The sequence below is a fragment of the Roseomonas chloroacetimidivorans genome, from assembly GCF_049629625.1.
GTDB classification, from domain to species: Bacteria; Pseudomonadota; Alphaproteobacteria; order Acetobacterales; family Acetobacteraceae; genus Roseomonas; species Roseomonas chloroacetimidivorans.
The window spans coordinates 225459-280075 of record NZ_JBNBZS010000004.1 but is presented as its reverse complement, the minus strand read 5'-3'; the positions used below and the strand labels follow the sequence as shown (position 1 = coordinate 280075).

58 protein-coding genes and 1 pseudogene (2 of these 59 cut by a window edge) are annotated in these 54617 nt (G+C 68.9%); 25 read left to right on the top strand and 34 right to left on the bottom strand.

Annotated features, from left to right (window positions below; genetic code table 11):
- The 6 genes from ACO1BU_RS05290 to ACO1BU_RS05265 all read right to left on the bottom strand — a co-directional run.
- Positions 1–1013: the 5' portion of a glycosyltransferase family 2 protein gene (locus ACO1BU_RS05290; RefSeq protein ID WP_424134867.1), read on the bottom strand. Its footprint begins 952 nt before the window's first position; 1013 of the gene's 1965 nt are visible here — the first part of the coding sequence; the start codon lies at positions 1011–1013; the stop codon falls past the left edge of the window.
- Between the two features lie 21 nt (positions 1014–1034).
- Entirely contained in the window at positions 1035–2291 is a 1257-nt protein-coding gene (locus ACO1BU_RS05285) for an HlyD family secretion protein (RefSeq protein ID WP_424134866.1), read from the bottom strand.
- Positions 2292–2654: 363 nt separating this feature from the next.
- Positions 2655–3608: an ornithine carbamoyltransferase gene (argF, locus tag ACO1BU_RS05280; RefSeq protein WP_424134865.1), complete on the bottom strand. Its 954-nt coding sequence runs from the start codon at positions 3606–3608 to the stop codon at positions 2655–2657.
- Positions 3605–4810 carry an aspartate aminotransferase family protein gene (locus ACO1BU_RS05275; protein ID WP_424134864.1) on the bottom strand — a complete coding sequence of 402 codons (1206 nt, stop codon included), beginning with the start codon at positions 4808–4810 and terminating at the stop codon, positions 3605–3607. The genes argF and ACO1BU_RS05275 overlap by 4 nt, the downstream gene beginning before the upstream one ends.
- A gap of 196 nt (positions 4811–5006) precedes the next feature.
- Positions 5007–5378 carry a hypothetical protein gene (locus tag ACO1BU_RS05270; RefSeq protein WP_424134863.1) on the bottom strand — a complete coding sequence of 124 codons (372 nt, stop codon included), beginning with the start codon at positions 5376–5378 and terminating at the stop codon, positions 5007–5009.
- 214 nt (positions 5379–5592) lie between these two features.
- Positions 5593–6645: a PRC-barrel domain-containing protein gene (locus ACO1BU_RS05265; RefSeq protein ID WP_424134862.1), complete on the bottom strand. Its 1053-nt coding sequence runs from the start codon at positions 6643–6645 to the stop codon at positions 5593–5595.
- A 110-nt stretch (positions 6646–6755) separates the two neighbouring features.
- On the opposite strand from ACO1BU_RS05265, the gene ACO1BU_RS05260 reads away from it, so the two are divergent.
- The 4 genes from ACO1BU_RS05260 to ACO1BU_RS05245 all read left to right on the top strand — a co-directional run bounded on the left by ACO1BU_RS05260 (position 6756) and on the right by ACO1BU_RS05245 (position 8879).
- Complete coding sequence (locus tag ACO1BU_RS05260; RefSeq protein ID WP_424134861.1) at positions 6756–7412, top strand: regulatory protein RecX; 657 nt, start codon at positions 6756–6758, stop codon at positions 7410–7412.
- Between the two features lie 136 nt (positions 7413–7548).
- Positions 7549–7743, top strand: a complete 195-nt coding sequence (locus tag ACO1BU_RS05255) for a con-10 family general stress protein (protein WP_424134860.1) — start codon at positions 7549–7551, stop codon at positions 7741–7743.
- 72 nt (positions 7744–7815) lie between these two features.
- Complete coding sequence (locus ACO1BU_RS05250; protein WP_424134859.1) at positions 7816–8577, top strand: AzlC family ABC transporter permease; 762 nt, start codon at positions 7816–7818, stop codon at positions 8575–8577.
- Positions 8574–8879: an AzlD family protein gene (locus tag ACO1BU_RS05245; RefSeq protein ID WP_424134858.1), complete on the top strand. Its 306-nt coding sequence runs from the start codon at positions 8574–8576 to the stop codon at positions 8877–8879. Before ACO1BU_RS05250 ends, ACO1BU_RS05245 begins: the two co-directional genes overlap by 4 nt.
- Positions 8880–8889: 10 nt before the next feature.
- Here the strand turns inward: ACO1BU_RS05245 and ACO1BU_RS05240 are convergent, their stop codons facing one another.
- Positions 8890–10347 (bottom strand): N-acyl-D-amino-acid deacylase family protein, encoded by a 1458-nt coding sequence (locus ACO1BU_RS05240; RefSeq protein WP_424134857.1) that lies wholly within the window; start codon positions 10345–10347, stop codon positions 8890–8892.
- A gap of 258 nt (positions 10348–10605) precedes the next feature.
- Between ACO1BU_RS05240 and ACO1BU_RS05235 the strand changes: the two genes are divergently transcribed.
- Positions 10606–11604: an ATP-grasp domain-containing protein gene (locus ACO1BU_RS05235; protein WP_424134856.1), complete on the top strand. Its 999-nt coding sequence runs from the start codon at positions 10606–10608 to the stop codon at positions 11602–11604.
- Positions 11605–11644: 40 nt separating this feature from the next.
- Here the strand turns inward: ACO1BU_RS05235 and ACO1BU_RS05230 are convergent, their stop codons facing one another.
- Complete coding sequence (locus ACO1BU_RS05230) at positions 11645–12547, bottom strand: alpha/beta hydrolase fold domain-containing protein (RefSeq protein ID WP_424134855.1); 903 nt, start codon at positions 12545–12547, stop codon at positions 11645–11647.
- 23 nt (positions 12548–12570) lie between these two features.
- The gene (gene cysK / locus ACO1BU_RS05225; RefSeq protein ID WP_424134854.1) at positions 12571–13545 is read right to left on the bottom strand and encodes a cysteine synthase A; all 975 of its coding nucleotides are present in this window, start codon (positions 13543–13545) and stop codon (positions 12571–12573) included.
- Positions 13546–13801: 256 nt separating this feature from the next.
- Here cysK and ACO1BU_RS05220 point away from each other — a divergent pair, with 256 nt between their 5' ends.
- Both ACO1BU_RS05220 and ACO1BU_RS05215 read left to right on the top strand, forming a co-directional pair.
- Entirely contained in the window at positions 13802–13936 is a 135-nt protein-coding gene (locus tag ACO1BU_RS05220; RefSeq protein WP_424134853.1) for a hypothetical protein, read from the top strand.
- 2 nt (positions 13937–13938) lie between these two features.
- A complete protein-coding gene (locus ACO1BU_RS05215; protein ID WP_424134852.1) occupies positions 13939–14136 on the top strand; it encodes a hypothetical protein in 198 nt (65 codons plus the stop codon).
- A gap of 112 nt (positions 14137–14248) precedes the next feature.
- Here ACO1BU_RS05215 and ACO1BU_RS05210 read toward each other — a convergent pair whose 3' ends face one another.
- On the bottom strand, positions 14249–14866 hold the full coding sequence (locus tag ACO1BU_RS05210) for a pyridoxamine 5'-phosphate oxidase family protein (protein WP_424134851.1): 618 nt from the start codon (positions 14864–14866) through the stop codon (positions 14249–14251).
- Between the two features lie 226 nt (positions 14867–15092).
- On the opposite strand from ACO1BU_RS05210, the gene ACO1BU_RS05205 reads away from it, so the two are divergent.
- Together ACO1BU_RS05205 and ACO1BU_RS05200 are read left to right on the top strand one after the other, a co-directional pair.
- Entirely contained in the window at positions 15093–15524 is a 432-nt protein-coding gene (locus ACO1BU_RS05205; protein ID WP_424134850.1) for an RrF2 family transcriptional regulator, read from the top strand.
- A gap of 124 nt (positions 15525–15648) precedes the next feature.
- Positions 15649–16413 (top strand): annotated as a pseudogene (locus ACO1BU_RS05200) (dienelactone hydrolase family protein).
- Here ACO1BU_RS05200 and ACO1BU_RS05195 read toward each other — a convergent pair.
- The 9 genes from ACO1BU_RS05195 to ACO1BU_RS05155 form a co-directional block, all read right to left on the bottom strand.
- A complete protein-coding gene (locus ACO1BU_RS05195) occupies positions 16390–16839 on the bottom strand; it encodes a VOC family protein (protein ID WP_424134849.1) in 450 nt (149 codons plus the stop codon). The pseudogene ACO1BU_RS05200 and the gene ACO1BU_RS05195 sit on opposite strands and share 24 nt — an antisense overlap.
- 100 nt (positions 16840–16939) lie before the next feature.
- Positions 16940–18133: a TIGR03862 family flavoprotein gene (locus ACO1BU_RS05190; RefSeq protein WP_424134848.1), complete on the bottom strand. Its 1194-nt coding sequence runs from the start codon at positions 18131–18133 to the stop codon at positions 16940–16942.
- A gap of 86 nt (positions 18134–18219) precedes the next feature.
- Complete coding sequence (locus ACO1BU_RS05185; protein ID WP_424134847.1) at positions 18220–19002, bottom strand: succinate dehydrogenase iron-sulfur subunit; 783 nt, start codon at positions 19000–19002, stop codon at positions 18220–18222.
- Between the two features lie 83 nt (positions 19003–19085).
- Complete coding sequence (sdhA, locus tag ACO1BU_RS05180; RefSeq protein ID WP_424134846.1) at positions 19086–20912, bottom strand: succinate dehydrogenase flavoprotein subunit; 1827 nt, start codon at positions 20910–20912, stop codon at positions 19086–19088.
- A gap of 196 nt (positions 20913–21108) precedes the next feature.
- Positions 21109–21498 carry a succinate dehydrogenase, hydrophobic membrane anchor protein gene (gene sdhD, locus ACO1BU_RS05175; RefSeq protein WP_424134845.1) on the bottom strand — a complete coding sequence of 130 codons (390 nt, stop codon included), beginning with the start codon at positions 21496–21498 and terminating at the stop codon, positions 21109–21111.
- A 10-nt stretch (positions 21499–21508) separates the two neighbouring features.
- Complete coding sequence (sdhC, locus tag ACO1BU_RS05170; protein WP_424134844.1) at positions 21509–21958, bottom strand: succinate dehydrogenase, cytochrome b556 subunit; 450 nt, start codon at positions 21956–21958, stop codon at positions 21509–21511.
- A gap of 198 nt (positions 21959–22156) precedes the next feature.
- Positions 22157–23161 carry an aspartate-semialdehyde dehydrogenase gene (locus ACO1BU_RS05165; RefSeq protein WP_424134843.1) on the bottom strand — a complete coding sequence of 335 codons (1005 nt, stop codon included), beginning with the start codon at positions 23159–23161 and terminating at the stop codon, positions 22157–22159.
- A gap of 108 nt (positions 23162–23269) precedes the next feature.
- A complete protein-coding gene (locus tag ACO1BU_RS05160; protein ID WP_424134842.1) occupies positions 23270–25585 on the bottom strand; it encodes a methyl-accepting chemotaxis protein in 2316 nt (771 codons plus the stop codon).
- A 123-nt stretch (positions 25586–25708) separates the two neighbouring features.
- The gene (locus ACO1BU_RS05155) at positions 25709–26614 is read right to left on the bottom strand and encodes a LysR family transcriptional regulator (RefSeq protein WP_424134841.1); all 906 of its coding nucleotides are present in this window, start codon (positions 26612–26614) and stop codon (positions 25709–25711) included.
- A gap of 124 nt (positions 26615–26738) precedes the next feature.
- Here ACO1BU_RS05155 and ACO1BU_RS05150 point away from each other — a divergent pair, with 124 nt between their 5' ends.
- The 9 genes from ACO1BU_RS05150 to ACO1BU_RS05110 all read left to right on the top strand — a co-directional run bounded on the left by ACO1BU_RS05150 (position 26739) and on the right by ACO1BU_RS05110 (position 35203).
- Entirely contained in the window at positions 26739–27551 is an 813-nt protein-coding gene (locus ACO1BU_RS05150; RefSeq protein WP_424134840.1) for a class II aldolase/adducin family protein, read from the top strand.
- A gap of 89 nt (positions 27552–27640) precedes the next feature.
- Positions 27641–28618, top strand: coding sequence for a tripartite tricarboxylate transporter substrate binding protein (locus tag ACO1BU_RS05145; protein WP_424134839.1), 978 nt, complete (start codon positions 27641–27643; stop codon positions 28616–28618).
- A gap of 81 nt (positions 28619–28699) precedes the next feature.
- A complete protein-coding gene (locus ACO1BU_RS05140) occupies positions 28700–29125 on the top strand; it encodes a DUF1489 family protein (RefSeq protein WP_424134838.1) in 426 nt (141 codons plus the stop codon).
- A gap of 151 nt (positions 29126–29276) precedes the next feature.
- Positions 29277–29846: a C15 family peptidase gene (locus tag ACO1BU_RS05135; protein WP_424134837.1), complete on the top strand. Its 570-nt coding sequence runs from the start codon at positions 29277–29279 to the stop codon at positions 29844–29846.
- Positions 29847–30000: 154 nt separating this feature from the next.
- Positions 30001–30810 (top strand): lysophospholipid acyltransferase family protein, encoded by an 810-nt coding sequence (locus ACO1BU_RS05130; RefSeq protein WP_424134836.1) that lies wholly within the window; start codon positions 30001–30003, stop codon positions 30808–30810.
- A 16-nt stretch (positions 30811–30826) separates the two neighbouring features.
- Positions 30827–32188: a 3-deoxy-D-manno-octulosonic acid transferase gene (locus ACO1BU_RS05125; protein ID WP_424134835.1), complete on the top strand. Its 1362-nt coding sequence runs from the start codon at positions 30827–30829 to the stop codon at positions 32186–32188.
- A gap of 17 nt (positions 32189–32205) precedes the next feature.
- Positions 32206–33195 carry a tetraacyldisaccharide 4'-kinase gene (gene lpxK / locus ACO1BU_RS05120; RefSeq protein WP_424134834.1) on the top strand — a complete coding sequence of 330 codons (990 nt, stop codon included), beginning with the start codon at positions 32206–32208 and terminating at the stop codon, positions 33193–33195.
- Positions 33196–33298: 103 nt separating this feature from the next.
- Positions 33299–34255: an iron exporter MbfA gene (mbfA, locus tag ACO1BU_RS05115; RefSeq protein ID WP_424134833.1), complete on the top strand. Its 957-nt coding sequence runs from the start codon at positions 33299–33301 to the stop codon at positions 34253–34255.
- 60 nt (positions 34256–34315) lie between these two features.
- On the top strand, positions 34316–35203 hold the full coding sequence (locus ACO1BU_RS05110; protein WP_424134832.1) for a DUF2272 domain-containing protein: 888 nt from the start codon (positions 34316–34318) through the stop codon (positions 35201–35203).
- 10 nt (positions 35204–35213) lie between these two features.
- Here the strand turns inward: ACO1BU_RS05110 and ACO1BU_RS05105 are convergent, their stop codons facing one another.
- Entirely contained in the window at positions 35214–36092 is an 879-nt protein-coding gene (locus ACO1BU_RS05105) for a LysR family transcriptional regulator (RefSeq protein WP_424134831.1), read from the bottom strand.
- 101 nt (positions 36093–36193) lie between these two features.
- On the opposite strand from ACO1BU_RS05105, the gene bla reads away from it, so the two are divergent.
- Both bla and ACO1BU_RS05095 read left to right on the top strand, forming a co-directional pair.
- Entirely contained in the window at positions 36194–37069 is an 876-nt protein-coding gene (gene bla, locus ACO1BU_RS05100) for a class A beta-lactamase (RefSeq protein WP_424134830.1), read from the top strand.
- Positions 37070–37140: 71 nt separating this feature from the next.
- Entirely contained in the window at positions 37141–37809 is a 669-nt protein-coding gene (locus tag ACO1BU_RS05095) for an aspartate/glutamate racemase family protein (RefSeq protein WP_424134829.1), read from the top strand.
- Here the strand turns inward: ACO1BU_RS05095 and ACO1BU_RS05090 are convergent.
- From ACO1BU_RS05090 to ACO1BU_RS05045, 10 genes are all read right to left on the bottom strand, one after another.
- Positions 37772–39268: a carboxypeptidase M32 gene (locus ACO1BU_RS05090; RefSeq protein WP_424134828.1), complete on the bottom strand. Its 1497-nt coding sequence runs from the start codon at positions 39266–39268 to the stop codon at positions 37772–37774. The genes ACO1BU_RS05095 and ACO1BU_RS05090 overlap by 38 nt on opposite strands.
- Entirely contained in the window at positions 39265–39954 is a 690-nt protein-coding gene (locus tag ACO1BU_RS05085) for an SURF1 family protein (RefSeq protein ID WP_424134827.1), read from the bottom strand. The genes ACO1BU_RS05090 and ACO1BU_RS05085 overlap by 4 nt, the downstream gene beginning before the upstream one ends.
- Before the next feature lie 82 nt (positions 39955–40036).
- Positions 40037–40906 (bottom strand): cytochrome c oxidase subunit 3, encoded by an 870-nt coding sequence (locus ACO1BU_RS05080; protein ID WP_424134826.1) that lies wholly within the window; start codon positions 40904–40906, stop codon positions 40037–40039.
- 149 nt (positions 40907–41055) lie between these two features.
- The gene (locus ACO1BU_RS05075; protein ID WP_424134825.1) at positions 41056–41676 is read right to left on the bottom strand and encodes a cytochrome c oxidase assembly protein; all 621 of its coding nucleotides are present in this window, start codon (positions 41674–41676) and stop codon (positions 41056–41058) included.
- 12 nt (positions 41677–41688) lie between these two features.
- Positions 41689–41823 (bottom strand): hypothetical protein, encoded by a 135-nt coding sequence (locus ACO1BU_RS05070; protein WP_424134824.1) that lies wholly within the window; start codon positions 41821–41823, stop codon positions 41689–41691.
- 14 nt (positions 41824–41837) lie between these two features.
- Complete coding sequence (locus ACO1BU_RS05065; protein WP_424134823.1) at positions 41838–42794, bottom strand: heme o synthase; 957 nt, start codon at positions 42792–42794, stop codon at positions 41838–41840.
- Positions 42795–42849: 55 nt separating this feature from the next.
- A complete protein-coding gene (gene ctaD / locus ACO1BU_RS05060) occupies positions 42850–44448 on the bottom strand; it encodes a cytochrome c oxidase subunit I (protein WP_424134822.1) in 1599 nt (532 codons plus the stop codon).
- A gap of 25 nt (positions 44449–44473) precedes the next feature.
- On the bottom strand, positions 44474–45313 hold the full coding sequence (gene coxB / locus ACO1BU_RS05055) for a cytochrome c oxidase subunit II (protein WP_424134821.1): 840 nt from the start codon (positions 45311–45313) through the stop codon (positions 44474–44476).
- Between the two features lie 248 nt (positions 45314–45561).
- Positions 45562–45888, bottom strand: a complete 327-nt coding sequence (locus ACO1BU_RS05050; protein ID WP_424134820.1) for an ArsR/SmtB family transcription factor — start codon at positions 45886–45888, stop codon at positions 45562–45564.
- Between the two features lie 92 nt (positions 45889–45980).
- Complete coding sequence (locus ACO1BU_RS05045; protein WP_424134819.1) at positions 45981–46520, bottom strand: hypothetical protein; 540 nt, start codon at positions 46518–46520, stop codon at positions 45981–45983.
- 210 nt (positions 46521–46730) lie between these two features.
- On the opposite strand from ACO1BU_RS05045, the gene ACO1BU_RS05040 reads away from it, so the two are divergent.
- The 5 genes from ACO1BU_RS05040 to ACO1BU_RS05020 all read left to right on the top strand — a co-directional run bounded on the left by ACO1BU_RS05040 (position 46731) and on the right by ACO1BU_RS05020 (position 50364).
- Entirely contained in the window at positions 46731–47378 is a 648-nt protein-coding gene (locus ACO1BU_RS05040) for a LolA family protein (RefSeq protein ID WP_424134818.1), read from the top strand.
- Between the two features lie 122 nt (positions 47379–47500).
- Entirely contained in the window at positions 47501–48307 is an 807-nt protein-coding gene (locus tag ACO1BU_RS05035) for a gamma-glutamyl-gamma-aminobutyrate hydrolase family protein (protein ID WP_424134817.1), read from the top strand.
- A gap of 406 nt (positions 48308–48713) precedes the next feature.
- The gene (locus tag ACO1BU_RS05030) at positions 48714–49397 is read left to right on the top strand and encodes a fumarylacetoacetate hydrolase family protein (protein WP_424134816.1); all 684 of its coding nucleotides are present in this window, start codon (positions 48714–48716) and stop codon (positions 49395–49397) included.
- 11 nt (positions 49398–49408) lie between these two features.
- Entirely contained in the window at positions 49409–49546 is a 138-nt protein-coding gene (locus ACO1BU_RS05025; protein WP_424134815.1) for a hypothetical protein, read from the top strand.
- Positions 49546–50364, top strand: coding sequence for an exodeoxyribonuclease III (locus ACO1BU_RS05020; RefSeq protein WP_424134814.1), 819 nt, complete (start codon positions 49546–49548; stop codon positions 50362–50364). Before ACO1BU_RS05025 ends, ACO1BU_RS05020 begins: the two co-directional genes overlap by 1 nt.
- A 22-nt stretch (positions 50365–50386) precedes the next feature.
- Here ACO1BU_RS05020 and ACO1BU_RS05015 read toward each other — a convergent pair whose 3' ends face one another.
- The 4 genes from ACO1BU_RS05015 to ACO1BU_RS05000 all read right to left on the bottom strand — a co-directional run.
- The gene (locus ACO1BU_RS05015) at positions 50387–51544 is read right to left on the bottom strand and encodes a hypothetical protein (protein ID WP_424134813.1); all 1158 of its coding nucleotides are present in this window, start codon (positions 51542–51544) and stop codon (positions 50387–50389) included.
- Between the two features lie 57 nt (positions 51545–51601).
- Entirely contained in the window at positions 51602–52933 is a 1332-nt protein-coding gene (locus tag ACO1BU_RS05010) for a solute carrier family 23 protein (RefSeq protein ID WP_424134812.1), read from the bottom strand.
- Between the two features lie 117 nt (positions 52934–53050).
- Positions 53051–54046 (bottom strand): Bug family tripartite tricarboxylate transporter substrate binding protein, encoded by a 996-nt coding sequence (locus ACO1BU_RS05005; protein ID WP_424134811.1) that lies wholly within the window; start codon positions 54044–54046, stop codon positions 53051–53053.
- 34 nt (positions 54047–54080) lie between these two features.
- On the bottom strand, positions 54081–54617 hold the end of the coding sequence (locus ACO1BU_RS05000) for a mandelate racemase/muconate lactonizing enzyme family protein (protein WP_424134810.1). It continues 600 nt past the right edge of the window; 537 of the gene's 1137 nt are visible here — the last part of the coding sequence; its start codon lies off the right edge, out of view — the gene reads right to left on this strand; the stop codon is at positions 54081–54083.

The window sequence follows — 54617 nt, the reverse complement described above, 5'->3', positions numbered from 1 at the left end:
CACCAGCGGCCGCGCTGCGTCAGGTACTCGCCCAGGCCCTCGGGCGCGAGGCCGACACTGAGCGGCTCGTTCAGATAGGCCGTGCGCCAGCCCTTGCCCGAGAGCTTGATCGAGACCAGCAGATCCTCGGTGACGCTCTCCGTTGGGAAGCCGCCCACCGCCTGCAGCGCATCCACCCGCACGAGGGAGGAGGTGCCGCAGGAGAAGGCCGTGCCATGCGCGTCCTTCGAGGCGAGGATCACATCGAAGAAGAAGCGCTGCTCATCCGGCACGATCTTCGCCGCGCCGAGATTGAGCTGGATGGGATCCGGATTGAAGAAATACTGGGGCGTCTGCACCAGGGCGACCCTGGGGTCGTGGAACAGCGACACGCCGCGCGAGAGGAACTTCGGCGTCGGCACGAAATCCGCGTCCAGCACGGCGATGACGTCGGGCACTTCCGGCATGGCGAGCACATTGGCCAGCCCGGCATTCATGTTGCCGGCCTTGCCGTGCTTGTTGTCCCTGCGGGTGAGGTAACCCGCGCCAAGCTCCCGCGACATCTCCTCCAGCCAGGCGCGCTTGCCATCATCCAGCACCCAGACGCGGAAGCGCGGGTAGTCCTGCTGCATGGCGCCGATGATGGTGCGGCGGAGGATCTCGGCCTTCTCGTTGTAAGTGGGGATAAAAATGTCGATCAACGGCGGGTCGTCGCCGAAGCCCCGGGCGAGTTGCGCGTCCACCTCCGCGCTGCGGTTGCAGGTGCGAGAGAGCACGTGGAGGAGGATCAGCCCCGCCAGGCAGCTCGCCATCTCCACCGCGCAGAAGGCGTAGGCGACAACGCTGCTGAAGCTCGCCTCCAAGGGCGGCAGGGTCTCGGTCAGGCGCCAGGCCATGTAGCGGAGCAGGAAGAGAATGGTGACAGCCGCGCCAATGCCCCGCGCCCAGCGGTTATCCGGGTCGATGCGGGGCAGCAGCAGCATGGCCGCGCCTGCCATGAGCAGCATCGGAGCCATGTATTCCAGGTTGCTCACAGCGTCGTTTCCAGCAAACCGTCAGAATTCGACGCGGCCCGAGCGGCCAAGCGGGCAGGTCTCGCCTACGTCCTGGGGATCCAGTCGGAGCACGACGCGGTAAGCGTTGCTCCGCCCTGCCCCGTCGTCCAGAGGAGAGGAAAGCTGAACCACCTCTCCACGCATCCGCTCCGAACCCTGGGCGGACACGAAAACCCCCTGCTTCCCGATATGGAGCGCGCGGAAGCTGCGCTCATCGACCTGAGCCGTAACGCGGGGGCGGCGGCAATCCATCAGCACGGCGATGGACTGCCCGCGGCGGACGAACTCCCCGTCCTGGACCAGAAGGTCAGCGACGCGCGCGCGAGCGGCGGAAGTGAGCGAGGCCTGGCTGCTGCGCTCAAGTCGCAGATCCTCCGCCTCCAGCTGGCTGCGGAAGCCGGCTAACTTCCCGCGCAGCACCTCGAGCTGGGCGCGCAGCTCACCCTCCTGCAGGCGAAGCTGCTCCTGGAGCTGCTGGCTGGTTGAGCGGTCCGTCGAATTGTCGGAGCCGAAGACGCCGCTCTGGGCGGCGGCGACTTCAGTCTGGGCAGCGTTGCGGCGCTGCACGGCGGCGGCGACGTCGGTCTGGGCCACGGCGGCAGCTCGGCGTGCCTGGTCAAGTGCCGCAGCCGACACCACGCGCCCATTGGCCAGATCCTCGGCCCGCCGCAGGGCGGCCACCGCCTCCTGCTGGCGTGCATGGGCGGCGGCGATGCCCACTTCGGCTTCCTGTAGCCGGGCGGAAAGCTGCTGAATGCGGCTATTGCGGAAGCTGCCAAAATGGGCCTGCGCGTCGCGCGCCTGAGCCCTCAGTTCCTGCAGCCGGACAGTCAGCGCGTCGATCTCCTGCTGAGTCGCGTGCACTGAGGCGGCGAGTTGGGCCTGCCGGCTGCGGTCGATCTGCTCGTCCCGGATCGAGCCCAGTCCGTGTCCCGCGCTGAGCACCACACCAGGCGCTACGTCCTCCAGGCGGAGAACCCCGTCGATCGGAGCCCGGATGGTGATCGGCGTGGCGTCCAGCACCGCGAGGGTGCTGCGGACGGACCAGAACCGGTCCATCACGAAAACCGTACCCGTTGCGAGCAACAGGCCGGCCATGCCGATCCGGAGCGCCCGCCCAAGGGGAAAGCCGCCTTTCCCAGGCTTGTCTGACTTGCTGGGCTTCGCAGGGGCAAGCGGCGGAAGGCCGGTGCCCGGCACAGTCGGCGCATAGGCCAGGCCGGCCGTTCCCGGGCCGAACTCCATCGTGTTGCCCATGATCACTCTCGTTCCGTGTGGCAGATCGCGCGGCGCACGCTCTACGGGAATTAACGAAAATGTGAAATCAAAGATATGATATCGGAATGATCAGCTTACAGTGCCGTAAGCTACGCCAGGATGCGAGGGATGCCGGGCGGCTGAGGAGCTGGACCGCCGATGAGGCAGCCCCAGTCTGAAGGGCCCGAAAACAGGCCGGGAACACGCGTAAAAAGGCTGGATCCCGGCCTCAGGGCCAACCCGGGATCAATCGACGGAGGGGCACAGCCCCAAAATTTTGGCTACGGACAAGCCGCCGCCATAGCGCCCCAGTTACAAAGAGGAAGGCGATGGCAGGGCGCCGGCCAGGGTGCTTCCCGTGCCTCAGCCCAAACCCAGCGCCCAGAGCAGCACGCCCTTCTGCGCGTGCAGCCTGTTCTCCGCCTCGTCGAAGACCACGCTCTGCGGACCGTCAATCACCTCCTCGGTGATCTCCTCCCCGCGATGGGCGGGCAGGCAGTGCATGACGATGGCGTCCGGCGCTGCATGACGCAGCAGCGCGGCATTGAGCTGATACGGGGCGAGCAGGTTGTGGCGGTTCACGGTGGCCGCGTCCGGCTTCTCGTCGGACATGGAAACCCAGGTATCCGTCACCACGCAGCGCGCGCCCCGCACGGCGGCCACCGGGTCGTTCGTCTCCTCGATCCGCGCACCCTCGCGCCGCGCCCAGGCCACCAGATCGGCGGGCGCGCGCAGCGCGTCCGGCGTCGCGAGGCGCAGGGTAAAGTCGAAGCGCGCGGCGGCCTGGATGAAGGACTGGGCCACGTTATTCCCGTCGCCCGTCCAGGCGATGGTCTGGCCGGCGATCGGGCCGCGATGCTCTTCGAAGGTCAGCACATCCGCCATGATCTGGCAGGGATGCGATACGTCGGTCAGGCCGTTGATCACCGGCACCGTCGCGTGCTCCGCCAGCCCGCGCAGCTTCGCCACATTATCAGTGCGGAGCATGATGGCATCCACATAGCGGGACAGCACCTTGGCCGTATCGGCCGGGGTCTCGCCGCGGCCGAGCTGCATCTCGCGGCCCGACAGCACCACCGCATGCCCGCCGAGCTGGGTGATCCCCACCTCGAAGGAGACGCGGGTGCGGGTGGAGGGCTTCTCGAAGATCAGCGCCACGCTCTTGCCGGCCAGGGGCTTACCCTGCACGCGGCCTGCCTTGGCGTCCCGCGCAAAATCCAGCATCCGGCGCAGGGTCTGCGCGTCGAAATCCATGATCTCGAGGAAGTGGCGGGGGGCCACAGCCCCCCCCTCCACGGTCTTGAGCGCGGCGCTCATTTTGCGGCCGCCTTCGCGTTGCCCGGGGTCATGCGCAGGCAGGCGCGATCGAGCAGGCGCAGCGCCTCATCCGCCTCGGCCTCGGTGATGACCAACGGCGGCGCGACGCGCAGCACGTTCATCCCCGCCGCCACGGTCAGCAGGCCTTCCGCCACAGCGGCACCCTGCATTTCCGTATTGGAGACGGCGTCCACCAGTCGCAGGCCGAGCAACAGCCCGGCGCCCTGCACGCCCGCGACCACCTTCGGGTGGCGTGCCGCCAGATCCTGCATGCCGCGCCAGAGATGGCGTGCCACGCGGTCCACCTGGTCCAGGAATCCCGGCGCCAGGATCACGTCCAGCACCGCATTGCCGGCGGCGCAGGCGAGCGGGTTGCCGCCATAGGTGCTGCCATGGGTGCCGGGCTTCAGATGCTCCGCCACCTTCTCCCGCGCCAGCGTGGCGCCGAGCGGGAAGCCACCGCCGATGCCTTTGGCCGAGGACATGACATCCGGCTCGATCCCAGCCCACTGATGCGCCCAGAGCTTGCCGGAACGGCCCATGCCGGTCTGCACCTCATCAAGCGCGAGCAGCAGCCCGAACTCGTCGCAGGTGGCGCGCAGTTCCTGCAGGAAGCGCAGATCGGCCGGGCGCACGCCGCCCTCGCCCTGGATCGGCTCGATCAGGATCGCCGCCGTTTCCCTCGTGATCGCCTGGCGCACCGCATTCATGTTGCCGAACGGCACGTGGTCGAAGCCATCCACCGGCGGGCCGAAGCCCTCCAGGTACTTGGCGTTGCCGGTGGCGGAGATCATGGCCAGAGTGCGGCCGTGGAAGGCGCCCTCAAAGCAGATGGTGCGGTACCGCTCGGGATGGCCGTTGGCGGCATGGTACTTCCGCACCGCCTTTACCATGGCCTCATTCGCCTCGGCGCCCGAATTCGAGAAATAGACGCTGTCCGCGAAGGGCGTCGCTTCCACCAGACGCGCGGCAAGGCGTTCGGCCTGCGGCACGCGGTACAGGTTGGAGGTGTGCATCACGCGCCCCGCCTGCTCGGCAATGGCGGAGACGAGGTGCGGATGGGCGTGGCCGATGCTGGTGGTCGCGATCCCGGCCCCGAAATCGAGGAATCGTCGGCCCTGCGCATCCCACAGCCAAGCACCCTCGCCCCGCTCAAAAGCAAGGTCGGCGCGGTTGTAGTTCGGCATCAGGGCGGGGATCACGTGGCGTGGCCCTCCGGTGGGCCCCGCGGGCGGGGCGGGTATCGCGACGCCGGGCGGGAAGCGTGGGAAAATGACGGAAAGGCCGCGCCGGGTCAAAGGATGCGCGCCGCACTCCCAGTGAAATCCGGCATGGCAGACCCTGAAAAGGCGAAGGGCGCCGCCCGAAGGCGACGCCCCTGCCCGGATCAGCCGATGATCAGCGGCGGCGGGAGCCGGTGACCGGACGGCAGTCGCTGCGATCGGTGGTGCCGAGGGTGCGGCTGACCGCGGTGCCCGGCGGATTGCCCGGGGTGCAGTCCGGACGGTTGTCCGTGTTCAGCGGATCGCCGATCCGCTCATTGGTGCGGGAGACCACAGTGCCCGGGGGGTTGCCGCGCGTGCCGTCGGGACGATTGTCGACGTTCAGCGGGTCGCCGACCCGCTCATTGGCGCGGGAGGTGACGGTGCCCGGGGGGTTGCCGCGCGTGCCATCGGGGCGGTTGGCGGTGTTCAGCGGGTCGTTGCTGCACGCCGCCAGGCCGCCAATGGCCAGGGCAAGCGTCGCGGCACGCAGGGTCGTGGACAGCATCGAATCCTCTTTCCGTCGGTTGTTCTGACCCCGCGTCGCTGCGGGGTCTGTAAAGGCCAACGCCGGATCACCTGCCCGGTTCCGTCCCCTGAGACGTAAGCTGACAATCTGTGACGGAAAGGCGACGCCAAATAGAACGCCAGCGTGACCACGCAGAAGGGCCCGGACGCTTCCGCGCCCGGGCCCTTCCCTGCAGCCCTCCCGGGCCAGTGGATCAGCCGCGCCGCGCGGCGTCGTAGGAGAAGGAAGGCAGCGCCGTCAGGCTCTCCTTGGTTGCGCCGGTGATGGTCCAGCGATTGTCGGCCGCCGACCAGCGCAGGTCGGACATCGGCACCGCCACCAGCTTCGCCCCGATGCCGAGGAAACCGCCCACCGAGACGACCGCCATGGGCGAGGAATTGCCCGAGGCGAGGATGATGTCGTCTACCGACCCGATGGACTCGTTGCGCTCGTTATAGACGGTGGATCCGATGATGCGGCTCGCGCGGTCGGTCTGCGCGATGGGCGCATTGGCCGTACTGGCCGCGCCACCGGCAGCGGTGCCGCCGGCCGCATTGTTGCCGGGGGCGGCGTTGTTGGCCGCGTTGTCGCGGCCGGCATCACGCGCGCCGGACGGGCCGTTCGGATTATTCGGGGCCGTGCCGGCCGCTTGGTTCTGCAGCGGCACATTGGCGGTGCCAACACGGGCCTGACCGCCATCCGGCGTCGTATTCACCGCGCCAGGCTGGCCACCCTGCGCCTGCTGCCCCATGGCGCGCGGATTCGCATTGGCCGCCGCAGGCTCATTGTCACGGGCACCACCCTGCGCGGCCGGGCCGCGGCCCGTCACGGTCCCCCGCTCGCTGCCTGCCGAACCCTGGTTCTGCGAGCGCTGGTTGCCGCCCTGCTCATTCTCCGGGAAGGCACCGGAGGTATTGGTGCCCATCGCACGATCCACGCCGCGGCTGACCACGGTGCCCGGCGGGTTACCCTGCGTGCCATCCGGGCGGTCCGCACTCGTGAAATCGCCGCGCTGGTTCGCCGCCGGCGTATTCTCGGCAGCACGGCCGACAGCGGTGCCGGGCGGGTTGCCAGGGGTGCCGTCGGGCGCGGTGCGGTTGCCGGTCACGGCATCCGCCGCACGCTGGGTCGCGGTGGAGGGCGGGTTGCCTGGCGTGCCGTCACGTGGCTGAGCCTGCGGCTGGGTCTGGGCAAAAGCAGGAGCCGCCATCAGGGCCGCGGCGGCAGTAAGGCCCAGCAGGCCGGACTTGTATGAGCGAATAGACACGCGGAACCTCCTTGTGCGGCGTTTTCCGTCCTGCGGGGAACGCCGGCTGCCCGAGAGCAGTTTCGGCCCTTGCCCTCCCATCACCATCCGTGCCGTGGCAGGTTTGGTGCATGCCCCCCACCCCACCAGAGGACCGCCCAAAGGGTCCGCGGCGCGGCACGCGCGAGCGCCGGCCGCCGGCGGCCGGTCCCGCCCCGACCGAGGCCCGGCTGCATGAGGCCGCGCTGAACCACCTGGCCCGCTTCGCCGCCACCGAGGCCGGACTGACCCGCGTGCTACAGCGCCGCGTCGGCCGCTGGGCACAGCGGGCGGAACGCGAAGGCATGGCACCGGAGATCATTGCCCCGATCGTCGCGCAGGGTCGCGCGGCGGCGATCGTCGTGGCGCGACGTATGGTGGCCGCTGGGGCGGTGGATGATGCGGCCTTCGCCGCCGCCCGCACACGTCGCCTCTCCCGTGCCGGCCGGTCCCGCCGCGCCATCGCCGCGCATCTGGCGGCCAAGGGCGTCGGTGGAGAGATGGCGTCCGAGACGCTGGAGGAAGCCGCGACGGATGAGGTGACCGCCGCCCTCGCCCATCTGCGCCGCCGCCGCCAGGGTCCCTTCAATCCCGATCCACCGGAGGAGCCCGAGGCCGCCCGCGCCGCCCGATTGAAGGCCATGGGCTCCCTCGCCCGCGCCGGCTTCCCGCGCGACGTGGCCGAGGCCGCGCTGGACCTCGATCCTGCCGAGGCAGAAGCACGCATCATCGAAGCGCGGCGAGGCTAGAACCGGATCATGGCTGCTGCTCCGGCATCGGGACAGCTTAGGGAATGCTGCGGCGGAACAGGAGCAAACCTGCCGGACGGGTCGCGTTTACCCACGGGCCCCGGCAAGGCCCCATGCAAGAAGCCGGTGCTTCGCCATGGCCACCAGCCATTTGCAGACGCAGGGCGGCAAGCACGCCGGCAGCCACGATCCCGCCGAGGGCAAGAAGGGTGTCTCGCAAGAGACGGTGGGCAGCGGCAAGGAGCACGATCCCAACAACTTCGCCAACAATCCGGAGCGCGCGGCCGCGGCTGGCCGCAAGGGCGGGCATAGAAGCCACAAGACCCACTGACGGCGCGCCGGCAGGGGCCCCTGCCGCGTTGCCGCTTCCGCTACAGATCGGTCATGAGAGGGGGGTGGGCGCATGGCGTCCGCCCCCCTTCGTGCTTATACGGCGCCCATGCGGATCACTTTCACCCGGGCCGGCATCATGCGCGGGGTGTGGCGCGGCGTGCCGCTGCTCCTCGGGATCGCCCCATTCGGCGTGATCGTGGGCGTCATTTCCCTCCGCCACGGGCTGAGCCTGGCCGAGACACTGCTGATGAGTGGCGTCGTCTTCGCCGGCGCCTCGCAGCTTTTGGCCCTGGAACTCTGGACCGACCCGCCGGACATCCTCGCTGTCGCCGTCGCCGCCCTGTTCGTGAACATTCGCATGGTTCCGCTCGGCGCGGCGCTGGCCTTCTGGCTGGACTCGCTGCGGGGCTGGCGGCTCTGGGGATCGCTTTTCCTCACCGTGGACCACTCCTTCGCCCTTTCGGTTGCGGAGCACCGGGCGGGTGGACGCGATGCGGGCTTCCTCTTCGGGTTGGGGCTTTTCACCTGGGTCGGATGGGTCGCCTCCGCTGGCGCGGGGCATGTCTTCGGCTCCGTGGTGGCCCTTCCGCCGGAGCACCCGCTCTTCTTTGCTGCAACGGCCAGCTTCGTCGCCATCCTCGTCGCCCTGTGGCGCTCACCACGCCAGGATCTGCCGCCCTGGATCCTGGCAGCCGCCGCGGCCGTGGCGGCCCAGGCGCTGGGCGTGCCGGCACCCTTCCCCTTGCTGGTCGGCGCCTTCGCGGGCGCCACGCTGGCCGCCCTGCGGGAGAGCCGTGACCGCGACAGACAGGAGAAGGGGACGAAGGCATGACGATGCGCTGGGACGTGACCCTGGCGATCCTCGCCATGGGCCTCGTCACCTATCTCTGCCGCGCGGGCGGCTATGCGGTGCTTCGGGCGGTGCGGACCCCACCCTTCATTGATGCACTGCTGCGTAACCTCCCCGCCCCGCTCTTCGCCTCCTATGTGGCGCTCGCGCTCTCGCGCCAGGATCTGGCGGCGACGCTGGCGAGCATTCCCTGCGCGGCCGCGCATGCGCGCTGGGGCAATTTCGGCGTGTCGATCGTGGTCGGGGTGGCGGCGATGGCGGCGCTGCGCTGGGCGGGGCTGTAGGAAGTCCGGCTCAGGCCATCGCCTCGCGCCGCAACAGCCGCCCGGCCGGTGTGTCACTCGCACCGGCCGCCTGGGTGTAGACGGACTGGCCATTCACCCAGGTTTCCAGGATCCCTGCCGCCGGCTGGCGCGGCTCCGCGAAAGTGGCGCGGTCGCGCACCGTATTTGGGTCGAACAGCACGAGATCGGCAAAGGCGCCTTCCCGCAGCACGCCACGCTCAGAAATGCCGAACACGGAAGCCGTGCGCCCCGTCATCTTATGCACCGCCGCCTCCAGGCTGAAGAGGCCGAGATCGCGGCTGTAATGGCCGAGCACGCGTGGGAAGGTTCCCCAGAGGCGCGGATGCGGCTGCTTCGCCAGCGGCCCGCCATCGCTGCCGATCATGGCCAGCGGATGCGCCATGATCCGGCGCACATCCTCTTCCGCCATGTTGTGGAACACGCCGCCGCCGGGCGCGAGGCGCTGCGCCGCTTCTTCCAGCGACACGCCCCATTCATCCGCGATGTCGGCGAGCATCCGCCCAGCCATCTCGGGATACGGCACGGAGCTCGTGATCTGCACGGGCACGTCGGGCCGCGGCTTGCGCGCCGCGAGCGAGGTGGAGGAGGCGGTGTAGGGATAGACGTCGAAGGCCACGGGATAGCGCTCCGCATGGCGCTCGATCCGCGGCAGCGTCTCGGCTGAGCGGCCGTGATTCTCGGGCTGCGCGCATTTGTGGTGGCTGATGACGATGGGGGCTCCCACCGCCTCGCCGATCCTCAGCGTTTCCTCGATGGAATCGAGCACGCCATTCGCCTCGTCCCGCATATGCGTAACGTAGAGGCCGCCAGTGCCGCGCAGCGCCTCCGCCACCGCGATCACCTCATCGGTCGGCGCATGCTTGCTGGGTGGATAGAACAGGCCGGTGGAGAAGCCCGCCGCACCTTCGGCGAGGCATTGCGCGAGAAGGCGGCGCATCCGCTCCGCCTCGCCATCGGTCGCCGGCCGGTCCGTGTCGCGCCCCAGGGCGCCCACACGCAGCGACATGTGCCCGATCAGCGCCAGCGTGTTCACGGAGGAAGGCGTGGAACGCAGACGCTCGGCATAGGCGGCGAAGCTGTCGAAAATCCACCATTCCGGATCGCACACACCGTCCAGCGGCGCGGGCGGGCGCTCCTTCATCGGCACGGGCGCCAAGCTGATGCCGCAATTGCCCGTCACCACGGTGGTCACGCCCTGGCTGGTCTTGCAGACCATGCAGGCGGGACCGCAAAGCACGACCTGATCGTCATGCGTATGGGCGTCGATGAAGCCGGGCGCCACAGCGAGGCCTTCCGCCATCACCTCGCGATCCGCCGCGGAGGCCGAGAGGTCACCCATGGCCACAATGCGGTCGCCCCGGACGCCGATATCACCGCGGCGGCGCGGGCCGCCGGTGCCGTCGATCAGCATGGCATCCCGGATAATCAGGTCGCAGCGAAGGGGCATGGGGCTTCCGTCCGGCGGGAGTGGCAGCATGGGTCGGACCAGGTGCGGCGCCAAGGGCTTCGGCCCGGCACCGATCCCCCGAACCCGGCGGCTCAGGCGGGCCGCCAGGGGGCCCCGGGGCCCGGAGACCCGGACCACCCGGCCGTCCTCCCGCAAAAGGAGGCCACAAGCCCGATTGTTCGTGAAATAGAAAAAGCCACGCATCTTGATCGGCTCATCCCCGGTGCTACATCGCAGCTGCTCCCGGAGACGCCTGCCTTGTCCAAAATCCACGTTATCCACGAGAACCCGGAATGGCTGCCGCCCCTGGCGCGCGCCTTCGACCAGCGCGGGCTGCCCTGGGAGGAATGGAACCTCTCCTCCGGCGCCTTCGACCTCTCGCAGCCGCCGCCGGAAGGCGTGTTCTACAACCGCATGTCCGCCTCCTCCCACACGCGCGGCCACCGCTACTCCGCGGAGCTGACGGCGGCTGTCCTGGCCTGGCTGGAGCGTTTTGGCCGCCGCGTGGTGAACGGCCCGCGGGCGCTGGACCTGGAGATCAGCAAGGCCCGGCAATATGCCGCGCTGGAAGCCGCAGGCATCACCGTGCCCGGCACGGTGGTGGTGCGGGGCGAGGCCGATGACGTGGTCGCCGCCGCCCGCCGCCGCTATGGCAACGGCCCGCTGATCCTGAAGCCCAACCGTGGTGGCAAGGGCCTGGGCGTGCGCCTCTTCTCCGACCCGGACGCCCTGGCCGCCTTCCTGGCGGACGCGCCGGAGGATGAGCTGCCGGCGGACGGCCTCTGGCTGCTGCAGGACTACATCCGTTCCGAGCGTCCCTTCATCACCCGCGCCGAGTTCGTGGGCGGGCGCTTCCTCTATGCGGTGGAGGTGAACACCTCCTCGGGCTTCGAACTGTGCCCCGCCGATGTCTGCGAGGTGCCGGCCCCCTCCGCCGCAGTTGGCGATGCCTTCTGCCCGGTGGGCGAGACCCCGGCGGCCGCGCCCCGCTTCCGCGTGATCCCCGAAGGCATCGATCCCCGGCAGCGCGAGCGGCTGGAAGGCTTCCTGGCCGCGAATGGCGTGGAGGTCGCGGGCATCGAGTTCATTCGCACGCCTGAGGGTCAGGTGCTGACCTACGACGTGAACACCAATACCAACTACAACCCCGATGCCGAGGCGGTGGCCGGCCTGGCCGGCACGGACCGCTCCGGCCCGGGCGCCATCGCCACCTTCCTGGGCAACGAGCTGGCGAAGACTCAGCGCGCCGCCGCCTGACCGGACGGGGCGGCCCCGCCACGGCGCGGCCGCCCCGTCCCTATGGGCGTGTGGCCTTCAGGAAGGCTGCGGCTTCGTCCATGGCCTGCTCCGCCTCGGGGATGGGGAAGAGCACCCAGGCATGAAACAGCCCGTCCTGCTCGTGGAAATCGAGCCGGGCGCCTTCCTCCGCCGCCCTGTTCCGCAGCCGGCGTGCATCGGCGAGCAGCATGTCGCGCGTGCCCGTGAAGACGGCCATGGGCGGCAGCCCGGCCAGGGAACCATAGATCGGGCTGACCCGCGGATCATCCAGCGGCAGGTCCCGCGCATACCAGGACCCGGCCAGCCGGGCCGCCGCTGAGGACAGCATCGGGTCGCGCGGCTCGACGGCCATCACGCCCGGATCGTCGGTGCCGACATCCAGCCAGGGCGAGAAAAGCACCAGGCATCGCGGCAGCGCCTCACCGGCATCGCGCAGCTGTTGCGCCAGGGCAAGCGTCATCCCGCCCCCGGCGGAATCCCCCATCACCGCAAGGTTTTCCGCCCCGTACCGCTGGGCCAGCTTGGCATATAGCGGCTGGACCATGCCGAGGGCGTCCTGCCAGCAACGATCCGGGGCGACCGGATAAAGCGGAATGGTGACGGAGGCGCCGGTGCGCCGGATCAGTCCCTCGATGACCCGCCAATGGACGGGCAGCAGGTCGAAGACATAGGCGCCGCCATGCAGATACAGGATGTGGTGGCGGCTGCCGCCCTGACGCGGGGCGGCCGTGAAGACCTCATGGCCGCCGAAGCTCTCCCTTCTAATGCGCAGCCGCCTTTCCCGGGCTCGGCCGGGCTGAGCGGGCCCCCGCGCCTGGATGGCCCGTACCCGATCCCGAAAGCGCCCGGTGTCATTGGCCTTCCGCTTCATCCCGGCCGCGCGCATCAGCGCAATCATCATCCACGCACGCAGGCTGGGCACCCAGCGACCTCCTCATTGGCTCCTCAGAGCCCGGCGAAGAGCTCCGTCGAGAGGTAACGCTCGGCAAAGCTGGCGGCGATGCCGACCACGAGCTTTCCCTCCATCGCCGGATCGCGCGCCACCTGCAGCGCCGCATGCAGCACCGCGCCGGAGGAGATGCCGATCGGAATCCCCTCCTCCCGCGCGCAGCGGCGGGCGGCGGCAATGGCCTCGCGCTCGGAGACACGCATGATCGCGTCCATCTGGTCCATTTCCAGCACCTTCGGGCAGAAGCCCGCGCCGATGCCCTGGATATCATGTGGCCCTGCCTCATCGCCCGAGAGCACGGCGGATTCGGCAGGCTCCACGGCAATCACGCGCAGGCCGGGCCGGCGCGGCTTCAGGGCGCGGGCGATGCCGGTCAGCGTGCCGCCGGTGCCGACACCGCCCACCACCGCATCCACTTCCCCGTCCGTATCCGCCCAGATCTCCTCGGCCGTGGTGCGGGCATGAATGTCGGGATTGGCGGGGTTGTCGAATTGCCGCGGCATCCAGGCACCAGGGGTGGAAGCGAGGATGGCCTCCGCCTTCTCGATCGCACCCGCCATGCCGCGTCGCGCCGGGGTCTGCACCAGCTCGGCCCCCAGCAACGCCATCATCCTGCGCCGCTCCTCGCTGGCGCCATCAGGCATGACCACCACCAGCCGGTAGCCCCTGGCTGCCGCCACAAAGGCCAGCGCCAGGCCGGTATTGCCTGAGGTCGGCTCCACCAGCGTGGACTCGCCTGGGCGGATCAGCCCCTCGCGCTCGGCCTGCTCCACCATGGCCAGGCCGATACGGTCCTTCACCGAGGCAAGCGGGTTGAAGAACTCAAGCTTCAGCGCGAGGCGGGCGGGGAGGCCTTCTGCGGCCTCAATCCGAGGCAGGCGAACGAGCGGCGTCGCGCCAACGGTCTCCAGCACGCTGCCATAGAGGCGGCCGCGCGGTGGATTGGCGGGCGGGGCAGTTTCGGCGGGCATGAGGGGCCTTATCGCGGCATTCCGGCGCCGTCCACCGCCTATCTCACGCCAACGACAGGATCATCCCCCAAACAGCACGAAAATCGATCGTTCCATTTCGTTGACCCCACCCCCACCAGCGCCGGATCATAGAGGCCTCGCGACACTCCCAGCGGAGGCCCGGATGGCTCCCGTCACGCTTTGTCGGCGCTGAACGACGCGCCACTCCAACTTCCGTCCTCGACCCGGGCCCGCCTGCGGCCAGGAGATAGCAATCATGCTCCCCATCCCGCGCCGTGGCGCCCTGTTGCGCCTGCGGAATCTGTTCAACACCCTTTTCCCGCCGGCCGCGATGCCGCCGCGCCAGCTCGATATCGACGCTGTCGTGCTGCGTGCATTTGGGGGGCCGTGATCATGCACGCATCCCGCCCCATCAGCGTCGATGGACGCTTCGTCGGGGTTGCCGTCGCGCGGGAGCTCGACTGGCTCTTCCTCGCGACCGATCCGGTGCTGGAAGATCTGGAAGGCAGCACTTTTCCCAATCCGGCCGAGGCCGCCCGCGTTGCGCGACTCGTGCTCATGCGCAACCGCGGGCTTCGCCACGACGCATGACATGGCGCTGGATCAATCTATCCTGGCGCGCCGCGCTGTTCACGGCCAGCGCGCTCCTGCTGGCCTGGAAGGTCGCGGGGTGAGAAGCCGGCCGGGCCTGATGGCCCGCCTGCTACCACATCGTTTCCTTCGCCCGCGCCGCCCAGGTGGAATCATAGGGCTCACCACCCACCGTCCCGGCGCTCAGCGCAGCCAGGATGCGACCTGGGGTCGGCAGGCTGCCGGGCTTTACCTGCGCCTCCGGCTCCCATAGCCGCGCGCGGATGATCGCGCGCGCGCACTGGAAATAGACGCTTTCCACGGCGATCACGATCACGCTGCGCGGTGCCTTTCCTTCCACCACGAAGCTCTCCAGCAGCGCCGGCTCGACTGAAATCTGCGCGCGCCCATTCACCCGCAATGCGTTGCCGTGCCCGGGGATGAGGAACATCAGCCCCACACGCGGGTCGCGCACGATGTTGCGCAGCGAATCCACCCGGTTGTTGCCGCGCCGGTCCGGCATCAGCAAGGTGCGCGCATCGGCGACGCGCACCAGTTCCCCCACCCGGTCGCCGCGCGGGGAGCAGTCCAGTCCCTCCGGCCCACTGGTCGCCAGCGCGGCGAAGGGCGAGGCCTCGATCATCGCCCTGTATTCCGGCGTGATCACGGGCACTTCCTTCACGGTGGAGGCGTCGTTCGGCACGCCATAGAGGGCTTCAAGCTGTGCGACACTGTCGATGATGTGGGGCATGGGACAGTCCTTTCTGTTGCTGTGCTGCGCCCGGTGGCGGCGTTGCGCAAGGGCGTTGGACTGCCGTCATGGAAGTGTCGCCCAACTAACTGGACAGCCGGCAGGGACCGGTGGAGGGGTGGCCCACCTGTCCATATCCGTCAGGGCCACCCTGGATATCCACGCCTCAGATGCGTAGATAGAGAGGATGCAACAGCCCTTCCGACTCCTGCGCCAGGATCGCGCCATGACCGCCATTTCCGTGCTGCTGGACGTGGCCTTCCATGCCGGCCGCGGGGCGAATGGCCCGGTGGCCGGCGGCGCCGAGGTGGCAGATCGCCTGGGCGCCGCACGCCGGGGAATCGAGCCCGTCTTCCAGGCCCTCTCCCGCGCCGGACTGCTGGAGGGGGTGCGCGGCCCGCGCGGTGGCTATCGCCTCGGCCGCCGCCCGCGTGAGATCCGCCTTTCCGAGGCTGTCGCGGCTGTGGCGGATGGCATGGAGGGCAGCAGCGATCTCTCAGGTGCGCTGCACGGCAAGGTCGTGGCGCCCCTCTGGGGTGAATTGGACGAGGCCCTTCGCGAACGGCTGGAAGGACTGACCCTAGAGGATCTGCTCCGCCGGGCGCAGGCAGCCGGGCTGCAGCGGCCATCGGCCGAGCCGCTGAACTTCGCGATCTGAGGAACCGGCAGCTCGTTTCCACGTCGCGGAACCCCGCCGCCCCACCGGGGCGTGTGGCACCGGAATCCCGGCGCATCGGCGGGGCGGGCCTGTGTAGGATGCGGCGCTTCCGGAGGAGCCCGCCATGACCAGCCGGACTGAAACGCCGCCCGCGGAGGAAATGATCTCACCGCCGGTCTTCGAGCGGCTGGGGCGCCGCAGCTTTGTCGGTTCGGTGGGAATCGGTGCCGGTTATACTCTCGCAGCCGGGCCGGTGGTGGCGCAGACCATCGTGACCACACGCACAGACGGCCTTGTCGCTGGCGACGTGATGTCCCGGCGGGCGATCGTGACCTGCCCGGCTACCGCGCCCGACTACTATGTGCGGCAGGGCGACCCGAAAAACGCGCCGGATGTGCAGTCCGCCGCCGCCATCGCCATGCGCAAGGCGGATGACGAGTTGTTCCGCGACCTGGACGCCAGCTGCGCCTGGGCCACCGCGGATGGCGGCAATGCCGACAAGCTGGTGATCATCGGCTTCTGCCAGGGCGGGCGGAATGTGTGGGAATATGCCGCGCAGAATGCCCGGCCGAAGGCGGGCGTCGCCTAGTACGGCCCTGTGGGCGGGCAGCCCAGCGCCATCACGCCGCGCACGCCATTGCGGTCGGTGGCGGATATCAAATGCCCGATCCTCGGCCTCTATGGCGAGGCCGATACGGGCATCCCGGTCTCGGATCTCCGCCAGATGGAGACGGCAATGCGCGGAGCCGGCAAGCGCTTCACGCTCGTGATCTATCCAGGCGCTCCGCACGGATTCCATGCCGATTACCGCCCGAGCTACCGGAAGGAAGTGGCCGAGGCCGGATGGCGGCTGATGCTGGAATTCCTAAGGGCTAACGGCGTGGCCTGAGGCTGGGTGCCCGGCCTCGGCTGGGCGGTGCACGTTTACCATCCAGGGCGTTCCGAAGCGGTCCACCAACATGCCGAAGCGGAGAGCCCAGAAGGTTTCCCCGAAGGGCATCTGCACCTGGCCGCCCTCGGCCAGGGCATGGAAGATGCGCTCGGCTTCGGCCGGATCGTTCAGGTGCAGCGCGACCGAGAAGCCCTGAGGCTTATTATGCTGACCCGGTGGAGCATCGGAAGCCATCAGGACGCCGCCGGGAACGGTCATGCTGGCATGCATGATCTTGTCCTGCCATTCCGGCGGCACATGCGCCTCGGCCGGCGTGCCGCGATGCGGCAGCATGGCGATGATCTCGCCGCCCAGGATCTTCGCGTAGAAGCGGAAGGCCTCCTCGCAGTTCCCATCGAAGAACAGATAGGGGTTGAGCTTCAAGCAGTCCTCCTCTGCCTCGGACAGGCAGCTTAGGACAGGAGGACAGCATGCAGAGCGGCGGCGGCGCCAGTCCATTCTCCCGGCGGAACGGCGCGGGTGGTCAGCCGCGGGAGGCGAGATGCCGCAATACGCCCTCGGCGGCGGCACGCCCCGTGGCAAAACAGGCCTGGAGAAGGTAGCCACCGGTCGGCGCCTCCCAATCCAGCATCTCCCCAGCGACGAAGGTGCCGGGGCGCTTCAGCAGGGCGTAATCGCCGCCAACTTCTGTCCAGTCGATTCCTCCGGCGGTCGAAATCGCGCGATCCAGGCCCGCGAAGCCGGTCAGCGGCAAGGGAAGCGCCTTGATCCGCGCGGCGAGCGCGCCTGGATCCTGGGGCACCGCCCCTACTTCCCGTAGCAGCGCGACCGCGACAGGCGCCAGGGCGAGGCTGCGGCGCAGATAGTTAGAAAGGGACTGGCCCCGGCGCGGTGCCGCCAGCCGCGTCGTACAATCTTCTACCGACAGGTCAGGCCGCAGATCCATATGCAGCAGGACCGGCCCGCTGCCGGCCAGGGCCAGGCGGATCGGGGCGGAGAGGGCATAAACGGCCCCACCTTCCAGCCCGGAGCGCGTAAGCACCGCTTCACCCCTCACCCGCGCCTCGCCGACCGAAAGGGCGATACGCTTGAGCGGCGTGCCGGCATGACGTTCCCGCAGGAGATCGGACCAGGCGATCAGCACACCGGCGTTGGCCGGGGAGAAGGGCAGCACCCGCACGCCCTGGGCCGCCAGTACCGGCGCCCAGCCGCCATCCGATCCCATCCTGGGCCAGGAGGCGCCGCCCAAGGCCAGGAGAACCGCGTCCGGCCGCTCGGCCCGACCGTCGGCGAAGCGGATCGCGCCGTCCTCGCTCCAGCCTTCCCATTGCGCGCGGGCGTGTAGCCGTACGCCCAGCCCGTCCAGCCGGCGGAGCCAGGCGCGCAAAAGCGGCGCGGCTTTGAAAGCGGTGGGGAAGACCCGGCCGGAGGAGCCGATGAAAGTTTCCTGCCCGAGGCCATGGCACCACTCGCGCAGCGCCTCGGGCGGGAAGGCGCGGATGGCGGGCTCCAGACGCGCACGGGCGGGGCCGTAGCGGTCGAGGAACCGGTCAAGCGGCTCGGAATGCGTGATGTTCAGCCCGCCCCGGCCGGCCAGCAGGAACTTGCGGGCGGGAGAGGCCATGCGGTCGAAAACGGTGACCACAGCGCCGGCCTCGGCCAGCTTTTCGGCCGCCGCGAGGCCCGCCGGCCCGGCACCGATAATCGCGACCCTCACGGCGTGTTGGCGCGCATGCTCAACGGCGCACCTCAGACTGACAAAGTAAAAAAGGAAGCCGGGGGATACCCTCCCCCGGCCTTTTCTCAGCCCTCGCGCTCGGCGAGCAGCATCTTGATGTTGCCGATCGCCTCGGCCGGGTTCAGCCCCTTCGGGCAGGTCCGGGCACAGTTCATGATGGTGTGGCAGCGGTACAGGCGGAAGGGATCCTGGAGCTGGTCCAGGCGCTCGCCCGTGTACTCGTCACGGGAGTCCGCGATCCAGCGATAGGCCTGCAGCAGCACGGCCGGGCCGAGATAACGGTCGCCGTTCCACCAGTAAGAGGGGCACGCGGTGGAGCAGCAGAAGCACAGGATGCACTCCCAGAGCCCGTCGAGCTTCGCGCGCTCTTCCTTGGACTGCAGCCGCTCGCTGTCCGGCGGCGGGGCCGTGTCGGCCTTCAGCCAGGGCTGGATGGAGGTGAGCTGGGCGTAGATCTGGCTGAGATCCGGCACCAGGTCCTTCACCACGGGCATATGCGGCAGCGGGTTGATCCGCACCTCACCGGCCACGTCCTCGATGGGCTTGAGGCAGGCGAGCGTGTTCAGCCCGTCGATGTTCATCGCGCAGGAACCACAGATGCCCTCACGGCAGGAGCGCCGGAAGGTCAGCGTGGTGTCCACCTCGTTCTTGATCTTGATCAGCGCGTCCAGAACCATCGGACCGCACTTGTCGAGATCGATCTCGTAGGTGTCCATCCGCGGGTTCTCGCCCGTGTCTGGATCCCAGCGATAGATCTTGAACGAACGGACATTCTTCGCGCCCGCCTCGGCCTTGTAGGTCTGGCCTGTCGAGACGGTGGAGTTCTTCGGAAGGGTAAAGGTCGCCATGGGTTCCGGGCTTCCTAGAGCGCGACCGCCGAGGGCGTGAATCGCGCGATCCAATAAAGGGCTAGAGCGTGGTGAACCACGCCCTAGTAAACGCGGGCCTTGGGCGGGAAGACCTGAACCTCATTGGTGAGGGTCCGCATCTTCACGTCGCGATAGTCAAGCCGCACCTGATACTTGTCATCAACCCAGGCGAGCGTGTGCTTCATCCAGTTCTGGTCGTCGCGCTCGGGATAGTCCTCATGCGCATGTGCGCCCCGGGACTCATGCCGGGCCTCGGCGCCCACAACCGTGGTCAGCGCGTTGCCGATCAGGTTGTCCAGCTCCATCGCCTCGACGAGGTCGCTGTTCCAGATCAGGCTGCGGTCGGCGATGCGGATGTCGCTGTAGCCCTGGGCCACCTTCGCCATCTTTTCCACACCCTCCTTCAGCAGATCAGAGGTGCGGAACACCGCGGCATGGGCCTGCATCGTGCGCTGCATCGTCACGCGCAGCTCGGCGACCGGCGTGCTGCCCTTGGCGTAGCGAACGCGGTCCAGACGGGCGAGCGCGTTCTCGCCCGCGCCCTGCGGCAGCGGCGCCTGGGTGGCGCCGGGCTTGATCGTGTCCTTGGCGCGCAGCGCGGCGGCGCGGCCAAAAACCACGAGGTCGAGCAGCGAGTTGGTGCCGAGGCGGTTGGCGCCATGCACGGAGACGCAGGCCGCCTCGCCCACCGCCATCAGGCCGGGCACCGTCGCATCCTGGTCGGTCGGCGTCGGGCGCAGAACCTCGCAATGGATGTTCGTGGGGATGCCGCCCATGTTGTAATGGACGGTCGGAAGCATCGGGATCGGCTCCTTCGTCACATCCACGCCGGCGAAGATCTTCGCCGTCTCGGAGATGCCGGGCAGGCGCTCATGCAGCAGTTCCGCGCCCAGATGCTCCAGATGCAGGTGGATGTGGTCCTTCAGCGGGCCGACGCCACGCCCCTCGCGGATCTCCATGGACATCGCGCGGGAGACGACGTCGCGGGACGCCAGGTCCTTCGCCGTCGGCGCATAGCGCTCCATGAAGCGCTCACCCTCGGAATTGGTGAGGTAACCGCCCTCGCCGCGCGCACCCTCGGTGACAAGGCAGCCCGAGCCATAGATGCCGGTCGGGTGGAACTGCACGAACTCATTGTCCTGCAGCGGCAGGCCAGCGCGCAGCACCATGCCATTGCCATCGCCCGTGCAGGTATGGGCGGAGGTGCAGGAGAACCAGGCGCGGCCGAAGCCGCCCGTCGCCATGACCGTCGTCTGGGCGCGGAAGCGGTGGATCGTGCCGTCCTCAAGGTTCCACGCCATCACGCCACGGCAGGCGCCTTCCTCGTCCATGATCAGGTCGAGGGCGATGTATTCGACGAAGAACTCGCAGTTATGCTTCAGCGACTGCTGGTACAGCGTGTGCAGGATCGCGTGGCCCGTGCGGTCGGCGGCAGCGCAGGCGCGCATCGCCGGCGTCTTGCCGTAATGCTGCATGTGGCCGCCGAAGGGGCGCTGATAGATCTTGCCGTCCTCGGTGCGGGAGAACGGCACGCCGAAATGCTCAAGCTCGATGATCGCCGGCACGGCCTCTCGGCACATGTACTCGATGGCGTCCTGGTCACCCAGCCAGTCCGACCCCTTCACGGTGTCGTACATGTGCCAGCGCCAGTCATCCTCGCCCATATTGCCGAGGGAGGCGCCGACACCGCCCTGGGCAGCCACGGTGTGCGACCGGGTGGGGAAGACCTTAGTGATGCAGGCGGTCTTCAGACCGGCCGCCCCCATGCCGAAGGTGGCGCGAAGCCCCGCGCCGCCGGCGCCGACCACCACCACGTCATAGGTATGATCCACGATCCGGTAGGCGCCGCCGTTGATACCGGGGCGCGGGGGCTGGCTGATGGCGTTCATCGCGGGCTCTCGTCGGTCTTGGCGCCGGTCGCGGCGCATGTGCTGTCGCCCGGGGAGGCGCCTGATACGGCGCCACGGGGGGCGTTGAACTCGGCGCGCCCGGGAAGGCGCGGAAGCCGGGCGCGCGGGCGCCCGGCCTGATTCGGAATATAGGTAGCCGGGGCGCGGTCCGGGATAGGGTGCCGCGCGGAGGCCATCAGATGGCCAGCCGGAGAACGGACAGCGCTGCCAGGAGGCCCAGCAGCGTCAGGATGGACTTGACCGCCAGGTTCACCGCCATGACAGCCCGGTCCGGGCGGACATAGTCCTCCACCACCACCTGAAGGCCGCTGGCCGTGTGATAGAAACCGATGGTGATCAGCACCAGAAGCAGCACGGCGTTGAAAGGCCGGCCGATCCACTCCGCCATCACCTCATAGGGCTCGCCCGCATGGGCAGCGATGGAGAAGGTGAACCAGATGACCAGTGGCAGCATCACGATGGAGGTGACGCGCTGCATCCACCAGTGATGGGTGCCGTTCTTGGCGGAGCCGAAGCCCCGGACGCGGCCGAGCGGGGTCTGGAGCCGGGCCTGATGGTCGCTCATGCGCGCCTCCTCACGATGCCCAGGCGATGATGGCTACGATCCAGGTGAGGACCGTCATCACGCCCGTGCCAATGATGACCAGCCAGCCGGTGCGGTAGGTGGTCGGGATATCGTAGCCGTACCCGTAGTCCCACATCAGGTGCCGGACCCCGGCGAGGACGTGGTACCAAGCCGCGACCGTAATGCCGAACAGCACGATCACGCCGATAAAGCTGCCCATGAACCACTGCACGTCGGCATAGGCATCCGGCCCCGCCGCGGCAGCCGCGAGCCACCAGACGAAGAAGACCAGTCCGACTGCCCAGGCGCTGCCGGTGATGCGGTGCATGATGGAAAGCGCGCTGGTCATCTGCATCATGTCATAGACCTGCAGATGCGGAGAGAGCGGCCGGCGGACGATGGTGCCGTCCGTACGGCGGCCGATCATGACGGCCTCGCGCGAGTCGTTGGAATGGGCCATGCGGCGTCCTGCATTCTCGCTCGCCGCGCGTGACAGTTCCGCGCGGGGCTGCGGGGCTTTTATGGTGCGGCACCGCATAGCGTCAATTGCACGAAATCAACATGTTGCGAAGAAGTCGCAAATGGGAACCCAAGGGCGCCGGCGGTCCGAGACCACCCACACGCTCCAGACCCTTGTAACCGCAGGCTTCCTGGCGCCTCAGCCGCGCAGTGCGCCCCGGCGGGCCATCTCCTCAGCGATTTGCACGGCGTTCAGCGCGCCGCCCTTGCGCAGGTTGTCCCCCGCGCACCACAGGGCGAGGCCATTCGGCACAGTGGAGTCGGCCCGCAGGCGGGAGACGAAGATCGGATCCTCCCCTACCGTCTCCAGCGGGGTGATGTACCCACCATCGTCCCGACGATCGAGCAGGGTCAGGCCCGGCGCACCCCGGATGGCCTCCCGCGCCTCGGCCTCTTCCACGGGCCGGTCGAAAACGGCGTGAATGGAGAGCGACTGGCCGATGAAGACCGGCACCCGCACGCAGGTGACGGCCACCGGCACGCCGCCCAGCAGGCGCCCCGCATCCTCCGCGATCGCCTCCTCCTCATCAGTCAGCCCGCCCTCGCCGAACTCCCCGACATGGGGGATCAGGTTGAACGCGATCGGCTTGGTGAACTGCTCGGGGGTCGCCATGTCGTTCACGAAGATGCCGCGGGTCTGGCTGAACAGCTCGTCCATGGCGTCCTTGCCGAGGCCGGAAACTGGATCGAGTGAGGTGGCGACCACCCGCACCAGCCCGCCCAGCGCCTGGAGCGGGTGCAGCACCATGGCCAGCAGGACGGCGCCGGAGGGCGGCGAGGCCACGATTCGTGGATTCGCGGCCAGGGCGCCCGGATTCACCTCGGGCACCACCACGGGGGCGTCGGGATCACCCATGCCCGTCGCGTCCACCACGGCGCAGCCGGCCGCCACCGCCTTGCGGGCGAGGGTAACGGGCGCCGGCGTGCCGGGCGCGAGGAAAAGAAGATCAGTCGCGGCCAGGTCATGCCGCTCCACCGCTGTCACAGGCAGGTTCTGCTCGCCATAGGAGATCGCCCCCCCCACCGCGCGGCCTGTAGCCAGCGCGGCCACGGAAGCGGCCGGGAACTCCCGCTCCGCCAGGGTCTTGACGATCTCGCGCCCCATCTGTCCGGTGGCGCCGGCGACCGCAATCCGATGAACCATGCAACAAACTCTCCCGCCGGCATTCCCTGCCGAGACTGGCCGCCGGGAAGGGCAGGCGGGCAAATAGGGTGTGGCGACCCGGTTTCGCAACCCGGGGCGCCCCTCCGCTTAGGCGGCACGGACCGCCTGCAGGAACCCCGCTGACTTCTCCCGCAGGATGACGGTCTGCCCGGCCAGCGCTTCCGTAGCGGCCAGCATGCTGCCGGCGGCGGCCCCCGTTTCCTCCGCGGCGGCCCGAACGCCGGTGATGGCCTGGTTCACCGTATCCGTACCCCCGGCTACCTGGGCGGCGCTACGGGCAATTTCCCGCGTCGTTGCGCCCTGCTGCTCCACCGCGGCCGCGATGGCGGTCGCGATGCCGCTGGTCCGCTCCACCGTCTCGCCGATGCCGCGGATCGCCTCCACCGCGCCTGACGTGGCAGCCTGCATCTGCTGGATCTGGGTGGAGATCTCCTCCGTTGCCTTGGCGGTCTGGGCGGCCAGGGTCTTCACCTCGCTCGCCACCACCGCGAAGCCACGCCCGGCCTCGCCGGCCCGCGCCGCCTCGATCGTGGCATTGAGCGCCAGCAGGTTGGTCTGGCCGGCGATGTCGCCAATCAGCCGCACCACATCGCCGATCCGCGCCGCGCTGTCGGACAGGCCCCGCACCGTGTTGTCCGTCGCTCGCGCCTCGGAAACGGCCTGGGCGGCCACCTCCGCTGCCTCGGCCACGCGGCGGGTGATCTCCGTGATGCTGGCTGCCATTTCCTCAGCGGCGGCGGCTACGGCGCCCACCTCGCCATTTGCCCGGGCGGCGGCCTCGGCCACCTGCGCGGCCTCGCGGCCTGACCGGTCGGCGGTGCCATGCACCTCACTGGCCGCACGGCGCAGCTGCTCGGCCTGGCCGGCCAGGTTCTCCACCACGGCGCCCACTTCCGCCTCGAAGGTGTCGGCCAGGCGCGCCTCCTCTGTCGCCAGACGCCAGGTCAGCATCGGCCCGGCATAGGCCCCTGTGCCATCCGTAATGGGCGAGGCCTGGAGATCGACCACTTCCACCCCGATCCGCAGCCGCGTGCGATACGGCAGGGTGGCGGGATCGGACAGCAGGGCGCGCAGCTCCGTCAGCCCCTCCATCGGCAGTGCGTCCAAGGGGCGGCCCACCACCGTCTCGGTTACGCCCAGCCGAGCGAGCACCACGCCCATTTCGGCATTGGTATGCGTCACGACCAGATCGGGATTGGCGGCCATCAGGCCCAGCGGCATCTGCTCGATCATCTGCGCCTGGGCGAAGGCGCGCCCCACCGTGCCGCGCAGATCCTCCAGCGCGGCGGCGATCCGGCCGGTCTCGTCCCGGGCCGCGCGGTCGCGCGCCTCCTCCGCGCCGCCCGCGGCGGTGTCACCCGAGGCAATGGCGCGCACCCGGGCGGCGGCGCGGCGCAGCGGCCCTCCGATCGCCCGCGCGCTGACCCAGGAGGAGGCGAGCAGGATCAGCGCCACGGCGCAGCCAATCCAGAGGGTGAAGTCCTCCACATCCTTCAGCGCCCTGTCCATCGCGCCGCGCCGCGCGACCTCGTCGTCACGCAGCAAGCGGTTGGCCTCGCTGAAGGCCGCACGCACCGCGGCGGCGGCGGGCTCCGTCGCCTCCTGCCGGATCTTGGCCAGCTCATCCAGTGTCGCGAGGATCGTCTCCGAAGCCTCCGACAGGCCCGTCGCCACGGTGCCGAGGCGGCCCACATCCTCCTTCAACCGGTCCGACATGCCATAGGACAGCACGCCCCGCAGATGCACCCGCTGCTGCGCGATGGCGCGGCGCACGCGGCGCGCCTGCACCTCCTCCCCGGTGATCAGGAAGCGCTGGACGGCCAGGCGCACCTCGTTCGCGGCGTTGCTGAAGGCCATCACGCGGCCGCGCATCTCATCGATCTGGGACCGGTCGGGCACCTCGAAATCCAGCGCGCCCAGCACGGCCTCCAGCCCCTGGTCGAACTCGCTGTTAAGGCGGTAGAGGCGATCATCGCGCGCCTCGATCATGCGGCGGCGCGCCTCCAGCATCCGGGTGATGGCGGCCTCATAGGCGCGCGTGACAGGGATGGCAGCCTGCGCCGCGTCGCGCGCGGCCGGCAGGGCCGTTGCCGCCGCGGCCTCCTCCGCCAGGCTCCGGGCCGCGGACAAATCCTCGAGGGCCTTCCGCGCGGCGGCCTCCGCGGTGGCCCGGTCCTGCGCATGGCCCAGCTCGGCCTCCGCTACGGGGGCCTGGGCGGCACGACCGTGCGCCTGCTCCACCAGGGCCAGCACGCGGGAGGCGGTACGCAGGGCGTCCTGCTGCTGTGCCACCCCCTGCAATTCGGACCAGACGAGGCCGACGAGCCCCGTCAGCAGCAGCATCGCCAGGCCGGCAGTGGCGCCGAGCTTCCGGGCGACGGAAAGGTTCTGGAACGCGCGCATGGCGAGGGCCGGCTCCTGGCTGTGACTGGCGCGCAGTTTGCCGACAATTCCCTAACCGACCGGTAAGAGACGGCTCGCGAAGGCTGCCACCGATGCTGCCCTTCCAAGCCTGGAAAAAGACATTCAGGCGCGCCGCACCGCGCCCTCCCGCAGATAGGACTGGGCGACGCGGCGGAAGGCCTCGCTCGCCGGCGTCCGCCCGGATCGCGACCAGGCGAGCAGCACCTGGATGGGCGGCGGCCCGTCGGCGATGGTCGCATAGGCGACATTCGCCATGGACAGCCGCCTCACGATGTCCGGCACGATGGCAATGCCAAAGCCGCTGGCGACCAGCCCCAGCACGGTATGCACATGGGTCGCTTCCTGCGCCGTGCGGGGCCGGAAGCCGGAACGTTCGCACATAGCCACCGTGGCCGAATGGAACATCGGGCTCTCGTGCTCGGAGAACATGACGAAGGGCTGCTCCGCCAACTCCAGCAGTGTCAGCGCACCGCGCCCGGCCAATGGGTGGGTGGCCGGCAAGGCCACGATGAAGCTCTCCTCGAAGATCGGGGCCGCCTCCACTTCCTTCGGAAGATTGAAGGGACGGATCAGGCCGATATCGATGGCTTCCCTCGCGATGGCGCCGATCTGCTCGGGGGTACGCATCTCCCGCAACTGCAGTTCTACCCCGGGGCAGGCAAGGCGGAAGCGCTGCAGAAGGTCCGGAAGCAGGCCATAGGTCGAGGAGTGGACGAAGCCGATTGTCAGCTGCCCCAGTTCCCCCGCCGCCGCGCGGCGCGCGTCCCGTTCTGCCTCGGCCGCAGCGCGCAGAATGGACCGCGCGCGGTCCAGCAGCAGGCTTCCGGCCGGTGTCAGCGCCACGCGCCGCTGGGTGCGCTGGAACAGCCTGATCCCGAGATGCGCCTCCATCGCCTGCACCTGCCGCGTCAGGGCGGGCTGGGCGAGGTGGAGCCGTGCCGCGGCGCGTCCGAAATGCAGTTCCTCTGCCACGGCCACGAAGGAACGGTACTGACGGAGATCCAGCATTGATGCCCTCGCGGCATCAATAATGCCGGCAAACCGCATTGGACGGCAATGATCGGCCCTGCCAGCCTTCCCTCCCAGGCAGAAGGCGCCGCCACAGCGCGCCGCGGCAGGAGGAGAGGTCACCATGAATGTCGTGCGCAAGCGCTCAATCTACCAGCCGGACCAGGAGGGGCTCTACTTCCCGACGCCGCCGGTGTTCGAAACGGTGCAAGAGGAGCGGCTGCACCGGAAGCAGCGCCTGGCCGCCGCCTGCCGCGTCTTTGCCAACCTGCGCTACGAATACGGCTTCGCCGGCCACATCACGGTGCGCGATCCCGAGCACCCCGACCTGTACTGGACCAACCCCTTCGCCATGGATTTCGGGCGGGTGAAGGTTTCCGACCTTCTGTTGGTGGACCATGACGGCAAGGTGCTGGAGGGAAGCTGGGCGGTGAACCGCGCGGGCTTTGTCCTGCACGCGGCCATCCACGAGGCCAATCCGCATGTGCTGGCCTCCTGCCACATGCACACGCTGAACGGCATGGCCTGGGCCGCACTGGGTCGCCCGCTGGACCCGATCACCCAGACCGCCTGCGGCTTCTATGGCGACGGCCAGGCCGTGATCACGGAGGAAGCGGGCGCCGTGGTGGTGGAACGCTCGGCGGGCCATCGCGTGGCCGCCGCCTTCGGCAAGGCCAAGATCGCCATCCACCAGAATCACGGGCTGTTCAGCGCCGGGCTGGAGAGCGTGGACGAGGCCGCCTGGTGGTTCATCGCCGCCGAGCGCGCCTGCGAGATTCAGCTCAAGGCCGAGGCGTCGGGCCATCCGCTGAAGATGGTTCCGCCCGAGGCCGCCGCGCATTCGCGTGACCACCTCGCGACCCCCTTCATGGCCTGGCTGCACTTCCAGCCGATCTATGACCGCGTGTGCCGGACCGACCCGGACCTTTTCGACTGACGCATAGCAGCCGGGCACCCGCCGTGCCCGCGCCCGGAAAATTCAGAACAACCGATCCGGCCCCAAGCCGATCCCCGGAGACGTCCCGCGTGATAATCACCCGCCGCAAGCTTCCCCTCCTGGCCGGAGCCGCCGCGGCGCTGGCCTCGGGGTCCGCCCGCCCTGCCCGCGCCGCCGGCTGGCCCAACCGTCCGCTGGAGATGATCGTGGCCTTTGCCCCCGGGGGCGGCACGGATGTCGCCGCCCGCACCGTGGCGCGGCTGCTGGAGCCCCGCCTGGGGCAGCCCGTGGTGGTGGTGAACCGCCCCGGCGCGGGCGGAGAGATCGGATATGCGGCGCTGGCGCGCGCCCGAAAGGATGGGCTGACCATCGGCTTCATCAACGCGCCGACCATCCTGACGATGCCGATGGAGCGCCGCACCCAGTATGCGATGGCCGACCTCGCCCCCATCGCCAATGTCGTGGATGATCCGGGCGGCGTTTTCGTCAGCGCGAAGAGCCCGCATGCCAACCTGAAGGCGCTGCTCGCCGCCGCGCGCGCCCGGCCGGGTGCGCTGACCTATGGCACGACGGGGGTCGGCTCGGACGACCATATCGCCATCCTGTCCCTGGAACGGGCGACAGGCGTCCGCCTGACCCATGTGCCCTATTCCGGCTCCTCCGCCGTGCGGCAGGCGGTGGTGGCGGGGGATGTGGACATTGGCGCGCTGAACATGGGCGAAGGGGCGCCAGACTTGCGCCAGGGCCTGATGCGTTGCCTCGGCCAGATGGCGCGGGAGCGCTGGAGCGGCGCAGCCGAGATCCCGACCATGCGCGAACAGGGGATCGACCTGGTAGAGGGCGCGCTGCGCGGCCTGGCTGCGCCGGCCGGCACGCCGCCTGAGGTCATGCGCGTGCTGTCGGATGCCGTGGGCGAGGTGATGAAGGACCCTGAATTCATCCGCCTGGCCGATGAGCAGCTTCTGCCGCTGCGCTACCTGGACGCCGTGGCCTTCACCAACGAGCTGAAGGCGCAGAATGAGCGCTACGGCGAGTTGTGGAAGGTCCTGCCCTGGCGCGAGGCCTGACCGGAGACCGGCCCCGCCCCACGCCACCCGGCAGCAAGACCCGCCTTGCGCCGGGGCAGCGCAGGGCGCAGATCGCGGGGCGTGCTGCATCTTATCAAGCTGGCCGTAGGGCCGAAGGACGTAGCCGCCCTGGAGCGCGGCCAAGCCCAGCGCGCCAGCAGCGCGGAGGGGCTGCGCCACGTCACCCGCATGACCCCCAAGCGGGCGCCGGAAATCCTGGAGGGCGGCTCCATCTACTGGGTGGTGGCCGGCATCCTCTGCGTCCGCCAGCGCATTCTGGCGATTGAGCCGGTCAAGCGCGCCGACGGCACCGCCGCCTCCGCACTCATTCTCCAGCCCGGACTGGTCCGGGTGCAGTCCCGTCCGGTGAAGGCCTTCCAGGGCTGGCGCTACCTGGCGGCCGAGGACGCACCGCCCGACCTGCGGGAAGGCGATGTGGCGGCCGAAGGCATCGAGGCGCTTCCGCCGAAGCTGCGCCGCGAACTGGCGATGCTCGGCCTGCTCTAGGCCCCTGCCAGCGCCTCCCCTGGATCAGGCTCTTCCCGCTGGTCCAGGCATCTCTGTACCCGGCAACTCCGGTGTTCAGGCCAAGCTCGATACGGTATGATTCCGTAACGGCGCACTGGGTTTGCCTGATCCGGGAGAGGGCTGGGACGGGATGATTCTGCTGACGGGGTTCGCCCCTTTCGGCCCCAAGGGGTGGCTCGCTGGCACGAATGCCAGCCAGGAGGTGCTCAACCGCGTCCTGGCCCAGCGGCCCAAGCGCTATCACGGTGCGCTGCTTCAGGTCGGCGATGAGGGCCTGAAGGCCTTTCGCGCCCTGTTGGCGAGCCAGCGATGGTCAGGCGTCTTCGCCATGGGCGAGGGCGGGCTCACCTCGGAGCATGTGATCCTCGAGCCCTTCGCGAATGCGATCGAGCGCCCGGGGCTGGTGCCGGCCGGCTGGTTCAACCGTGTCGAGGAATCCAGCTTCGCCCTGGGTGCCAAGGCCGAGAAGGTCGGCAATCCCGGCAGCATGGGCGGCTACTGGTGTAACCGTATCCATCTGGAGGCGCTGCGCTGGGCCCGGCAGCAGGGCGGCGTGCCGGTCGCCTTCGCGCATATCCCGCCGGTGCTCGGGGAGGCCCTCCCTGGCTACGCCCGGCGCGTGCGGTCGCTTTATGAGCGCTACACGGGAGAGGTTTTCCGCCTGCTGGACCAGATGGAGCAGGCGCTGCACCGCCGGTAGCAGCCCAGGCCGGGCCGCCGCCTTACCACAATCCCGGACTGTGTCGTCCACCCGGTGATGGCTGACGCCGCCCAGACACGACGGCCGGTTCATGCCCGCCCGTGACCTCGCGGCCCACCCATGCTACGGGCGCCTCCCCCATGGCACCCCTCCGATGCTCCGGCGCCTGACACGCCATCCCCGTTTCCTCGCGCTCGCGGCCTGGCTGCTGGGGCTCTACATCGCCCTGGTCCACCGCACGACGCGCTGGACCCTGGTGGGAGACGCGGCCATCGCCGCCCTGCGGGAGCGGCCGGGCCCCATCATCCTGTCTTTCTGGCACGAGCGAATCGCCCTCGGCCCGCGCCCCTGGATCGGGATGCAGCGGCTGGTGCCGGCCCTGCGCCCCAAACGGCCACAGGTTCTCGTCTCCCAGCACCGGGACGGCGTCTTCATCGGCGAGGTGGTGGCGCGCTTCGACCTCGACATGATCTACGGCTCCACCTCCAAGGGTGGCAGCCAAGCGCTGCGGACCATGCTGAAAATCCTCCGCAAGGAAGGGGTGGTGGCCATTACCCCCGACGGTCCGCGCGGGCCGCGCCGGGTGGCCGCCGCCGGGGTGGGGCAGCTCGCCGCCGTTTCCGGTGCTCCCGTCTTCCCCTATGCGGCCGCCACCACGCGCAGCTTCCGCCTTCGCTCCTGGGACCGGATGGTGATCCCCCTGCCCTTCGCGCGCGGCCTGATCGTGCTGCACCCGCCCTTTACCGTGCCGCCCCACGCCGCCGAGGCCGGGCGCGCGGCGGTAGAGGCAGCGCTGACGGAGGCCTGCGACACGGCCGATGCCTGGGCTGAGGCGCGCCGCGCCGGCAAGGGCGCGGAGGCGGAGTTCGCCGCCGCCCAGGCTCTGGCCCGCCGTGCCCCACCCGCCTTCCCGCCGCCGGAAACGGCTGCGCCCTCCGCCGCCCCGCATGGAAATGCGGCGTGACACCGGCCCGCCACGCTTGAGCGCCCCGCCCCTGACTGGCGGCTGGCGCGGTGACCTGCCATTGCTGGCTTGGCGCGTGGCGACCTGCCTGGCCGCGCCCCTTCTGCCCCTCTGGCTCGCCCACCGCGCCCGCCGTGGCAAGGAAGAGCCGACCCGGCTAAATGAGCGCCGCGGCGAGGGCGCGGACCGTCCGCCCGGGCCCCTGCTCTGGCTGCATGGCGCCAGCGTCGGGGAAAGCCTTTCCGCCATCCCCCTGATCGAGGCGCTGGCCGCCACTCGCCCGGCCCTGCGTTTCCTGGTGACCACCGGCACTGTCACGGCGGCGAAGCTGCTGGCCGCGCGGCTGCCGGCCCCGGTCGCGCCACGGGTGCAGCACCGCTTCGTGCCGCTGGACGTACCTGCCCATGTCACACGCTTCCTCGATGGCTGGCGCCCGGACGCGGCGGTGTTCATTGAAAGCGAGATCTGGCCGAACCTGATTCTGGCCACCGCCGCACGGGATGTGCCGATCGCCCTGGTGAATGCGCGGCTTTCCGCAAGGTCGGCGCGCGCCTGGGCGTGGGTGCCCTCGGCAGCACGGCGCCTTTTCGGCAGCTTCCGCCTGGTGATCGCGCAGACCGAGCTGGACGCCGCCCGCCTGCGCGCCCTGGGCGCGGCCGGCGCGCGGCCCTGGGGCAACCTCAAATTCGCCGCCCGCCCGCTACCCGCGCCGGATGAGGCGCTTGCCGCGCTTCGCCGCGCGATCGGCGCCCGCCCCGTGCTGCTGGCCGCCAGCACCCATCCCGGCGAGGAAATCCAGGTCGCCGAGGCCCATGCCCGCCTGCGCGCCCGCCTTCCCGACCTGCTGACAATCGTCGCGCCCCGCCATCCCGAGCGCGGCCCTGCTCTGGCGCGGGAGCTGGAAACCCTCCCGGATGGCACCGCGATGCCGGTCGCGCTGCGCTCCGCCGATGCGCTGCCGGAACCGGACACGGAAATCTATGTCGCGGACACGCTCGGCGAACTCGGGCTGCTCTACCGCGTCGCCGGCGCGGCGCTGATCGGCGGCTCCCTTGTCCCCCATGGCGGGCAGAACCCGTTGGAAGCCGCCCGGCTGGGCTGCCCCATCCTGCTTGGCCCACACACCACCAACTTCACCGCCATCGCCGACCGGCTGATCGGGGCCGGGGCAGCGCTCCGGGTGGCGGATTCCGCCACGCTGGCCGAGACGGCGGGCAACGTGCTAACCGATTCGGCCCGGGCCCGGTCCATGACCACGGCCGCCGCCCGGATCGCGGCGGATGCCGGGGCCCTGCCCGAACGGATGGCCGCCGCGATCGAGACCCTTCTGCCCCCCGCCACCCCATCCGGGGCGGGCGCCGGGGCGGCATCAGGATAAGGACGCCAGACGGCACCATGCGTGCCCCCGATTTCTGGACCGGGGATGGCAGCGGAATCGCGCCCATCCTGCTCTCCCCCATCGCCGCCCTCTATGCCTCGGCCACCGCGCGTCGCGTGGCGAAGCCAGGCTGGCGCGCTCCTGTGCCGGTGATCTGCTGCGGCAATGCGACCGCGGGCGGTGCAGGCAAGACGAGCCTGGCCCTCGATCTGGGCCGCCGCCTGGCGAACCGCGGCGTGGCCGTGCATTTCCTGACCCGTGGCTATGGCGGCAAGCTGCGCGGCCCTGTCCGCGTCGAGCCCGGCAAGCATGGCAGCGAGATGGTGGGCGACGAAGCGCTGCTGCTGGCCGCGGAGCGCCCGACCTGGGTGGCTGCGGACCGGGCCGCGGGCGCCCGCGCGGCCATCGAAGCTGGGGCTCAGGCCCTGGTCATGGATGACGGGCTGCAAAACCCGACCCTGGAGAAGGACCTCTCCTTCCTCACCATCGACGGCTCCTATGGCTTCGGCAATGCAAGGGTGATTCCCGCCGGGCCACTGCGCGAGCCGGTGGCCACGGCAGCCGCCCGCTCCCAGGCCGCCGTGCTGATGGGGAATGACGAATGCGGTGCCCTTGCGCAGTTGCCACCGGGCCTGCCGGTGCTCCGCTGCCGGACAGTGCCGGGGCCCGAAGCAGCACAGCTTTCGGGCCAGGCGGTCTTCGCCTTCTGCGGCATCGGCAACCCCCGCAAGTTCTTCGCCACCCTGTCGGAAGCCGGTGCGATCATCGCCGGCCGCGCCTCCTATGCCGACCACTACCCCTATGACGCCGGCGATATGCGCGAGCTGATGGCGGAGGCCGACCGGCTGCGCGCCATTCCCGTGACGACGAAGAAGGACTTCGTCCGCATCCCGCCCGCCTTCCGCGCCCGCGTGACGGTGGTAACGGTGACTCTGGCCTGGGACGAGCCGGCGCAGGTTGAGGCGATGCTGGACCCGCTGGTGGCACGGGTGCCCGTGCCTGCCTGAGGCGGAAAGGGGCACGGATTGCGAGCGAGAATGCGTCCAGATCGCGCCAAACAGTTGATTTAATTAACCTTCTCTCACCTGCATCGCCGCGTTACGAAGGCGCATGAAGCGATTCGAGGAGCTGTCGGAGGCCGAAACCCTCGCCCTGGCCATCGCCAATGAGGAGGAGGATTCGCGCATCTATGCCAGTTTCGCCATGCGGCTGCGGCACGATTTCCCGGCCACGGCAGCGGTGTTCGACGGTATGTCGGCCGAGGAGGCCGGGCACCGGAACCAGCTTCTCGCTCTCTATGAGCGGAAATTCGGGCGGGAACTGCCCCTGATCACCCGCCAGGACGTGCCCGGCTTCCTGCGCCGGAATCCGGTCTGGCTGGCCGAGGAGCTGCGGATCGACGAAGTGCGGCGCCAGGCCGCGGTGATGGAGGTGGAGGCCGGCGAATTCTACGCCCGCGCCGCCGACCGCGCGCGCGACACGGAGGTCCGCCGCCTGCTGGGCGACCTGGCCCTGATCGAGCGCAAGCACGAGGCGGTGGCCGAACGGCTGGAGCGGACGCATCTGACTGAATCCGCTCGCGCGGCCGAGGACGAGACATCGCGCCGCCTGTTTGTGCTGCAGGTCGTGCAGCCGGCCCTGGCCGGGCTGATCGACGGCTCCGTCTCGACCCTCGCGCCCATTTTCGCGGCGGCCTTCGCAACGCATTCCCCGCACGAGACCTTCCTGGTCGGCCTCGCGGCCTCGGTTGGCGCCGGCATCTCCATGGGGCTGACCGAGGCGATGTCGGATGACGGCGCCATCACCGGGCGCGGGCGGCCGCTGATCCGCGGCCTGGCCTGCGGGCTGGCCACGGCGCTCGGCGGGCTGGGCCATGCCCTGCCCTATCTGATTCCCGATTTCTGGACCGCAACGGCCGTAGCCGCCGTCGTCGTGGTGATCGAACTCATCGTCATCGCCTGGATTCGCTGGCGCTTCATGGAAACACGCTTCGGCGCGGCCCTGGTGCAGATCGTGCTGGGGGGACTGCTGGTGCTGCTGGCAGGCATCTTCATCGGCAGCGGCTGAGGCGCGGGCCCGGCAGACGGGGCCAGCCGCCCGTTCGATACAGCGGCGTGCCTTTTTCGGATGCGACCGAAACCCGGCTATGTTGCGTCGCGATACCAGCCCATGCGCCGCTTCTTCTTTCTTGCTCCCCTTCTGCTGCTGGCTGCTTGCGCCACTCCCGAATCATCACCCGAAACGACCAAGGCCTCTGTTGCCGCGCCGCGCAGCGCGGCCGGCCCCGGCGCGACGCAGCTGGTCGCGGTTGCCGAGCGGGAATGGCAGGACTGGGGCCGCATCGCCGTGGAAGGCTGGCCCGTGGCGCTGGAGCGCACGCCCGACGCCACGCCCGCGCTGTTCGACAAGCTGATGAGCTACTGGTCCGCCACGCCCGAGGGACCGGATGTCATCGCGGCGCATCTCCATTTCCGCGACACCATCATGGTGCCCGAGGTCTCGACTGCCTCGCTGGACCCCGTATCCGGCCTGCCTTTCCAGGTGGAGCCGGCGAATGTCGCCATCTCCACCTACAACCACCCGGCCTGGTCGGCGGCCTTCATCAGCTACGCCATGAATGCCGCCGGCATCCCGCGCACCGATTTTGATCCCTCGGCCAGCCACGCGCTCTACCTGGACCGGCTGCTGGAGAATGCGATGCTCAATCCGGAGAGCGCCGCCTTCCTCCCGCATGGGCTGATGGACTACGCCCCCCGCCCGGGCGACCTGGTCTGCGCGGATCGCTCCACTGATCCCCTGCCGGACTGGCAGTCCCGCCTGGCCGAGCCGGGCCGCTTCCGCCCCATGCATTGCGACATCGTGGTCCGCGCGGGACGCGGGTCGGTGGACCTGATCGGCGGCAATGTGCTGGACGTGGTGCTGCGCCGGCGCGTCCCGACCGACGCCCAGGGCCATGTGCTGCCGCCCCCGCCGGAGCGCCCGCCCTTCTTCGTGGTGTTCGAGAACCGGCGGTAGCCGTCCGTGGTCAGGCCGCCATCACTTCGGATTGCGCCAGGAGCCATTGCCGGAAGGCGAGCATCGCCGAGGTTTCCGGGCGTGACTTCAGGCGGGTGAGCCAGTAGGCGCCGAGCGCGACCCCGACGGCGAAGGGCCGCACCAGCCGCTCCTGGCGCAGGTCGTGCTCGAACATGCGCGCCGGCAGCAAGGCGATGCCTGCGCCTTGGACCGCAGCCTCCGCCATGGTCAGAGAGGAGTCGAAAACGAAACCTCGGATGGCCGGGCTGGGCAGGCCGGCCGCAGCGAACCAGCGCGGCCATTCATCGGCGCGGTAGGAGCGCAGCAAGGTCTCCCGCATGAGGTCGGCGGGCTCACGCAGCCGCTGGGCCAGGGCCGGCGCGCAAAGTGGCGAGAGCGGAGCCTCGAAAAGCCGCATCGCCTCCGTGCCGTGCCAGGCGCCGTCACCGAAGCGGATCGCGTAATCCAGCCCCTCCCCCGCCAGGTCGACGCGGTTGTTGTTCGTCAGCAGCCGCAGGTCCACGAAGGGGTGTGCCAGGTGAAACTCCGGCAGACGGGACAGCAGCCAGCCCGTGACGAAGGTGCCGACGGCGCCGAGCGTCAGCACCTCCCGCAGCCGCCCGCCCTCGAACCGGTCCAGTGTGCCAGCGATACGGCGGAAGGCGTCGGTCAGAACCGGCAGCAGGGCCTCGCCCTCCTCGGTGAGGGCCAGCCCGCGCGGCAGGCGCCGGAAAAGCGGCACGCCCAGGATCTCCTCCAGGCTCTTCACCTGATGGCTGACCGCCGCCTGGGTGACGCTCAGCTCCAGCCCGGCCCGGGTGAAGCTCAGATGGCGAGCGGCCGCCTCGAAGGCACGCAGGGCATTGAGCGGGAGATTCGAGAGCGTCATCCCCGAAGGATTAGTTTTTCTAGGGGCTCTCGCGAAGGATGATCGTTTGTCGGCGCCATCCCCGATGAGCACTGTCCGCCCCGTCACAAGGGGGACGACACATGATCACCAGGCGGAAATGCATTGGCGGCGCGGCTGTCGCGCTGGGCTTTGGCGGGCTCGCCCCGGCACGCGCCCGCGCTGCAGAGGGCGCGGCGGGGTTGCCGGCTGCCCTGGCCCGGCTTGAGGCCGAGCATGGGGGGCGGCTGGGCGTGGCCGTGCTGGACACGGGCAGCGGAGAGCAGGCGGGCCATCGCCTGGAGGAGCGCTTCGCCCTGTGCAGCACCTTCAAGGTCCTCGCCGCCGCCTGCGTGCTGGCGCGGGTGGACCGTGGGGAGGAGAGCCTCTCCCGTCGGGTCACCTATGGGCAGGAGGACCTTGTCACCTACTCTCCGGTCACCGGGAAGCATGCCGGCGACGGCATGACGGTCGGCGCGATCTGCGAGGCGGCGGTGACGCTCAGCGACAACACCGCGGGCAACCTGATGCTGGACAGCTTCGGCGGACCGGCGGGACTGACAGCCTATTTGCGTTCGCTCGGGGACGGCATCACGCGGCTCGACCGCCGCGAGACCGCGCTGAACGAAGCCCTTCCAGGCGATCCACGCGATACCACCACCCCGTCCGCGATGGTCGGCCTGCTGCAGAAGCTCGTCCTCGGAACCGCGTTGTCGCCCGCCTCCCGCGAGCAGCTTTCGGCCTGGCTCATCGGCTGCAAGACGGGGGATCGGCGCCTGCGGGCCGGCGTGCCGAAGGGTTGGCGTGTGGGAGACAAGACGGGAACCGGCGAGCGCAACGCGACGAATGACGTCGCCATTCTCTGGCCGCCCGGGCGCGCACCGGTCATCGTCGCCGCCTATTACGCGGAGTCCCGCGCCTCGGCTGACACGCGGGATGCGGTTCTGGCGGAAGTCGGGCGGCTCGCGGCGACAATCTGAGTCGAGGGCAGAGGGCGGCGCCGTCCGATGCGGACCTTGCCTTTATCGGGCTGTCCCATGAAAGCTGCCCCATGCCGCACATCGCCTGCCTCCATACCGCCCAGAGCAACGTCGCCGTCTTCGACGCGGCGCTGCGGGATCTCGGCCTGGCGGAGGTGACGCTGCGCCACGCCGTCCGGCCCGATCTGCTCGCGGAAGCTGAGCGGGCCCATGGGCTCACGCCGGAGATCACTGCCTGGACGCAGGACGCGTTACGGGCCCTGTGCGACGGATCGAATGCGGTCCTGCTGACCTGCTCTACCCTCGGCCCGGCCGTCGCAGCCATGGCGGCGGCACCCTGCCCCGTGCTCCGCGCCGATGCCGCCCTGGCCGCGGAGGCCGTGCGCGAGGGCGGACGCGTTGTCGTCCTCTGCGCGGTGGAGACGACCATCGTACCGACGCGCCTGGTCTTCGAAGACGCGGCGCGCCGGACCGGTGCCACGGTCACCCTGCGCCTCGTCCCCGGTGCCTGGGACGCCTTCCGGGCCGGCCAGACCGAGCGCTATCTCACGATCATCGCCCGGGCTGCCGAGGCGGCGTGCCAGCAGGGCGCGACGCGTGTCGCGCTGGCCCAGGCCTCCATGGCCGGTGCCGCGCCGCTGGCCCGGACCGATCCTCCGCCCCTCTCCAGCCCCGCGGCGGGTTTGCGGGCGGCCGTAGCGGCTACGGCGTCAGGTAGCGCCCGCGCAGATGCTCCATGAAGGCCGAGGGATCGAGCGGCCGGCCCGTGGCCGCCGTCATCAGGTCCTGGAATCCCAGCCGCGAGCCCTGGCCGTGGACCGAGACGCGCAGCCATCCCACGAGCGGCCTGAAATCACCCTCGCGCAGCGAATCCTCCAGCCCCGGTAGTGCGGCCCGCGCCGCGGCCATGAGCTGCGCGGCCGCCATGGCGCCGAGCGTGTAGGAAGGGAAGTAGCCGAAGGCGCCATCGTGCCAGTGGATATCCTGCAGGCAGCCCCGCGCGTCGTCCGGCGGGGTGATGCCGAGCAGGGCCTGCATCCCCTCCGCCCAGGCGCCCGGCAGTTCGGCGACCTTGAGGTCGCCGGCGATCAAGGCGCGCTCCAGCCGGAAGCGCAGGATGACATGGGCGGGATAGGTCAGCTCATCCGCCTCCGTGCGGATGAAGCCGCGCTCCACGCGCCGCCAGAGCCGGGCGAGGTTCGCCGGGGTATAGGCTGCGGGATCGCCGCCGAAGGCCGCCTGAAGCTCGGGGCCGAGCCAGGAGAGGAAGGCGTCGGAGCGGCTGGCCTGCATTTCAATAATCAGGCTTTGGGACTCGTGCACGGCCATTCCGGCGGCCTCGCCCACGGGCTGGCGGGCATAGGTCTCGGGCAGGCCGCGCTCGTAAAGGGCGTGGCCCGTCTCGTGCAGGATGCCGAGCATCGCCTGCTCGAAGGAATCGGGGGTGTAGCGGGTTGTGAGCCGCACATCCGTGGGCGTGCCGCCGCAGAACGGGTGCAGGCTCTCGTCCAGCCGCGCGTGCTCGTAATCAAGGCCGACGCGCTCCGACAGGCGGCGGCCCAGGGCGCGCTGTACCTCTACCGGGAACGGGCCGCTGGGCAGAATGGGCGCCGGGCGTTTGGCCTGGATCGCTTCGGCCTGAGGCAAGGCATCCCGTAGGAAGGCCTCATAGGCTGCGAAAATCGGCTCCACATCGGCGGCCCCGATTCCCTGCTGGAAGCCGTCCATCAGGGCGTCATAGGGCGAAAGCCCGGTCGCGGCGGAAAGCGCGGCGGCGGTCTCGCGCTGGAACCGCACCACATCCTCCAGCCAGGGGCGCACGGTGGCGAAGTCGGATTTGGCGCGGGCCTCCCGCCAGACCTTCTCGCAAGCGGAATTGGCGCGGGCGGTGGCCTCGACCAGATCGGCCGGCAGGGCTGTCGCGCGGATATGCGCGCGGCGCATCAGGGCGAGATTGGCCTCGTCCCACGGCCCCGCAGCGGTGGCGGCGGCCAGATCCTCCCCCACCTCGGGCGCCACGAGCATTCCGTGCGACACCCCCGCCAGCACGGCCAGCTGCTCCCCCCTCGCCGCGGCACCGCCAGGCGGCATCATGGCGGAGGCATCCCAGCTCAGCATCGCCGCGCATTCGCCGATGGTCGCAATGCGAGCGAAGCGTTCCTTCAGGCGGGCATAGGCCGCCGAAACGGTGTGGCTCACGATTCGTCCTTTCGAAGGATCCAGGCGATCAGGACGCCGACAAGGGAAGCCGCCAGCCCGTACCAGGTGATGGCATAGCCCAGATGCGAATTGCGCGGCCGCGGCAGGGTCAGGGCCGGCTGCGGCAGGGCGTTTGCAGCCCGGCCTTCCGGTGCAAGGGCGACCAACAGGTCGGGCAGGACATTGTTCAGGCCCAAGGCGGCACCGATGGCGCGCGGGTCCGCGGTGTAGAAGCGGCGCCCAGCGGTGTCGTCTGTGGCGGCGAAGAAGTCCCGCTCCTGCGGCGGAGAAACATAGCCCGTGACCCTCACCGGTCCATCGGGCCGTTCGATCATCGCGTTCCGTCGTTCGGCGGGCACCCAGCCGCGATCGACCAGGACGGTCGGCTTTCCTTCGACCTCCAACGGCGTGATCAGCCGGGTGCCAAGGGAGGTGCCGCGCACTTCGGCGCCGAGGGTTGCCTCCAGCTCGTAGCGGAAGCGGCCAGTGGCCTGAACCTTGGTGTAGGGCTGCGGCGCAGCGGTCAACGGAACCGGAGGTCCCGCTTCCGCTGCCGCGATCTGGTTCAGCAGATCCGTCTTCCAGTGCAGCCGCCGGACCTGCCAGGTGCCCAGCGCCAGCAGAATCGCAAGAACGGGAATGGCGGCCAGTACGGCCGGAAGGATTCGCCGCGAAGGTGGCGTCATGCGGGAGCCTTCCCGAGAGACCTGAAACGACGAACCCCGCCCGGCGGACCGGACGGGGTTCGGAAGCGACGCCCGGAGGGGATCAGTGCTGGGCGATCTCGCCCGCCCCCCAGAGATAGATGCAGACGAAAAGGAAGAGCCACACCACGTCCACGAAATGCCAGTACCAGGCGGCCGCCTCGAAGCCGAAATGCCGGCGCGGGGTGAAGTCGCCGCGGGCGGCACGGATCAGGCAGACCAGCAGGAAGATGGTGCCGACGATCACGTGGAAGCCGTGGAAACCGGTCGCGAGGAAGAAGGTGGAGGGATAGATCCCGCCATTCACGAAGGCGAAGGGCGCCTCGGCATATTCCACCGCCTGCAGGAAGGTGAAGAACAGGCCAAGGCAGACCGTGATGGCGAGGCCCTGGAGCATGCTCTTGCGGTCGCCCTGGATCAGAGCGTGATGCGCCCAGGTCACCGTGCAGCCCGAAAGCAGCAAGATCATCGTGTTCAGGAAGGGCAGGCCGAAGGGGTCAAAGGTGTGGATGCCCTTGGGCGGCCAGACATGCTCCGTCGCACCCGCCACATGCTCGGGATAGAGCGCGAAGTGGAAATAGGCCCAGAAGAAGGCGACGAAGAACATCACCTCGGAGGCGATGAACAGCGCCATGCCGTAGCGCAGGCCGATCCGCACAATCGGGGTGTGCAGGCCCGGCACCTTGGATTCGCGCACAACGTCGCGCCACCAGAAGTACATGGAGGCGAGCACGCCGACGAGACCCAGCCCCAACACCCAGTGGATGTTGTAATGGGCGAACATCACGATCCCGAGCAGCAGGCACCCCGCCGAGAAGGCCGAGGTCAGCGGCCAGGGGGACGGATCCACCAGATGGTAGGGGTGCTTGTTCGGAGGCGGCGGCTCGGTCGGGTCGAGCGAGATATCGGCCGTGGTGGTATCGAGGGAAGCCATCGCGCGTCCTGGTCAGGCGGGGCAATGCCCCGTTCGGAGTGTCGGGGCCGGAACCCCCGGGAATCCCGAAGCATCAATCCCGCAAACGGCCCTGCGGATCAAGGGTTCGGCCCGCCGAAGCTTTGTCCGGGCGAAATCTTCCCTGATCGCTATCGCGTGACTGTCGGTGCCCCGGCAGACCGCCCGACATGGGGCCCAGCGCTGGCCAGGGCGCCGCTGCGCTCGGCATCGGCCAGGGTGCGGAAGAAGGTGTAGTTCAGGGTGATGGTGCGAATGTCGCGGGTGCTGGGATCCTGCGCCATGGCTGGATCGATCCAGAAGGTGACAGGCATCTCCACGGACTGGCCGGGCTGCAGGGTCTGCGCGTCGAAGCAGAAGCAGGCTGTCTTGTGGAAATACTTGCCCACCACTTCGGGGGTCACGTTGTAGGTAGCCACGCCCTCCACCGGGCGGTCCACCTCATTCGCGGCGCGGTAGAAGGCAAGGCCGGACTGACCGAGATGCACGGGCATGGCGCCCTGCATCGCCTCGAACTTCCAGGGCAGGGACGGATGGGTATTGGCGGCAAAGCGCACCGTCACCTCCCGCTCGACCGCGCCCGGGGCGGCAGGGCCACCGGTCTGAACCGTGCCGTTATAGCCGGTGACCTGGCAGAACACCGCGTAGAGCGGCACGGCGGCGAAGGAGAGGCCAACCATTCCGCCCACTGTCGCAAAGGCCGCGAGGGCAACCCGGCGGTTCCGGCGGGCGAGCTCGCCCTTGCGATCCATCGATTCGCCCTCTCAGCTTACCGAAACGGCCATCTTCGCCATGGTGACGAAGTAGAAGATCACCACCAGCACGATCAGCACGAGCATGATGCCGATGTTGCGGCCGCGGCGCCGGCGGAGGAAGGCAAGTTCCTCCTCCTTGGTCATGGGGGCAGGCTCCATCATCCCAGAATCCCCGCCATGCGCAGCCAGTAGTCCAGTGCCAGGGCGGCAAAGAGGCCGGCCAGATGCAGCAGGGAAAAGCGGAAGGCAGCCCGCGCAGCGGCATCGCCGGCCAGGCTAACGCCAGTCGCGTCCTGCCGCTCCCTCAGCACGCGCCAAGCATGGAGGAGGAAGCCACCGCCCAGCACGACCGCCACGGCGCCATAGACCCAGCCCGCCTGCCCCAGCAGCACCGGCAGCAGCCCGAGAGGCGCCAGCACCAGGGTGTAGAGCATGATCTGCCGCCGGGTCTCCCGCGCGCCGGAGACCACGGGGAGCATGGGCACGCCCGCCCGCTGGTAGTCGTCATGCGCCCAGAGGCTCAGCGACCAGAAATGCGGGGGAGTCCAGGTGAAGACGATCGCGAAAAGGATCAGGGGTAGGAGGTCCACGCCGCCCGTCACGGCCGCCCAGCCGATCACCGGGGGGAAGGCCCCGGCGGCACCACCAATCACGATGTTCTGCGGCGTCCGGCGCTTCAGCCACATGGTGTAGATGAAGACGTAGAAGAGGATCGATCCGGCCAGCCAGGCCGCGGCCACCGCATTGGTGGCCAGCCCCATCAGCACGACCGAGACGACCGCCAGCACCACGCCATAGGCCAGCGCCGCCTCGGGCGCGATCCGGCCGGCGGGGATGGGGCGGCGGGCGGTGCGGCGCATCACCGCGTCGATGTCGCGGTCGTACCACATGTTGATGCAGCCCGCGGCGCCAGCGCCGATGGCAATGCAGAGAATGGCAACCGCGCCGAGCGTCGGGTGGATATGCCCCGGCGCCACCAGCATGCCAATCAGCCCGGTGAAGACGACCAGCGTCATCACCCGGGGTTTCAGGAGCGCGATCCAGTCGCGCAGTTCCGACCAGTCCGCGGAAATGGCGAGGGGGGCCGGAGCCCCCCTCTCGATCAGGTCACTCATGGTGACGCTCCATAACTCTCCGGGGCGGCGAACCGCAACGAAGAAGGTGTCGGGATCAGCGGATCCGCGGCAGCTCATCAAAGGTGTGGAAGGGCGGCGGAGAGGAAACCTGCCACTCCAGCGTCGTCGCGCCCTCGCCCCAGGGGTTTGCGGCAGCCTTTTCCTTCCGGATGAAGGTCAGGGCAACCACGTAGATGAAGACGAGGAAGGAGATACCGGAGATATAGGCCCCGACCGAGGCCACCAAGTTCCAGCCCGCGAAAGCGTCGGGATAGTCCGGGTAGCGCCGCGGCATGCCCTGCGCACCCAGGAAATGCATGGGGAAGAAGGTCAGGTTCACACCCACGAAGGTGAGCCAGAAATGCAACTTCCCCCAGAACTCAGGGTACTGATACCCGCTCATCTTGCCGATCCAGTAGTAGAAACCGGCATAGATCCCGAACACAGCGCCCAGGGACAGAACATAGTGGAAGTGGGCGATAACGTAATAGGTGTTGTGCAGGATCACGTCCACGCCGGCATTGGCCAGCTTCACGCCGGTGACACCGCCAACCGTGAACAGGAAGACGAAGCCGATGGCGAAAAGCATCGGCGTCTTAAACTGGAGCGAACCGCCCCACATCGTTGCGATCCAGGAGAAGATCTTGATGCCCGTCGGCACCGCGATGATCATCGTCGCCGCCATGAAGTAGGCCCGCGTGTCCACCGAGATGCCCGAGGTGAACATGTGGTGTGCCCAGACCACAAAGCCCACCACGCCGATGGCGACCATGGCGTAGGCCATGCCCAGGTAACCGAAGATCGGCTTGCGGCTGAAGGTGGACAGGACGTGGGAGATGATCCCGAAGGCCGGCAGGATCATGATGTAGACTTCGGGGTGGCCGAAGAACCAGAACAGGTGCTGGAACAGCACCGGGTCGCCGCCGCCCTCAGGCTTGAAGAAGGCCGTGCCGAAATTGCGGTCCGTGATCAGCATGGTGATCGCGCCGCCCAGCACGGGCACGGACAGCAGCAGCAGGAAGGCGGTGACCAGCATCGCCCAGACGAAGAGCGGCATCTTGTGCAGCGTCATGCCCGGGGCGCGCATGTTGAAGATGGTGGTGATGAAGTTGGCCGCGCCCAGGATCGAGGAGGCGCCGGCCAGGTGCAGGCCGAACAGGGCCATGTCGAGGCCCGGGCCGCCCTGGTACTGGCTGTCGGACAGCGGCGGGTACAGGGTCCAGCCCGTGCCGGCACCACCCACGAAGAGGCTGGCCACCGTCAGCATTAGCGCCGGCACCAGCAGCCAGAAGGAGATGTTGTTCAGGCGCGGGAAGGCCATGTCCGGCGCCCCGATCATGATCGGCACGAACCAGTTGCCGAAGCCACCGATCAGCGCGGGCATGACCACGTAGAACACCATCAGCACGCCATGGGCGGTGACGGCCACGTTCCACATCTGGCCGTCCGCGAAATACTGCATCCCGGGATGGGCGAGTTCCAGCCGCATCACCATCGACAGGCCGATGCCAACGAAGGCCGCGACGATCGCGAAGAGGATGTAGAGGCTGCCGATATCCTTGTGGTTGGTCGAGAAGAACCAGCGCGCCAGGAAACCTGGCGCGTGGCCGTGATCATCATGCCCGTGGGCGGTGTCGTGCGCGGTGTGCGCCATGGATGCTCTTCCCTGTCAGGCCGCCTTACCGGCGGACCTCCGCGGAGGGTTCGGTAACGGATGCGACCGCCGTGGTCCGGTCACGCTCGGGCCAGCCGGGGCCCTGGCCCTCAGCAAAGCGGGTGCGGGCCTGGGCAACCCAGGCATCGAACTCGGCCTTCGGCACGGCGCGGACGGCAATCGGCATGAACCAGTGGTTCTGACCGCAGATCTGGTTGCACTGGCCGTAGAAGGTCCCTTCCCGGTCGGCGCGGAACCAGGTCTCCATGGTGCGGCCGGGGATGGTGTACTTCTGCACACCCAGGCTCGGCACGAAGAAGGAATGGATCACGTCGTGCCCGGTGGTCATCACGCGGATGGTGGCGCCCACGGGAACGACCAGGGGATTGTCCACCGCGAGATTGCGCAGCTGGCCCGGCTTCAGGTCGCTCTCCTGGATCGGATAGCTGTCGAACTCGAAGTTGCCGTTATCCGGGTAGCCGTAGTGCCAGTACCACTGGCGCCCCTGCACATTGATCGTCAGGTCGGCATCGCGCGCCCGGTCCTCATAATAGATGAGGCGGAAGGAGGGGATGGCGATCACGAGCAGGATCAGCACCGGCAGCACAGTCCAGGCGATCTCGAGCATGGTGTGATGGCTGGTGCGGGACGGAACCGGGTTCCGGGCGGCATTATAGCGCCAGATCACCCAGGCCAGCAGGATGGCCACGAAGGCAGTAATGGCGATGATGATCCAGAGGACGAGACTGTTGAAGTCGTGAATCGCCTCCTTCACCGGCCCGAACGGATCCTGCAGATCCATTCCCCAAGGGACGGGCGCGCCAATCGCCTCGCCATTAGGTCCCGGCGGTGGGGACTGCGCCATCGCGCCGCTCCCAGCCATCAACATCAAAGCCAAGGCTGTCGAGAGAATCCGCCGCATTCCGCCGTCCTGATCCCGCTGCCGTCCGGCACGCCGGGTGGCTGCGTGCCGCTCCAAACCCGCCTGGCGCCTCACGCACCGGGCGCACCCCACCCCGCGAAAGCGCGGGACGGAACGCAGCCGGACACTAATCACGCGGCGGCTTCCGGCACAAGATTGCGCACCGCAACGAAAGTGGAACAACCGCCCGCTCAGCCCGGCGGCACCGCTTCCCCTTCGGCCTCGCCCTCCGCCACATGGTCCACCATATCGGTCAGCATGGACCGGATATGCTCGTCCATGACGGCGTAGAAGACCTGCCGTCCCCGTCGCTCCGCCTGGAGCAGCCGGGCCGCGCGCAGCAGGCGCAAGTGATGCGAGACGAGACTGCCCGAGATTCCGATGCGCTCCGCCATCTCTCCAACCGAGGCCGGGGCATCCAGGCAGGCCAGGATGATGCTCAGTCGCGTGGGATCGCTCATCAGCCGGAACATCTCGGCGAGCTCCACCACCTGGTCGTCGCCGATCCTGCCCCTCACTGCCCCACCTCGTACCTGTTCCGCCCGAGTCTCGGGGGGCCGGGCTGATCTGTCCAGGCCAGTATGTCAGCACATCCCGGAGGGGAGGCCGGTCAGACCGGGACAGCGCGCAGCCCGGCCGCTGCTGGCCGGCGCCAAGGCGAATCCCGCCCGGCCCAGACCGCGCCACGCCCGGCCCTCTCGGCCCAGGCTTCCACAGCGTGCTGCGCCCGGCTGGACAGGGCGAATGGTGGGACCGGCCCAGCCAGGAGCCTTTCCAGGAGGCCGGTGCGCCGCATCACGAGATCCGCGCCGTCCTGCAGGGCGACCAGCGCCTCATGCGCCCATCGGGGCGCGACCGGTCGCCCCGCCTCGGCGAGCAGCACTGGAATCCCTTCCGCACCCAGCGCTGTGGCCCAGGCCGCCGCGCACCGAATCGTGAAGGCGGCATCGCCCGACCCGGTCTCGATCCGCAGGGGGAAAGGGTAGTTCGGCATCATTGGCTCGGCGGCCGCAATGGCATCCGGCTCGCCGCTCAGGAGGAGGACGGCAAAGGCACCGGACGCGACAGGGACATCACCAGCCCCGCGTGACCGCGCCAATCCGGCCAGGAAGGGCCGGATAGCCCGTGCCTGGCCCAGCGGCACAGACATGGACACGACCGCCACCGGGCGGACCGGCGCGTCCAGCATCCACGGCGCTGACCCGGACGCCCTGGGCACAGGGTTCTGAAGCTGGGCAGCAAAAGCGGCAGCGAGCAGCGTCTCCATGCCCTGAGGGAACCGCGCCACCGCTTGCCATCAGGTTAACGAGCCAATGTTTCGGACCAGACCCTTCACCCCGGTCCTCCGAGGCGCCATTTCATGGCCATGCGCCGACGCCAGCTTCTCTCTACTCTTTCCCTCCTGCCGCTTGGGACCGTCCCCGCCCTTGCCCAGGCCCCAGCGGCTCCTTCCGCGCGGGACCTGCAGGATGTGCAGCGGGTCGAGGCGTATCTGAACGGCCTGACCACGATGCGCGCCCGCTTCATCCAGATCGCGCAGAACGGCGCCACGGCCCAGGGCACCGCCCTGATCTGGCGCCCCGGCCGGATGCGCTTCGACTATGACCCGCCCGAGCCGCTAATGCTGATCGCGAATGCCGGCCAGTTCATGCATTACGACAAGGAGCTGCGGCAGCCTTCGATCGTACCGGTCGGCTCCACCCCGCTGGGCATCCTGCTGCGGGACCGGATCAACCTCTCCGGCGACGTGACGGTGACCGGGGTACAGCGCGAACAGGGCCTGCTGCGCCTCACGCTCTTCCGCACGTCGAACCCGACCGAGGGCCGCCTGACCCTCGTTTTCGCCGATAACCCGCTGGAGCTACGCCAGTGGCTGGTGATGGACGGCCAGGGCCGCACCACGCGCGTCACCCTCTCGGCCATTGAGACCGGGGTAAGGCTGGACCGGTCGGATTTTGACTTCAACGACCCGCGCTTCTTGCCATCTTTGATGCAGAACGGCCAATAACCCTCGGGAAGGACTAAAAAACTGCGGCAGCACGGCAACACGCAGCCCGCGAAGCGCAGCCCTGCCGAATCCGTGCATCTTCTGCCTTGAACGTGCCACGGTGCAGTTGCAACATTTCGGACATGCGGCCCCTGATCGGTATCTCCTGCTGCGTAAAGCCCTTCGGCCCCTCCGGGATGCCGAACCACGCAGCCTCAGACCACTATGTGCGGGTCGTCCTCGGCCCGGTCGGGGGAATGCCTGTGCTGCTGCCCGCCGCAGGTGAGGAGGTCTCCCGCGAACTCCTCTCCCGCCTGGACGGGCTGTTGCTCACGGGCAGTCGGTCCAATGTCTGCCCAGTCTATTATGACGGCCCGACCCATGCGGAAGGCACGCCAGAAGATCGAGACCGCGACTCCACCACCCTGCCGCTGATCCGGGCCGCCATCGAGGCCGGGGTGCCGCTCCTGGCGATTTGCCGCGGCTTCCAGGAGTTGAACGTCGCCCTGGGTGGTTCGCTCGACCAGCGCATCCAGGATCTCGAGGGACGGATGGATCATTCCACCCCCTCTGACCAGCCCATCGCTCTGGTACGGACGGGCAAGGCCCATCCTGTCCGGGTGGCACCCGGCAGCGGACTGGCCCGACTCTGGGCGGGGCTGGACTACGATCCCGCAGAAATTCCCGTGAATTCCCTGCACAACCAGGGCGTGAGGCGCCCAGCGCCCCGGCTACGGCCCGAAGCCTGGGCGCCGGATGGCACGATCGAGGCCGCCAGCATCGAGGGTGCCCCGGGCTTCGCTGTCGGCGTGCAGTGGCATCCCGAGTATGACTGGGAGCGGGACCCCCTTTCCCGCCGCATCTTTGATCGGTTTGGAAAGGCCGCAGCCGAGTTCGCCGCGCGCCGCGCATCACAGGAGGCTGTCCGGCTGCCCGTCGCCGCGGAATAGAGCGGCCAAACTCTGAAGGCGCGATGCGCGACCCTGGAGGGCCGCGATTGGTCTGTCACGCCCATGTGATGTGGCCGACCGGATAGATCGGCTTTGCATTCCGCCTGTGGATATGGGTAATCTTCGGTTGCCGGAGACCATAATCCGGCGGTGTCCGGTATCCCCTGCCGGCTCACCCGACCAAAGACTAAATCCGATCGGAATCAGTACCGGCGCCCGGTGACCCCCCTCACCGGGCGCTTCTTATTTTGGGTGCCTGTTCCAGGTAACCGGCCGAGCCAGGGTGGGTTGCGCGAATTCCGATCCGGTTGCGCATCCAATGTCACGCCGTTGCACGGCGGCCGCTATCCGCCCCCTCTGGACCGCCGTATATCCTCAGGCCTCCGGAATTCGATGGAATCGTTCCATGGCCGATTACGTGATTGCCCCGCCGCCTACCGCTGCCCTGCCCGTGCGCGGCGGCGGCCTCTTTCCCGTGCGCCGCATCTTCTGCGTTGGCCGCAACTATGCCGAGCATGCCCGGGAAATGGGCAGCGACCCGGACCGTGAACCGCCCTTCTACTTCACGAAGCCGGCTGACGCCGTGGTCGTCAACGGCGCCGACATGCCCTACCCCACGGAAACCAAGGAGCTGCACCACGAGATGGAGCTGGTCGTCGCGATTGGCGTCGGCGGCAGCGACATCAAGGAGGCGGACGCGCTGAACCATGTATGGGGCTACTGCGCCGGCCTCGACATGACGCGCCGTGATCTGCAGAACGCGGCGAAGAAGACGGGCCGCCCGTGGGACATGGGCAAGGCCTTCGACAACTCCGCCCCTATGGGCGAACTGGTGCCGGCCGGCGCGATCGACCCCGGCAAGGGCAAGATCGAGCTGAGGGTGAACGGCCAGGTCCGCCAGACCTCCGATCTTTCCAAGATGATCTGGTCGGTGCCTGAGGTGATCGCGAACCTCTCTCGCCTCGTGCAGCTCGCCCCTGGCGATCTGATCATGACGGGCACGCCGGAGAACGTCGCCGCCGTGCAGAAGGGAGACCTTCTGGAAGGCATGGTCGAGGGCGTCGGCACGGTGACCGTGCGGATCGTCTGAGAGACTCTGCCGTGAGCGAACCCCGCTTCCCCGGGAAGCGCTGGGTTCGCATCATGGCCGATCCTTGCGCTCATGGTGTCTGGCACCGGGGCGGATCGGCTGGCGGCGCCCAGGTGCCGCGCCATGTCTTCGAGTACGAGAATCCCTGATGCCTGAAGCGAGTCCGGTCCGTATCGCGACCTGGAACATCAATTCCGTCCGCCTGCGCGCCCCGCTGCTGCGCCATCTGGTGGATGAGCTCGATCCGGATGTCATCTGCCTGCAGGAGACAAAGACGCCGGACGAGCATTTCCCGCATGAGGCCGCTGAGGCGTTGGGCTACACGCACCGCATCATCCAGGGGATGAAGGGCTATAACGGCGTCGCCGTCCTCTCCCGCCTCCCGATCGAGCGCATGGCGGATGGGCGTGACTGGTGTGGCAAGGGCGATTGCCGCCACCTGGGTGTCAGCGTGGACCTGCCAGGTGGGCCGCTGGCGCTGCACAATTTCTACGTCCCCGCCGGCGGCGACGTGCCGGATCGGGAGGTGAACCCGAAATTCGCCCATAAGCTGGACTTCGTGGCCGAGGTGACGGCCTGGACCGCCGAGCGTGGTCCGGCGAAGCGTTCCGTGCTGGTCGGCGACCTGAACATCGCGCCTATGGAGCATGATGTCTGGAGCCATAAGCAGATGATCGGCGTCGTGTCCCACACGCCGATTGAAGTGGAAGCGATGACACGCTGGCAGCAGGCCGGCGACTGGTACGACGCGCTGCGCCACTTCGTGCCAGAGGACCAGAAGCTCTACACTTGGTGGTCCTATCGCGCGAAGGACTGGCGGGCGTCAGATCGCGGGCGGCGACTGGACCATATCTGGGTCAGCCAGGACCTTGCGGGTGCCCTGCGCCGGCATGTCGTGCTGAAGGATGCCCGGGACTGGACGCAGACCAGCGACCATGTCCCGGTGCTGATGGAGATCGCGCCTTAGGGGAGCCTTGCCGCCGGCGCGCTCAGCTCGCCGGTTGCTCTCCCAGCCGTCGCGACAGCCCCTCGAACTCGCGCCGCAATGCGTCGCCCTCGAAGGGCACGATCACCGGTGGGCGGATCGCCATGACGGCACCGAAATCGCGGTCGGTGTTACGCATCATCGCCGCAACATCGAAGGCCAGGTTCGCGGTGCGCGCCGTGTTGTCCGCAACGCCCCGCGCCGCGCGGGTCCGGTCCAGCGCCTGGGCGAGGTTGCCGCGCTGGTCCTGCAGATAGCGGCGATACAGGCCGGTCGCCTTCGTCGTCATCTCCTGGGTACGGAGATTGGCTTCGAGCGAAGCACGCAGCCCCGCATCGCGCAGCGTACGGAGCCGGTTCTGGGCGTCCTGCCGCAGGTCGCGCGTCTCGCGGTCGATCGCCTCCAGCCGGGGCAGGTAGATGTTGTCGATGCGCGAAACCATCTCGCCCTGCACTGTCTCCAGCACAGAGAGCAGCGTCGCGTGGATGCTGTAGTAGCGGCGAAGAACGCCCTCATTCTCCTGGGACTGAGTGACGGCGGCGCGCAGCTCGCCTTCCAGCTTCTCGACATTGGAATAGGCGGCCAGCAGGGCCACCACATCATCGCCATTCACGGAGACGGCCAGGTTCTCCGCCGCCTCGCGCGAGATCTGGACGCCAAGGCCGTCCAGCTTCTTCACGAAGTTAGCCGTTAATCGGTCCGCCTCAGCCCCGGCCTGCGAGGCCTGCGCCTCCAGCTCCGCAGTGTTGCCGCCGGCGATCCGGGCAGCGGCCGCCCGCTCGCGCAGCTCCGTCGCCCGCGCCCGGGCGTCCTGCATGCTCCGCAGCTCCCCCATGGCCTCGCTTCCGGCCATGGTGGCGGCCGCGGCCCGGAGCAATTCCTGAACACGGTCGCGGGCCGTGGGGTCCTGGCGGTCCGCGGGCTGGGCATCCTGCTGCGCCTCGGCCACGCGGCCCAGGGCATTAAGCGCCGCGGCCCGGTCCGGCTCCTGCGGCCGGGCCCGTTCGGCGGTGCTGCGATGGTCGGGGGCCACCCCAAGCATGGTGCCGAGCTGCCCGAACCGGGAGGCGGCCTCGCCCATGCCCCCCAGGTTCTGCACCCAGTCCGGCCGCTGATAGGCAATGAGCGCGACGAGTGCCGCGATCGGCAGGAGGAAGCGCATTTCAGAACCCCTTTGTAGGAGAGGTTCTAAAGGAGAGCGCCTTCCGCAGGCCAGAACTCAATGCAGGGGCCGGTCCCCTCCCCGCTCACCGATGCCATGCACCACCCCCACCGGATCGCGCCGCCCAATGCCGAGAAGCTGGTACAGCCCGATCGCCGCGATGGTGGCCGTGCCGATGCCGGCAATGGAGAAGCCGCCGATCGTCACGGTGAAATTGCCGGAGCCGAGGACCAGGGAGGCGCCGACCGTCAGCAGGTTCCGCGGATCGGAGAAGTCCACCCGGTTATCCACCCAGAGCCGGATCATGGCGGCCGCGATCAGCCCAAACACCACCACGGCCAGCCCACCCAGCACCGGGCCGGGAATGGTCCGCAGCAGTGCGCCGAATTTAGGCGAGAAGCCGAGCGCGATGGCCGCGATCGCCGCCACCACGAAGAGCAGGGTGGAGAAGACGCGGGTGACGGCCATGACGCCCATATTCTCGACATAGGTGGTCACGCCCGTGCCGCCACCAAAGCCGGAAACCATGGTGGCAATGCCGTCGCCCACGAAGCCGCGGCCGATATAGGGATCGAGGTTGCGACCGGTCATGGCGCCGATCGCCTTGATGTGCCCGAGATTCTCCGCGACGAGGATGAAGGCGACGGGAGCGATCAGCAGCATCGCGCCTGGCTCGAAGGTCGGGGAACGAAAGTTTGGCATGCCGATCCAGGGCGCGCTTTCCAATTCAGCGAAGGAGATGGGCGGCAGCAGGCCCATCACATTGCCCACAATCAGGTAGAGCACATAGCCACAGGCGATGCCGGCCAGGATGGAGATGCGGCGGATCGCCAGTGGCGCGTAGACAGCGATGCAGGAGGTCGCGATCAGCGTCGCCAGAGCGACAATCACATGCGCGCCTGGTCCCTCGATGCCCTTCACCGCGACAGGCGCCAGGTTCAGGCCGATGGCGGCGCCTACAGCACCTGTGACGGCCGGCGGCATCAGCCGCTCCACCCAGTTGGAGCCGGTGAACATCACCAGCACGCCAATCAGTGCATAGAGCGCACCGCAGGCGATGATGCCGCCCAGCGCCGGGCCGATATTCGGGTTGGGCCCGGAACCCGCATAGCCGGTGATCGCGACCACCACCGCGATGAAGGAGAAGGAGGAGCCGAGATAACTCGGCACGCGCCCGCCCACGAGCACGAAGAAGATGAGCGTACCGATGCCGGAGAAGAGAATGGCGAGGTTCGGGTCGAACCCCATCAGCAGCGGCCCAAGGATGGTGGAGCCCGACATGGCCACCAGGTGCTGAATGCCCAGCAACCCGGTGGTGCCCCAGGGCAGGCGCTCATCGGGTGGCACCACCGTGCCCCGCGCGAGGGGCCATCGGGGGAAGAAGGACATGGGCGCGCCCTTTGATCAAACGGCGCCGGCCACAGGCCGGCGCCAGGTTGCACTGCGGAATATCTTGCCCGCGTGCCGCCGAGGGATCGAGCCTCGCAGCCGCAAAATCCGCAGGGCTTACCGTGTACGGGTGGCGCCCAGCTGCCCGCCCACGGCCTTGATCGCGCCCTGCACCTGATCGATGAGCTGGGTCAGCGGCGGGCCGGAAAGGCCATCGGCAAGAAACCCGTTCTCGTCCGCAAATTTCTGGAACTCGGCGGAGCGTATCGCCGCGCCGAAGGCCTTGGAAACCTTCTCGCGCACCGGCGCGGGCAGCCCGGCCGGGCCAGCCAGATAGGTCATCTGCACCAGAGGTCCGTGCGGAAAGACGTCAACCCCGCGCTCGGCAAAGGTCGGCACCTCAGGCAGTTGCGGGATGCGCTTCGTCGTGAAGGTGGCCAGCGGACGCAGTGCGCCATCGCGGATCTGCGGCAGCGTCTCGTTGGGCTTCAGGATGATGGAGTCGACATGCCCGCCCATCACGTCGGTCACCGCGGCCGATCCGCCGGGATAGCCGACATAGACATATTCCGCCCCGGCCGCCTTCGCCATGCTGACAGAGAGCAGGTGCGGCACCGTGCCCTGCGTGCCCGAGGCGCCGATGCTCATGCCGCCATCCTTCTCCTTCATCGCGGAGAGGTAGGACTGGATATCCTGCCAGGGCGCCTTGGTGGAGACGAGAAGCATGAACGGGTCTTCGGTGACCCGCACGAGATTGTCGAATTGCTGGTTGCGCAGCGAAATCGTGCCAGCGGCCATCAGCGCGAGCAAGCTGCTGGAACCGAGGCCGAGCGTGTAGCCATCCGGCCGCGCATTCGCGACGCGCTGCATGCCCACCACGCTGCTACCGCCAGGGGCATTCTCCACGACGGTGCGGATGCCCTCTTTCGCCAGCAGCGGCTGCATCTGCCGCGCCAGGATGTCGGTGCCGCCGCCGGGTGCCCAGGGTACGATCAGCTGCACTTCCCGGTTCGGGTAGGAATCCTGCGCCGCGGCGCCGCGCACGCCGAGCACGGAGCCGGCCGCAAAGATGGCCGGCGCCGCGAGAAGCCCGCGGCGGTGGATGATGGTCATTCTTGTTTCCTCCTTTTTCCTGGCGGGCTCTTCGCTAGACGTAGGCGGGACCGGAAATCCCGGGATAACGGGCGATCAGCTCCTCATTCACCTCGACACCCAGGCCAGGCCCCTCATTCGGGCGCACGGTGCCGTCGGGCATGATGCGGTAGGGCGGCCTGACCAGCTCGTCGCGCAGCGGGTTGTCCACAGCGCAGTCGGCCTCGAAATAGCCGGGATTGTCGATCGCGCTCATCACATGCAGCGTCGCGGCCATGCACAGGCCCGCCGTGGAATGGCAGTGCACCGGCAGCTTGTAGGCGGAGGCCATGGCGGCGATCCGCACCGTCTCCGTCACGCCACCGGCCTTGCAGAGATCCGGCTGCAGGATAGTGATGCTGCCATCCTCGATCAGGCGGTGGAATTCGAAGCGTGTGTAGTGGTTCTCACCGGCCGCCAGCGGCACGGTGGGCGCGACCAGCTTCGCCTCCTGGTAGGAACGGTGGTCATGCGCAGGGAAGGGTTCCTCAAGCCAGCCGATGCGGGCGGCGGCAAAGGCAGGCAGCACGCGGCGCGCATCGGCCAGGCTGTA

Bases quoted from the DNA above. Each gene is read 5' to 3' on its own strand.
- ACO1BU_RS05005 (WP_424134811.1), bottom strand. From the start codon at position 54,046: ATGACCATCATCCACCGCCGCGGGCTTCTCGCGGCGCCGGCCATCTTT.
- ACO1BU_RS05210 (WP_424134851.1), bottom strand. From the start codon at position 14,866: ATGCCCCACATCATCGACAGTGTCGCACAGCTTGAAGCCCTCTATGGC.
- sdhC (WP_424134844.1), bottom strand. From the start codon at position 21,958: ATGGCCCATTCCAACGACTCGCGCGAGGCCGTCATGATCGGCCGCCGT.
- ACO1BU_RS05260 (WP_424134861.1), top strand. From the start codon at position 6,756: ATGCCCCCCACCCCACCAGAGGACCGCCCAAAGGGTCCGCGGCGCGGC.
- ACO1BU_RS05215 (WP_424134852.1), top strand. From the start codon at position 13,939: ATGCACGCATCCCGCCCCATCAGCGTCGATGGACGCTTCGTCGGGGTT.
- ACO1BU_RS05150 (WP_424134840.1), top strand. From the start codon at position 26,739: ATGAATGTCGTGCGCAAGCGCTCAATCTACCAGCCGGACCAGGAGGGG.
- ACO1BU_RS05070 (WP_424134824.1), bottom strand. From the start codon at position 41,823: ATGACCAAGGAGGAGGAACTTGCCTTCCTCCGCCGGCGCCGCGGCCGC.
- argF (WP_424134865.1), bottom strand. From the start codon at position 3,608: ATGAGCGCCGCGCTCAAGACCGTGGAGGGGGGGGCTGTGGCCCCCCGC.
- lpxK (WP_424134834.1), top strand. From the start codon at position 32,206: ATGCGTGCCCCCGATTTCTGGACCGGGGATGGCAGCGGAATCGCGCCC.
- bla (WP_424134830.1), top strand. From the start codon at position 36,194: ATGATCACCAGGCGGAAATGCATTGGCGGCGCGGCTGTCGCGCTGGGC.
- ACO1BU_RS05160 (WP_424134842.1), bottom strand. From the start codon at position 25,585: ATGCGCGCGTTCCAGAACCTTTCCGTCGCCCGGAAGCTCGGCGCCACT.
- ACO1BU_RS05250 (WP_424134859.1), top strand. From the start codon at position 7,816: ATGGCGTCCGCCCCCCTTCGTGCTTATACGGCGCCCATGCGGATCACT.
- ACO1BU_RS05155 (WP_424134841.1), bottom strand. From the start codon at position 26,614: ATGCTGGATCTCCGTCAGTACCGTTCCTTCGTGGCCGTGGCAGAGGAA.
- ACO1BU_RS05035 (WP_424134817.1), top strand. From the start codon at position 47,501: ATGCGGCCCCTGATCGGTATCTCCTGCTGCGTAAAGCCCTTCGGCCCC.
- ACO1BU_RS05015 (WP_424134813.1), bottom strand. From the start codon at position 51,544: ATGCGCTTCCTCCTGCCGATCGCGGCACTCGTCGCGCTCATTGCCTAT.
- ACO1BU_RS05085 (WP_424134827.1), bottom strand. From the start codon at position 39,954: ATGACGCCACCTTCGCGGCGAATCCTTCCGGCCGTACTGGCCGCCATT.
- ACO1BU_RS05010 (WP_424134812.1), bottom strand. From the start codon at position 52,933: ATGTCCTTCTTCCCCCGATGGCCCCTCGCGCGGGGCACGGTGGTGCCA.
- ACO1BU_RS05065 (WP_424134823.1), bottom strand. From the start codon at position 42,794: ATGAGTGACCTGATCGAGAGGGGGGCTCCGGCCCCCCTCGCCATTTCC.
- ACO1BU_RS05030 (WP_424134816.1), top strand. From the start codon at position 48,714: ATGGCCGATTACGTGATTGCCCCGCCGCCTACCGCTGCCCTGCCCGTG.
- sdhA (WP_424134846.1), bottom strand. From the start codon at position 20,912: ATGAACGCCATCAGCCAGCCCCCGCGCCCCGGTATCAACGGCGGCGCC.
- ACO1BU_RS05285 (WP_424134866.1), bottom strand. From the start codon at position 2,291: ATGGGCAACACGATGGAGTTCGGCCCGGGAACGGCCGGCCTGGCCTAT.
- mbfA (WP_424134833.1), top strand. From the start codon at position 33,299: ATGAAGCGATTCGAGGAGCTGTCGGAGGCCGAAACCCTCGCCCTGGCC.
- ACO1BU_RS05165 (WP_424134843.1), bottom strand. From the start codon at position 23,161: ATGGTTCATCGGATTGCGGTCGCCGGCGCCACCGGACAGATGGGGCGC.
- ACO1BU_RS05045 (WP_424134819.1), bottom strand. From the start codon at position 46,520: ATGTCTGTGCCGCTGGGCCAGGCACGGGCTATCCGGCCCTTCCTGGCC.
- ACO1BU_RS05270 (WP_424134863.1), bottom strand. From the start codon at position 5,378: ATGCTGTCCACGACCCTGCGTGCCGCGACGCTTGCCCTGGCCATTGGC.
- ACO1BU_RS05040 (WP_424134818.1), top strand. From the start codon at position 46,731: ATGGCCATGCGCCGACGCCAGCTTCTCTCTACTCTTTCCCTCCTGCCG.
- ACO1BU_RS05185 (WP_424134847.1), bottom strand. From the start codon at position 19,002: ATGGCGACCTTTACCCTTCCGAAGAACTCCACCGTCTCGACAGGCCAG.
- ACO1BU_RS05130 (WP_424134836.1), top strand. From the start codon at position 30,001: ATGCTCCGGCGCCTGACACGCCATCCCCGTTTCCTCGCGCTCGCGGCC.
- ACO1BU_RS05135 (WP_424134837.1), top strand. From the start codon at position 29,277: ATGATTCTGCTGACGGGGTTCGCCCCTTTCGGCCCCAAGGGGTGGCTC.
- coxB (WP_424134821.1), bottom strand. From the start codon at position 45,313: ATGGCGCAGTCCCCACCGCCGGGACCTAATGGCGAGGCGATTGGCGCG.
- cysK (WP_424134854.1), bottom strand. From the start codon at position 13,545: ATGCCCGCCGAAACTGCCCCGCCCGCCAATCCACCGCGCGGCCGCCTC.
- ACO1BU_RS05020 (WP_424134814.1), top strand. From the start codon at position 49,546: ATGCCTGAAGCGAGTCCGGTCCGTATCGCGACCTGGAACATCAATTCC.
- ACO1BU_RS05080 (WP_424134826.1), bottom strand. From the start codon at position 40,906: ATGGCTTCCCTCGATACCACCACGGCCGATATCTCGCTCGACCCGACC.
- ACO1BU_RS05240 (WP_424134857.1), bottom strand. From the start codon at position 10,347: ATGCCCCTTCGCTGCGACCTGATTATCCGGGATGCCATGCTGATCGAC.
- ACO1BU_RS05245 (WP_424134858.1), top strand. From the start codon at position 8,574: ATGACGATGCGCTGGGACGTGACCCTGGCGATCCTCGCCATGGGCCTC.
- ACO1BU_RS05095 (WP_424134829.1), top strand. From the start codon at position 37,141: ATGCCGCACATCGCCTGCCTCCATACCGCCCAGAGCAACGTCGCCGTC.
- ACO1BU_RS05075 (WP_424134825.1), bottom strand. From the start codon at position 41,676: ATGGATCGCAAGGGCGAGCTCGCCCGCCGGAACCGCCGGGTTGCCCTC.
- ACO1BU_RS05220 (WP_424134853.1), top strand. From the start codon at position 13,802: ATGCTCCCCATCCCGCGCCGTGGCGCCCTGTTGCGCCTGCGGAATCTG.
- ACO1BU_RS05255 (WP_424134860.1), top strand. From the start codon at position 7,549: ATGGCCACCAGCCATTTGCAGACGCAGGGCGGCAAGCACGCCGGCAGC.
- ACO1BU_RS05205 (WP_424134850.1), top strand. From the start codon at position 15,093: ATGACCGCCATTTCCGTGCTGCTGGACGTGGCCTTCCATGCCGGCCGC.
- sdhD (WP_424134845.1), bottom strand. From the start codon at position 21,498: ATGAGCGACCATCAGGCCCGGCTCCAGACCCCGCTCGGCCGCGTCCGG.
- ACO1BU_RS05110 (WP_424134832.1), top strand. From the start codon at position 34,316: ATGCGACCGAAACCCGGCTATGTTGCGTCGCGATACCAGCCCATGCGC.
- ctaD (WP_424134822.1), bottom strand. From the start codon at position 44,448: ATGGCGCACACCGCGCACGACACCGCCCACGGGCATGATGATCACGGC.
- ACO1BU_RS05105 (WP_424134831.1), bottom strand. From the start codon at position 36,092: ATGACGCTCTCGAATCTCCCGCTCAATGCCCTGCGTGCCTTCGAGGCG.